Here is a 57282-nt window from a genome sequence, read left to right as displayed (position 1 = left end):
TGAAGGCCATGGCGGGTTCTCCTTCGGGTCAGGTCGAGCGGTCCGGCTGCGGCCCGGCGCACAGCGTGGTGGGCGCCGGGCTGTCTTCTCGCTGTCTGGGCCCGGTGGACCCGGTTCAGCGGGAGGAGACGGCGGGGGCGTGGCCGGCCGTGCCCGGTGTGCCGTCGCCGTAGTCGAGCCATGTGCCCAGCGGGCGGGTCTGACCCGCCCCGGGCAGGTGGTAGTCGCACACGCCGGTCGGGAAGACCGTCTTGAGTTCGGCTTCCTGGGCACGGGTGAAGGAGGGGTAGTGGCGGGGGTCCAGGGGGCGGAGGGTGCATGTGAGAACGTTCTCCGCCAGCGGCTCCCCGGCGACCTGGCGCGGGCTGGAGTGGACCGGGTACAGAGTGGCGCAGGGGCCGGTGGCCGGGTCGGTGAGCGGGCTGCTGATGCGGTTGCCGGTGGTGAGGTAGCAGCCGGAGGCCAGGTGTGCGGGCTTGTCGTCGGCGACCTTGGCGGCGGTGCTGCGGTGGGAGTGGTCGGCTCGCACGTTGGTGAGCCACTGGTCCATGGCCTGCAGTTCGTAGGCGTTGGCGGCTGCGGCCTGGCTTGCGGTGGGCTCGTTTTCGATGATGACCTGGTTGGCGGCGGTGCCGCGGGCCTGGATGAGGCGGGCCTGGATGGCGTAGGACCGCTGGGTGGTGTGGATGTCGTTGGTGAAGCCGGCCTGGTCGAGGTCTTCGCGCTGGTCGATGACAGCGGTGGCGGGCAGGCCGAGGGAGGCGCTGTTGACGAGGTCGTCGCGGTAGGCGGCGGTCAGCGCTTTCGGGGAGGCGGCCGTGCGGGCGGTGGTGGGCCTGCCGAGGTAGTCGTAGCCGCCGATGGCCCTGTTGAGGGCGAGGAACTGGGCGGGGGTGATCCGGTGGTCGTCCAGGGCCTGGAGACCGTACTGGACTCCGGTGTTGTCCAGGGGGCTGTTGGCGAAGCCGGTGGCGGGGTCGGTGCCCAGTTGGTTGGCCATCTGCTGGAGCATGCTGCAGCGCACGCCGCGGGGGTTGGCCGTGCTCCACTGGGCGGCGGTGGGGATGGCGTTGTCGGGGGCGAGCACCTGCTGGTTGCAGCTGCCGGTGGGGGTCAGCCGGTTGCCGAAGCTTGCCTGCCAGGAGGCGCAGGAGCCGGCGTTGCCGAAGCCGGTGACGGCCTGGCGCTGGGCGGCGGTGAAGGAGGCCGCGGCGGGGCCGGCGAAGAAGGACTGCAGCAGGCCGCAGTCGGTGACGGTGTCCGCGACGCTCAGCGGGTCGGGGAAGGAGATGCCGGGGATGATGCCGTCCAGGATGCCGGGGTAGGAGTCGGCGATGCCGTACTGCTGGATTCCGCCGCCCGAGGCACCCCAGCCGATGGTGAACCGGGGCGGACCGTAGGTGTCGACGAAGTGCTCTTTGACCATCATCGCGGCCTCGGCGGACAGGGGGATGTCGCAGTTCTGGTCCAGGACGTTCAGCGTGGAGGAGGCCACGGCGTAGCCCTGGGAGAGCATGAGGTCGTTCAGGACGCCGCCGGTGAGGTTGCCCTGGTGGTAGCCGCCGTTGCAGCCGCCGCCGAAGGTGTAGACGAGTTTGCTGTTCCAGCTGGTGTCGCGGTGCAGCGGCGAGGGGGCCGAGCCGTCGTAGAGCGCGGCGATCTGGTAGACGGCGCGGTCGATGACACCGGTCTGCACGCTGACGATGTAGGGCACCGTGCGGCCGCCCACCGTGGCGTTGGCCAGGTCGGCGGGATGCTGGGACGGGCTGGGCAGCGGCTTGAACGCGCCGGCGCTGTCCTTGTACTGGTTAGCTGGTCACCGTTGGTGCCGAGCAGGTGGGCCGGGCGGCCGCGGCCAGGCCGAAGGCGGTGGTCTCGCAGTAGTAGGGCTCCTGCTGGGGTCCGGAGAAGACGGGCCCGTTGATGGAGTGGTCCTTGATCCGCACGCTTGCGCTGAGCCGTCGGCCCGCTGTGGCGGTCACGATGCCGGTACCGGGGCGCAGCGCGGTGGCCAGGCCCAGAAGGCTGCCGTCCGGCTGGCGGGCGAAGGCGGAGGTGATGTCCCGCCCGTTCTCGGTGATCCGAGCCCTGCGCAGGTCGGCGGTGCGGCCGGCGACCTTGATGAGGGTCTCGTTGCCGCTGATCAGCTGCGGGTGCGGGTTGGCGGGGGTGGTCACGCTCAGCGCCGCTGCGCCGCGGGCCGCGGCCGAGGCGTGCGGTGCGCTGAGCGTGAGGGTCGCGGCTGCGGCGACGGCCGCGAGCAGCGCGGCCGTGGTTCGTGCACCTGGACGGTGCCTTGGGGCTTGGGGCATGACTTGTCCCTTCGTTGCGACAGGGCCACGCGCACGGTGGCGGGCACGAACGTCAATAGAAGAACACTGTTCTGCTGTGGGACCGTAGCAGAACAGTGTTCTCCTGTGCAGGGGGCGGCGCCGCTAAGCTGAACAGGACCGGACCGGGGAGGACTGCATGACGACCGCGGCACGCAGCGGTGCGCGTTCCGGATTCCAGCGCGCCCGCAGCCCCGAGCAGCGCGACGAGCGCCGCCGGGCGATCCTGGAGACCGCCGACGGCATGCTCGGGGAGACGGTGCTGGCAGAGATCAGCCTGCGCGAGATCGCACGGCGGGTCGGCTGCGCCACCTCGAACGTGCTGCTCTACTTCGAGACCCGGGAGGCGGTCTTCCTCGAACTGCTCGATGCGGCGTGGTCGCAGTGGATCGGCGCCCTGGACGCCGAACTGCCCGAGCCTGCGGCGCCTGTCCCGCTGGAGGAACTGGCCGACGCGGTCGCCGGATCGCTCGCCCGTCGACCGCGGATGTGCCTGCTCATGAGCGCCTCCGGTCCCCTGCTCGAACCCAACGTCTCGCCTGAGACGCTCAATCGCTTCCGGGCGGCCGCCCACGCCCGCGTCGCCGAGGCCGCGGCAGTGCTGCACACCCGCCTGCCCGACCTCGGCGAGCAGGACGTCTGCGAGCTCGTGTCCGTCATGGCGACCTACACCGTGGGCCTGTGGCCGCTGATGCACCCCGCCGCACCGCGCGGCGCGCAGTTGGGGGCGACCAAGGATTTCCGCACCGGCGCCGCACGCACGTTCGCGGTGCTGGTCCGCGGGCTGCGCGCGGCCCCGTGAATCGGAACGGCCAGGAGCGCGGGCCCGGAATCAAACGCCGCCGACGGATCGTGCGGCGGGCGCCACCCGCCAGGACCCGGGCGCGGCTGCGGGCGTCAGTTGCTGAAGGCGGTGATGTATTCGAGGGATTCGTCGACTCCGTAGTGCCCGAACTCGCGTGCTGCAGGACTGCTTGAAGCCGCCGAACGGGGCATCGGAGTCCGCCGGCAGGGAGTTGACCGCGAGGCGACGCGGCGCGCGCGGCCGGGCTCCCCCAGGACGTGGGCCATCAGGCCGAAGTCGGTGCCGTTGGCGACGGCCACCGCCTCCTCGTCGTCGCGGCAGGTCAGCACGCTCAGAACGGGCCCGAAGATCTCCTCCCGGGCGATCCGCATCCGCGGGTGCACGTCGAGGAACACGGTGGGCCCGGCGCAGGTACCCGCCTCAAGGCCCTCGGGCCGGCCCTCGCCACCGGTCAGGAGCGTCGCGCCGTCGCGCCCTCCTCGATGCAGACGCGGATGCAGGACTGGACGCGGTCGAAGCGGGCCTGGGTGACCATCGGGCCCACCGGGGTGTCCCGGTCGTACGGGGAGCCGACCTTGAACGAGCCGATCTTGTCGAGGATGAGCGCCTTGACCTCCTCGATCCGGCATTCGGGCACCAGCAGCCGCGCACCTGAGGTGCGGGCCTGGCCGCTGTTGAACAGCCGGACCATCAGGGCGAGGTACACCGCCTCGTCCAGGTCCGCGTCGTCCAGGACGGCCGCCGGGGCCCTGCCCCGACATCTCCCGCACAACCACACCGGGGACCGGGCGCCCGGGTCATCCGACCCACCGTCGACGCCGTCGAGCCCGGAACGGGGTCCCGCCACTGCGTCGGCAGGCGAACCCGGGCATAACGCATACACACATGCGTTATCCTGGGCGCATGCAGAGAGCCCGATCAGCCGAGGACAAGGCGCGCCGCGCGGAGGACCTGCTGCGGGCGGCCGAGGCGGTCGCCCTGGAACTGGGTGGCGTCCGGCACATCACACTGGCGGCCGTCACCAAGCAGGCGGGGCTGCATCAGACCGGGCTCAGGCGCTACCACGCCAGCAGGGAGCAGCTGCTCCTGGAACTGGCGGAGCGCGGCTGGGGCCAGTGGCGTGACGCCGTGAGAGGTGAGACCGCCGAGCGCACGGGCCTGACGCCGGTCCAGACGGCAGCCGTGGTCAGCAGGACCCTGACATCGCTGCCGGTGTTCTGCGACCTGCTGACGCACGCGGTACTGCACCTGGAGGGCGACGTCGACATCGAACGCGCCCGGCGCTACAAGGCCAGCGCGACCGCCGCCCGTGACGACATCGCCGCCGCCCTGGACCGGGCGAGCGTCCTGACGCTCGAGCAGATCATCAGCCTCCTGGCGGTGGCGGGATTCGTGGCGGCGGGCCTGTGGCAGGTCTCCAACCCCACCCCGACCCTGGCCAGGCTGTACGAGGAGGAGCCGCGCTGGGGCCAGGCCGGCGCCGACATCGGACCGCGGCTCGACGCCGTGCTCACCACCTTCGCCACAGGACTGGCGGCAGCGGCAACCGGCTGACCCCCCGCCGGGGCCCCGGCACGGCAAGGCCGCCCCGAGGGGCAGCACGCCGGGGTGACCGCGTTCAACGCCCAGCACCGCACCTCCGCGCGGCCCGGCGCGCGCGGCCCTGCGCCTTGGCGCACTCGGGCGCCCGGGCGTGCAGCACAGAGCGCTTCCCCCGACGGAGCGCTTCCCCTGACGGAGCGCCAGTACGCAGCAGCGGCGGGTTCGGCCCCGCCTCGACGCAGCGGAGCCCAGACCTGCGGACCGGTAGGACCGGCAGGACCGGCAGGACCGGGCTGAACCGGTCCACCAGCAGAACAGCACACGCCTACCGATCGGCCGGCAGGGGCCGTCGATCGTCGACGCTGGGCATCGCGCTGGGCACGGGCCGGTGAATTGCTGCGCCCGCAGCATCGGGCACCCCGGAGCGGGGCGCGGGCCGGGCGGGGATGGTCCACGACGAGCGGGCCCCAAGGGGAGGCGCCCGCACCACCAGGGCCCGCGTGCACCGGACACCAAGTTAATGCATGCCTACATGCACTAAGTGCCCGGATCGTGGTAGCGTCGCACCAGTGCACCGGCGAGTGCACCAACCACAGGGAGGCCGCACGGGCCTCAGTCCGGCGAACAGGCGCTTGTGCCGGTCCGCCCCTTGACAGGCACCCGGGAGCGTGACGGCCGGGACCGAGTCCTGCCTCGAGATGACGCCCGCGCACCGCCAGCGCCCGGACACAGGCCGGACAACGCCGGCGACGCCGCGACCGGGCAAGGACCTGCCTCGCACACCCGGCCGATAAGCCCCGCCCCCTCATCCGCAGACACGCGCAGACCAGCACCGTGGGATGCGTCGTTCGACCCGTTCACTGGAGGTGGACCACATGACCGCACAGGTCGCGCTGATCACCGGCGCTTCATCCGGCATCGGCGCCGAAGCAGCCCGAAAGCTGAAGGCCAAGGGATACACCGTCTACGGCGTCGCCCGACGCACGCACCGGCTCGCCGCGCTCACCGGCGACGGCATCCGGACCTTCGCCATGGATGTGACCGACGACGACTCGATCACCTCGGGCGTCAAGCGCGTCGTCGAGGAGGCCGGGCGTATCGACGTGCTGGTCAACAACGCGGGCTACGGCACGCTCGGCTCGGTGGAGGAGACACCGCTCGACGACGGCCGGCGGCTGTTCGAGGTCAACGTGTTCGGAGCCATGCGCCTGACGCAACTGGTCCTCCCGCACATGCGCGAGCAGCGCTCCGGCAGGATCATCAACATCAGCTCGGTCGGCGGGAAGATCTACAGTCCGCTGAGCGCCTACTACAACGGCAGCAAGCACGCGCTCGAGGCGATGAGCGACTGCCTGCGGTTCGAGCTCGCGCAGTTCGGCATCCAGGTCGCCGTCGTCGAACCCGGCGGCACCAAGACCGAGTGGTCCGAGATCGCGGTCGCCCACGTCGAGAAGAACTCCGGCCAGGGCCCGTACGCACGCCAAGCCCATGCCATGGCCAGGGGACTGGCCTCCGAAGGGCAGCGGCAGCGGTTCGTCCCGGCCGCAGCCGTAGCCGACACCATCGTGGAAGCGGCGACCGCCAGGAAGCCCAGGACGCGCTACACCGTCGGCGCGAACACCAAGGCGGCCATCACGCTTCGGCGTCTGCTGTCCGACCGCGCCTTCGACGCCATGATCGCGCGGACGTCCGGCGTCCCCCGCACATAAATCCGCAACCGCCCCGCAGCACGTCGCCAGATGCACAGCGGTCCATGCGCTGCCAGCGCGCTGCCAGCCGACGGGCAGAAAAACAGAAACGAGCCGCCCTGCCGTTGATCATGGCGCCCATGCACCGAGCAGGCAGAGGAATCCGCACCCCTACGGAATATGCGCGACCCATCATGAGGCCCGAGACGAAGGGGCGTGCCGTCCTCCCTGGCGACGCCACGCTTCCCGCCCACCCAAGGAACGCCACAATTCACACAGAAACAGCACCCCATGAACCCCCGGCCGGACAGCCTCACTGGCGAGTACTTCCGCAGATCCCTACCGTGGACGGCCGCCCCGGAGAGCTGACCACCGTCGCAACCGCGCCAGGACAAGCAAAGCAGAGCAGGCCGCCTGGAGCCCCGCCCACCCACCCAAGGCCATCCGCCCACGACGAGGCGCCTCCATCACCACACCGCGCGACTTCCAGCCCACCGCGGGCCAGCAGGAGCGCCTGGACGCCGCACGCCGCGCCGAACACCAGCGCCAGGCGTCCCAGCAGTGATCGCGGCAGCGGCCACCGAAGTCACCAGTCCCGACACCGGCCGGTGACTTCGCCGGCGACCTCGGGATGCTGGCCCCGGCACTGGCGACTTCGGGATGCTGGTGACTTCGGGATGCTGGTGACTTCGGCGCTGGCGACTTCGGCGCTGGTGGCGCGGCTCTGAACCCACGTCAGACCTGAGCCCGGTCCCCGACCCGGTCCCAGAACGTCAGACCGCCGGTGGCCAAGGGCGCCGCCCGGGAACCGGCTGCTCCACCGGGGACAGCCGCGGGGCCCGACCGCTGCAGGTGGTGTCACGGGCCGGGAGAACGCGGGGAACCCGAGCGGGCGGCGTTCGGTCCTGGCGCGATTCCCGCAGTCCGCCGCGCCCTGCGCATGGGCACCCGCCCACGCGGCCGACCCGATTCCCAGCCCACCCGTCAAGCAGAGCAGGGCCGCCCGCCATCCCCCCCATGAGACCAGGCGGCCCCGCCCGTGCCGCCCACTGAGCGCCCGTCACCGGACAACCCTGAACACAACCACTGACCAAACGCGGACCCCCTGCCCACCAACCGGGTCAGACCCCGCCGGCAGCAGTGACCGAACACAGCCGCTCCCCCGCAACCAGCCGCGGCCTCGAGCCCACCACGGACAGGAACAGCCGCCAGCCGTCGGCGAAGTCGACCGCCACACCGAACCCGACAGCCGGCGGCGCGGACCGGCAGCGCTCTACCGGCCGACACGCACCACGCCGGGCGCAGCGGCCGTCACAGCCAGCAGGCCCTGCCCGAACGAGACGACCAGGACCCCGTTGCGAGGCCGCCCGCAAAGCCCACCGCGACACGGCCGGGACCCGCCCGCTCATCGAGGTCCTACCGCTGCACCGGCACATGCACCACAACCACGTCGCCGTTTGCCGCCGTTCGGCGCTCCGTGCCGGATGCTGAAAGCTAGGGTGGGCCGGGGCGCGGACACGCGCTCGGAGATGCGGAGACCGGAGGAGGTGGCCCGTGGCAGAACGAGCGGCTGGAAGCCCCGAGCAGCGGATCCTGGCCAGGATCGGTGCGATGGTGGCCGACGAGAAGACCCTGCGCGAGCAGGCGGCAGCGGGTGAGATCGACGACGAGTCCGAGCATCGGCGGCTCGCCGAGCTCGAGGTCGAGCTCGACCAGTGCTGGGACCTGCTGCGCCAGCGCCGGGCCAAGTCGGAGTTCGGCGAGAACCCAGACGATGCCCAGGTACGCGACTCCTCCACGGTGGAGGGCTACCGCAGCTGACGCCCTCGTCCACGCCGTTGCCGGGGTGACCGTGACCGGTTGCCCGGTCCCGGTGATGATCGTCACGGGTGGGTCGGCCGCGGCTGCCACGGCCACCGCCGCAACCCGGGCGGTGGCCGGTGCGGAGCAGCGGGCGGGTCAGGCTCGGGCCACCGACTGGGGGAAGGCGAACACCTGGTCCGGGTCGTACTGCTCCGACACCGACTTCAGCCTGGCCAGGTTGTCGCCGTAGTAGGCGGTGCCCCAGTCCGGCAGGCCCGCGTCGATGTAGTTGACATACGCGCCCGTCGCGCCCAGCGCGGCCAGCCCGTCCCGGATGCCGTCCACTGCGGCCGTCACCGCCGCCCGGTTCGCGTGGGTGGCGCTCGCGTAGACCTGTGCCGAGGCGAGCGCGGTGCGGTGCGGGAAGGCGGTCGCGTCAGGGGCGAGGTCGGCGACCGCGCCGCCCAGCGAGTCCAGCAGCAGGTCGATCCCGTCCCGTCCGGTCATCAGCCGGACCATCGCCTGCGGGTCCAGCGCGGCGGGCAGCATCCGGGAGACGGCTACGAACGCCTCTCGCGGCAGGCGTCCGCCCTCGGACTTGAGATGGCACTGGGCGATGGTGTCGTTGGCGCAGCCGGCCATGTACTTCATCGCGTCCAGGTAGCTCTTGCCCTGCGCGCTGCGCGAGACCGGCCGCGTCCCTGCGGCGGCGACCAGTCGGTCCAGCAGCGGGTTCAACTCCTTCGCCGTCCCGACGAGGCAGCCGCCGACCTGGCAGGTCGGCGGCGTACCGCCGGACACCACGCAGTTCGACCACAGGTCCGGCGGCGCGCCAGCGACCCAGTCCTGCCAGGCCCCGGTCACCGAAGCGGCCGAGCCGGCCGGGAAGGCCAGCGAGAAGACAGTGAGGTCGGGCACCGCCTCGGTGCTGAAGGTGAACCCGGTGACCACACCGAAGTTGCCGCCTCCGCCGCCCCGCAGCGCCCAGTAGAGGTCCGGCTCGGAACACGCGGAGGCGGTGACGACCCGCGAGTCGGCGGTGACCACTTCCGCCGAGACGAGCCGATCGCAGGTCAGCCCGTACTTTCGGGCCAGTACTCCGATTCCGCCGCCCAGGGCCAGCCCGCTGACGCCCACCGTGGGGCACGACCCGGCCGGCATCAGCCGCCCGGCCCGGGCCAGCGCCGCGTACACCTCGATCAGCCGGGCTCCCGCGCCGACCCGCACCGCGCCGTCGGACTGCGTCTGGATCCGGGCCAGCGGGCGCAGGTCCATCACCAGGCCGCCGTTCGGCACGCTGTACCCGAGGTAGCTGTGGCCGCCGCTGCGTGCGGCGATCGGCACCCCGTGCCCGCGGGCCGCGTCCAGGCATGCCTGGACGTCCGCCACCGAGGTGCAGCGGGCCACCGCCGCCGGAAACTGACCGTCGTTCAGTTCGTTGAATCCCACCCGCGCCACCCCGTACCCCGGGTCGCCCGGCTGCAGCAGCCGCCCCGCGAGCCGGGCCTTCAATGCCGACCAGTCCGGCGGCGCCGCCACGAGCCCGCGGGCCGGTCCCCTGCTCCCCGACCCGACCGGCTGCCGCACGAGAGCGGGCAGGACCGGTGCCGCGCTTGCGGCCACCGCGGCCGCCGCCCGCGCCACGCCGCCGCCGGCCCCGCCCGCGACCAGCGCGCCACCGAACCCCAGCGCCGTCAGAAAGCCCCGCCGATCGATCGTCATGTGCTGCCGTCTCCAAGGTGACCCGTGCGCGCCGCGCGCCGACCGCGCGGTCCTGCTCCGGTGCCATCCTGGTCCGGGTATCGCGCGACGGCGCGCGGGGCTGGGCCCAACGGCGGAGTCCGATTGCCACCCGGCCCGCCCACGCCCCCCGGGGGGCGAAGCCGCGGACGCCGCCCGTCGGCCGCGCGTCGTCGTCCGACCTGGGCCGCGGCGTCACCCCCTCGCGACGCTGCCCACGGTGTCGGGCGACTTCGCCTGGGCGAACCCCTGCACGGTCTCGATGCGGATCCGGGCGTCCAGCGGGTCCCAGTAGCGGATCATGTCCGGCCGGCCCGCCTTCCTGCCCACGGCGAGCGAGACGACGAAGTGCCCCTGAACCGCCGTCACCTGCGGGAATCTGGTTCCGGCATCGGCCCGTCCCAGTCGGCGGAGAGCCACCGGTCCAGGCTGATGAGACGCGGCCGGCGACGCGGCCGGCCCAGCGGCGCGCCGATCCTGCTGAAGCTGACCACGAGTTCGTTGGACTCTCCAGTGAACTCCAGGCCGCGAACCATCGCGTCGAGCGGAGCGTGCAGGGCCACGTCCTTCCAGGACACCCCCAGCAGGGCTCCCAGGGAGTAGGCCCCGCAGGTGGAGGAGTCCTGCGGTCAGGTGGCCGCTGTGTGCGAGAGCGACTGGACAGCGTAGTAGTAGGTGTACCCGCCCTCCGACCAGTTCGGCATGTCAACTCCTGTGACGTGTTTCGTCAGACCGGGCGCGGCCATCAGCGCGACCTCCCCTTCCTCCGGGGTGAGCTGCGCCGGGGCGATCGCGGTCGCCTGGCTGCCCTGGGCTCCCGCCGGCCGGCGGCTGGGGGCAGCCCGGGCCGCAGGCAGCTCCGCCGCCCGGGGCAGCGCGGCCGCTGCCCGAAACTGACTCGCGTCGTCCAGGCGCGGCACCCGGGCAGCGGCCCGCACCCACGGGGCGCGGGGGCTCCCACGGATGTCGTACCGGCACGCTCTGGTGCCGGGCGCCAGGCAGTGGTTGGCTGATCCGCAGAAACCACCCAACCAGGGAGAGACCATGGCGATCGACGTGGCCACCACCGCACTTGTCCTGATCGAATTCCAGAACGACTTCACCACCGAGGGCGGCGTCCTGCACGGTGCGGTCCAACCGGTCATGGACGCCACCGGCATGCTCCGTAGCACCGTCGAACTCACCGCCTCCGCCCGTGCCGCCGGGGTCACCGTCCTGCACGCACCGATCAGCTTCGCCCCCGGCTACGGCGAGATCACCAGCCACCCCTACGGCATCCTCAAGGGCGTCGTCGACGGCAACGCCTTCGTGAAAGGCACCTGGGGCGCCGAGATCACAGAAGTACTCGCCCCGCAGGACGGCGACATCGTGATCGAGGGCAAACGCGGACTCGACACCTTCGCAAGCACCAACCTGGACTTCATCCTCCGCAGCAAAGGCATCAAGACCATCGCCCTGGCCGGATTCCTCACCAACTGCTGCGTGGAATCGACCATGCGCACCGGCTACGAGCACGGCTACCAGGTCGTCACCCTGTCCGACTGCGTCGCCGCCACCTCCAAGGAGGAGCACGAGAACGCACTCACCTACGACTTCCCCATGTTCTCCCACCCGATGACCGCCACCGAGTTCCTGCAGGCCCTCGGCGAGGACTGACCCGACCGGCCGCGATCCGCCCACGCACCGACCGGGGCCGGGAGCCGTGCCCAGGACTTGCGGACCGGTCCCGGGAAGGCGCGCTGAGGGCGCGCCTTCCCGAATGCCCGGCCCGCCGAGGACCGAAGCCGAGCGCGAGGGCACGCCGCGCCGCCTGGGGCGCCGCCCGGCCCGGGAGCTGCGACTGCGCGCGTGGGAGGGCAGGCGGGCGGGAGGGCAGGCGGGCCGCGGGCGGTTCCGGTGCGACAGGAGACTGGCCCTCGACCGAAGGACACACCGCCGCGCTGCGGCGAAGCCAGGTGCGCGCGGAAGCCGCGCCCCGCCGCAACGCGCCGGCGTCCTCCCGCGCCTGCCGCAACCGCTGCCGCGAACGGCCAAGGACGTTCCGTGCCGGCACCACTGCCGTCCTCGCCCCGGACCTGATTCGCCAGGAGGCAGTGCGGTGGAGACCGGCGTCGTGTGTGCCGCCGACTGTCGGCAGTCAGCGACGCGTCACGGCATGGTGATGGCGAAGCCCAGGTCGAAGTACTCGAGCAGGACCTCGGCCAGGAGCGTCAGCGGCCCGTAGTCGCCGGTCAGGACGGTCAGCGAACCTTCCGCCTCCAGTTGCTTGACGGTGGCGCCGCTGACGGCGAGCTGGTTCAGTCCGGCCCGGCTGATCCGGTAATCGGTGTACACGTCGTCGGGGGCAGGCTCGCCGAGGTAGACCAGAACCCCGTTGCGGACCCGGACCGTGCACATCACCGGGTCGCCCGCCAAGCCGTCGTAGACGTTCAGCCCGAAACTCATCGGGTGCTTCGCGGCCAGCGCGCCGCTGAGCCGGATGCCCATGAAGTCGAAGAGCATCTCCAGCGACATCGCGGCGAGCACATCGCCGTTATTCAGCGTGGTGCGGACCGGCGGCAGGCCGACCGGCCGGTCGCGGAGCTCCTGGGCGGCGGAGGCGTAGAAGTTCCGCCACGGTCCGCTCTCCGACTGGTAGCCGAGCTGTTCGAGGACGTTCGCCTCCAACTGCTTGGCCTTGGTGTCCCCCGGGTCGGCGAAGGTCACATGGCTGAGCAATTCCGCCAGCCAGCGGTAGTCCTCGACGGTTTCGGCCTTGTCGTAGGCGATCTGGGCGTTCTCCACCACCTTGGCGGCACCGCCCATGGCCAGGACGTAGCGCCGCCCGGCCTCACTGGGGGTCAGACCGTGCAGGTGCGCGGCATTTCCGTCGAACCAGCCCAGGTAGCGCTGGTAGACGGACTTCACATTGTGGCTGGTGGTGCCGTAGTAGCCGTGGTTGTACCAGGGGCCGCTGAGACCGGCCGGCAGGTGGCCGTCGATCATCTCCGCGATCTCGGTCATGGTGTGGCCCTGGTTCGCCAGGCGCAGCGTCTGGTCGTGCAGATAGCGGTAGAGGTCAGCCTGGTTGGTGAGGAAGTCCACGATCTCGTTGTTCTGGCCGGTCTTCCAGCGTGGCCAGAAGTGGCTGGCGAACATGGCCGTGGTACGCGAGCCGTAGCGCTGGATGGCGTCGTGCAGGTACTCCGACCAGGCTTTGGCGTCGCGGACCTGGGTACCGCGCAGACTGTAGATGTTGTGCAGGGTCGGCGTGGCGTTCTCCGCCATGCACAGGATGCCGGTCTGGGGCAGGAAGAAGTTCATCTCGGACGGGGCCTCGGTGCCCGGCGTCAGCTGGAACTCGAAGAGGAACGACTTGATCCGCACCGGGGCGGCCGGGTCCGTGGTCTCGGTGATGGTCACGGTCGGGGTGACGAACCCGACCGTCCCGGTGGAACTGGTCTTGCCGAGGCCCGCGTCGACCTCCCCCCGTGCGGACTTGTGCAGTTCCAGGCCGTACATGAAGGAGGCCCTGCGGGTCATCGCGGTGCCGGCGTAGACGTTCTCACTGACCACGTGCTCCAGGAAGCCGTCCGGTGCGACGATCGCCACGTCGTCGGGAATCTGCCCGCCGGGGAAGAGGCCCCGGACGCCGCCGTAGTGGTCCACGTGCGAGTGCGAGAAGATCACCGCGATGATCTTCCGCGGCTTGGTCTTGGCGCGGACGTTCAAGTACGTCTGCAGCGCGACCGCCGCGCACTCCTCGCTGACCAGCGGATCCAGCACGACGATGTCGCCGGACCCGGCCGGGTCCTCGATGAAGCTGATGTTCGACAGGTCGGCGCCGCGCACCTGGTAGACGGCGTCCTCCACCACCTGGAACAGTCCGCAGTTCATGTTGAGCAGGGCGTTGCGCCACAGGCTCGGGTTGACGGTGTCCGGCGCGGCACCGGTGAGGAAGGCGTACTGCGCCAGGCTCCAGATCGGCGGGAGCAACGGGTTCGGATTGGGAATCTCGAAGTTCGGCGGGAACCTGTACAGCAGGCCTGCCTGCGCCAGCGTCTGCTCCGTGTCCGTCCCCGGCGGCGGCAGCGGCACCCGCGCATTGAACCGCTTGGTGACGTCGGACGCGTCCTGGGGCTCGACAGCCCTGGGATGGTGCGTGCTCATGGTGGACCCCCCTGTCACGGCGGCGCGGCCATCGCCGCGCCCGCCAGAGCGGAAGCTATCTCCCCCCTCCGAGACATTACAAGACATTCACATCAACCAGTCTTCCAAGAACGACAGTTGACGGTATGTCATTCCGCATCCGCGCTCGGCGGCGCCGACTCGGCAAGCAGCGCCCACCGAACCCGACCGAACCCAGGTCGCGGTACGGTCCGTCAGCCCCGCACCCTGGAGCCGGACACGGGCCCACGAGCGAGGGACAGCCCACGCAGAGCCGCCCCATGACCCGCCGGAGCGCCACGCGGAGTACTCCTCCGCGGTCACCTGGCGCCCCCACGCGGTGCGGTTGCCGGGATTCGCCGGCGGCCTGGTAGGCGATCTGCGAGTGGAAGCAGGCGGGCGAGGCTCCGTGCCCGTGGTTCTCGCCGGGTCCGATGGAGACGCGGTCGCCCGGTCGGACTTCCTCGACCGGCCCGCCCTCGCGCCGGATCAGGCCGACCCCTTCGGTGACGAAGATCGCCTGTCCGGTCGGGTGGGTATGCCATGCCGTACGGGATCCCGGCGTAAAGTGGACGACCCCGCCCATGAAAAACGGTAGCGGAGCCTGCGGTTGTTGCGGGCTGTTGGCGGCCATCGGAAAACCCAGATCGGCGGCCAGCAGGCCATTCATGGAGTCTCGTAGCACAGCGTGACTGGTTTCTGGTGTTCGATGAGTGAGTAGCTGAGGCCCGGACGGCCCCCGGGCGTGGTGGCATGAGTCAGTTCCCGTCGATTACCGCCTGGATCACGTAGCGGGCGTTGTGCGCCATTGCAGGGTTCGTCCGGCGGTAGTACGGCAGTGCGATCAACGCCTGTGAGAGGGTCCGGCCCCGGCCGCGGGTCCAGGTCGCGTCGTCCACGACCAGCGCCTCACGGAAGATGTCCCTTCCGTCGGCTGACAGTAGATTCCATGCCGGGAACAGATCGCAGGCCGGATCTCCCACCCCCGCGCACCCGAAGTCGATCACCGAGACCAGCCTCCCGTTGTCAACCAGCAGGTTGCCCGGCATCAGATCTGCGTGCACCCACACCGGTTGCCCGTTCCAGCCCGGGGCCCGCAGCGTCTCCTCCCACACAGCAGTCACAGCAGCGCAGTCGATACCCTCCTGGGGAATCGCGCGGAGTTCCTCGATCGCCGCCCGGGTCTGCGCGTCGAGCGACGCCACCGGCTCGCCCCGATGCGCCATCGGCCCAGCTGGCAGGGTGACACCACACAGCGCCGCCACGAACGCGGCCAGGTCCTGGGCCAGCTGTCCAGACGCGCCCAGAGCCCCTTCAACGGGATGCCCGCCCGGCAACCACCGGTACACCGACCACGGCCACGGATACTCCCGGGTCGGCTCCCCGGCACCGAGCACCTCGGGGATGCGCGTCGGCAGGAAGGGAGCGAGTCGCGGAAGCCACTCGCGCTCCCTCGACACGTCGTTCGCGCCGCCCCGCACCAGTGGCAGCCGAACCACCATGTGGTCGCCCAGCCGGTACATCGCATTGACCGTGCCACCCGAAGGCCACCGCTTCACCGCCAGTTCAGCCCACTGCGGGAACTGCTCGGCGATCAACCGCCTTACAAGACCTTCGTCAATCGGGTGCATGCCGACACGCATCTCGCTCATAGGCATCATGCGACCACCGGCCGCCGAGGCGCGTCAAACCGCTTTCCACTCGGTCTGCGCCTATCCCCAGAGGCAACCGACACCGGACACGCTCTGCGACCCGGTGGCCATCTGCCTGGAGGTGTCCCTTGCCACCAGCCCGCGGCGGGCTGGCCGCCGACCGGGAAGATCCAGTGGCCACTGGCACGGGCGACGAGGCAGGCGACGGCGCGTTCGACCGGTGGTCTCCACCGTCGGTAGGCGGCTTTCCATTCGGGGTCGGTGGCGGCCTGGCGCCGAGCTGGTCGTGACGGGGTCGGATGGTGAGGATCCGGCCGGTCTTCGCCGTTGCACAGCGCCGGCGCAGAGAGACCACGCCGTCCACCTGGCCGCCCCTGGTGGACGCGGCCATCTTCGGCGAGGCGCCGACCAGGGCGGCCTCGTGATGAGCGCCCATCGCGCAGCCGAGCAGGCGGCGGGAGATCAGGCCGATCACGGTAGCCAGGTAGAGCTCGACCACGCTCGTGCCGATCTCGGTCACGTCACCGACCCACAGCACGTTCGACGCCCGCCGTTTCAATCATGAGCCAGCACCCGCATGTGACCTCCGGAGCGCTACGGTCGAAAGGCGCGACAGACCGCGGGAGCCGCCAACGAGGGGGACACCTGTGTGGATCCTTGCCTTGGCAGTACTGGTCCCGCTCTTCATCCTGCTCGGCATCAGGTCCCAAGGCTCCCGGGAACTCGACAGCCGGTTCAGCGGCGTCGTCATCGGCCGGGCATGCCGGGAGGTCCCCTTGAGCACGGGCATCCGAATGGACCGCAGTCTGAAGATCCGAACGGATGACGGTCCGGAGATCTCCCAGCACGTCAGCAGCCTGGTGTACGAACGATTCGCGGTGGGTGACTCCATCGTCAAGGACTTCGGAGTACATGAACCGTTCCGCGTGATCGTGTAAGGATTCGAGTCATGGTAGGTCCCTCCAATTAGCTCGTTGAGCTGCGCCGTCGTGCGGCGCGCATGGTCGCCGAGGTCCTCGGTGACTACCCGAACGAGTCCGGCGCTCTGAAAGCGGTGGCCGAGAAGCTCGGCATCGGCTCCACCGAGACACTGCGCAAGTAGGTCCGCCAGGACCAGGTCGACTCCGGGCAGCCCCGGGCACCACCTCGGAGGAGTCCGCGCAGGTCAAGGCACTCAAGAAGGAGAACACCGAGCTGAAGCGGGCGAACGAGATCCTCAAGGCCGCGGCGGCGGATTCAACCGATCGTCGCAACACCTCGTCTTCGGAGGTGTTGATGGGTCGGCCAGCAGGGTGGATGCAGGCGTTGACGGGCAGGTCGCCGATGAAGTCGCCGGGGGCGCCGGCGCATCGACGGGAGGTGGAACGCCAGTTCTGGCAGGAGATCGCCAAGGGGTTGCTCGCCGAGGAGGCGGCAGCCGCGGTCGGCGTGTCGCAGGCTGTGGGCGGACGCTGGTTCCGCCACGGTGGCGGCATGCCGCCGATGGAACTCGCCCCGCAGTCCGGCCGGTACCTGTCCTTTGGCGAGCGTGAGGAGATCGCCCTGCTGAAAGCGCAGGGCGTCGGAATCCGGGAGACCGCGCGACGCCTGGGCCGGGATCCGGCGACGATATCGCGGGAGCTGCGGCGCAATGCCGCGACCCGTGGAGGCCGGCTGGACTACCGGGCCTCGGTCGCGCAGTGGAAGGCCGACGTGTTGGCCCAGCGCCCGAAACCGGCGAAGGTGACCCTGAACGATCGGTTGCGGGACTACGTGCAGGAACGGCTCGCGGGCGACGTTGGTCATCCCGGCGGGGAGGCACTCGGGCCGCAGGCCGTGCCGTGGAAAGGTCGGAACAAGCCGCACCGCGGCGACCGCCGATGGGCCACGGCCGGGAGCCCGGAACAGATCGCGAACCGGCTGAAGGTCGGCTTCCCCGACGACGAGTCCATGCGGATCAGCCACGAGGCCATCTGCCAGGCCCTGTTCATCGAAGGCCGCGGAGCACTGGAGCGCGAGCTCGTCATGTGCCTGCGCACCGGCAGGGCCCTGCGGGTGCCCCGGGCCCGGGCCAAGCGGAAGGCATGGGCTCACGTCCCCCCGACGTCCTGATCGGCGAGCGGCCGGCCGACCGGGGTGTCCCACGAGGCCACGCATCGACCACCTCGTATGCGGCATCGGCGATGACGCACCACTCCTCGATGCCACCGGGGTCCGCCTCCTGCCCCTTGCGCACCGCCCCACGGACCAGCGGTATGTCCTGAAGGCGACTCAGCGCCACCGGCTGCGCCCCGGCTTCCCCTCCCGCTTCTCCCGATCGAGCATCTCACTGGCAGGGTCCGAGGCGCAGCCGTACGCCGCTCCCGGTTGCGCCGGACCGGATCGGGTGAGATCCACAAGGTGCCGGCCCGTCGGCGCACTCGTGGCGGTCGAGCTTCGCGGGTGTGGGCGTCTTGGGACTCGTCCCGGTCGGGGTTGGCCTCAGTGCTTCAGCTTGCGCCAGCCACCGGCGCGGTTGTTGGCGATGATCTGCTTGAGCATGGTGGTGAGTGCCGGCGCGTTGACGGCCTCCCCCTGACGCACCGCAACGGTGCGGGCGGTCTTGTTGCCATGGCCGGCAGTGATGATCCCGTCCGGGTCCGGAACGATGGCTCCGTCGTACAGGAAGACGTTGACGTGGTCCTTCGCTGCCAGTAGCGCGCACACGTTGCCCTGCAGGACGAAGTACGGACGATCGGTGCGCTTGATGGTCTCAGTCACCTGCGGGTCGGCGGCATGGACCAGGGCACGGATCTCGTGGCAGATGGCTTGCTGCCAACCGGGCAAGGCCGCGATGTAGGCGTCAACTCGTGGGTCGGTGTGGGTCATATCGCTCCACGATAGCCAAGCGCTCCCGGAAACCGGCCCCGCGGAGCCCTGCGTGCCGCGAGATTCCCCAGCCCTGTGCCGAGGTGATCCTCCACGCGCGCCTTCGGTGACAGCGAGCGGGTTCCCGGGCTCGTTGTCGCCGGGCGCGGGCTTGGCGAAGGCGGCGGAGTCGGTGGGCAGGAGGGTGACGGCACCCAGGAGTACCGCCACCGGCACGGTACGCATCACAGGACCGGGTCTGAACACAGCACGCTCTCCGATATATAGGCGGAATTGTGGAACCATTCGACAGACCGATGACCATGAAGGTCCGTCAGGTTCGTCACGGAAACCACCCCAACGGCCCGACGGGATGGCGCCGCACGCCCCGGTGGCGTCCGCTGGGACCAGAAAGAGCCGCCCGGCACGGAAAGGCCTCACCCAACCCCCTGACCGCCCTCGGCCCCCGTTCCCGTTGCTGGGGAAGGGCGCAGACGACTCGTCAGGAGACGCGGTGACGTCGCGCCGTGTCCGGAACAACCGGGCGATCGCCCTGGCCGCCGTCGCCGCCCTGGCCTCGGGAGCGAGGATGCTCTGCGACGGCGCACCCCCCGATCCCCCGCCGCGCCCGTCCGCCGCCGACGCCTTCGCCGCGGCTGCCGGCGCAGCCGACGGCGACGCCGGTACGCCCGTCGCCGTCGCGGTCCCCAGCGAGGAACGCGATCATGGACGGGCAGGTGGACACCCGCCGGGGGCCGGCCGTCTTCTACCTCCTGGGCGCCCTGCACAAGGGCGACACCGTCGAGGTGGACCGCAAGGACGGCACCGCCGCAGTGTTCACCGTCGACGCCACCGAGGTCTACCGGAAGCGGGCCTTCCCCTCCGCCCGCGTCTACGGCCGGACCAGGGACCCGCAGTTGCGGCTGATCACCTGCGGCGGCGGGTACGACAGCAGGGCGGGCTACCTGGGCAATGTCGTCCTGTACGCACACCTGACCGGCAGCAGGGAAGTCTGAGCCGCGGACCTGCGCACTCCTCCAGGCGCAGGGCGATCGGTGACCGGGGCGGCGCTCAGTGGCAAGTGCCGCTTCCGGAGTCGGTGGAGCCTCCGGTGTTCGTGGGGACGAAGTTGAAGCTGTAGGCGTTGTGGGAGAGTGTCAGTTGCAGCACGCCGAAGGTGTTGGCGATGCGGGTGACACTGTTGGCCGAGGGCGTGTCGCGGATCGAGAAGAAGCTGCGACCCCCGGTGCCGACGATGAACTCGGGGATGCCGTTGACGCTGTCGGCGTTGCCCGCACCGTCCTGGCCGGAGAAGCGCTCGTAGAAGTGGGCGTGGCCGTTGAGCACCAGGTCGGCCTTCTTGGTGTAGAGCAGCTGGTAGATGGCCTGCATGTCGGGCTGGTGGTCCTGGCTGCTGGAGTAGATCGGGATGTGCCAGTAGGCCAGGGTGCAGGCCCTGGTGTTGGCGTTGAGGTCGGCGAGCAGCCACTGGTACTCGGGGTTGCCCGGGTTGCAGCCGCCGATGACGGCACACTGGCTGTCCAGCGAGATCAGGTGCCAGTCGCCGAGGTTGTAGCTGTACCAGGACTTGCACAGGGTGGTGCAGCCGGGCGACAGCGGGTGCCCGGCGTCCCCGAAGTAGCTGAAGTAGCCGGTGCCGCCGGTGGGTTCGATGGCACTGCCGATGTAGCCGTACTCGTGGTTGCCGGGCGCGGGGAAGGAGATCGGGGCCAGTTGCCCCCAGGACGCCCCGTACTGGGTGGCGAAGTCGCTGCCGGAGCCGAGTTCGTACTGCTCGTCGCCGAGCGGGAGGACGGCGTCGGGGTGCAGGCTGAGCGCGAGGTTCGCGGTGGCCTGCTGCTGGCAGGCGGTAGCGGTCGGCACGTCGCCCGCGGTGCACGCGATGTCGCCGGCGGCGGCGATCACCGGGTCGTGGTTGGTGAGCGAGAACGCGGCACTGCCGCTGGGGGCGGAGGAGGTGGCGATGACCTGGTACGTTCCCGAGGAGCTTCCCGCGGTGAGGACGGGGCTGGTCGCCACCCCGGTGCTGTCGGTGCTCGCGGTCGCCGAGGCGCCGCCGCCCGCGAAGACACCGGTGGCTCCGGTGGCGGGGGCGGTGAAGGTGACGGTCACTCCGCTGCCGGCGCCGTCCACCTTGACGCTCAGCGGGGAGGCGAAGGCGCGGCCGACCATCGCGCTCTGGCCGCTGCCCCCGGTCGGGCTGAGCGCGCCGGTGCCGCCGGTGGCGGTCGTGCTGGGTGTGGGGCTGGGTGTGGGGCTGGGACTCAGGGTCGGGCTGATGGTGGTGCTCGGGCCGGCGCTGGCCGAGGTCGAGGCGGACGCGGTCGGACTGGCGGTACCAGTGCCCGCGTTGAGGACGAGTCGGGGCGGGGTCGCGGCGACCTCGCGCGAGGCGAACTTCTTGGCCAGGGTCGAGGTCGTCGTCAGTACGAAGGTGTAGGTGCCGTTGCCGGTGACCACGCTGCCCACATCGGCACTCGCCCAGGTGCTCTCCACCAGGTGGGCCATGTCGGTGACCGGGGCCGCGCCGCGCACAGGGGCGTTGTTGTAGGTGATGCCAGTCTCGGTCCAGTCGTTGCCGGCCGTCCAGACCTGCACGCCGGTGGCGCTGGTGGCGTTGCTGTAGATCTGGAGCGAGGCGCTGGTGGGGGGACCGGTCAGGCCGGTGACGGTGAACTTGAGGTAGGCGTCCTCCTCCGGTTTGGGATCGGCGGCCGCGCGTACGGTCAGCGCGGTGTCCTTGCCGTCGTTGACGTCGGGGGTGTCGGCCTCGACGGTCGCGTCGGCGGCGGCGTTGACCGTACTGGGGACGTCGCCCGTCGGGGTGCCGCCGGACCCGTTGGTCAGGGTGAACGAGGCCGGGGCCGCCCCGGTGGACGCCGCGGTGACGGCGTAGGTTCCGGCGGTTGCGTTGGCCGTCAGGGCAGGTGAGGTGGCGGTGCCGGAGGCGTCGGTATTGACGGTGATCGCGCTCGCCCCGCCGGTGAAGGCAGCCGACGCGCCGCTCACGGGCGTGGAGAAGGTGACGGGGACGTTGGCCACCGCCGCGCCGCCGCTGTCCTTGACCGTGGCGGCCAGCGGGGCGGCGAAGGCCGTCCCCACCGCCGCGGTCTGCCCCGAGCCCGACGCCGCGGTGACGGTGGCCGCGGCCGAGGCGGTGTTGAGGACCAGCTTCGGCGGGGTGGCGGCGACCTCGCGGGAGGCGAACTTCTTGCTCACCGTCGAGGTGGTGGTGAGGACGAAGGTGTAGGTGCCGTTCCCGGTGACGACGGTGCTGACGTCCGCGGTGGCCCAGGTGCCCGCCGTGAGGTTGGGCATGTCGGCCACCATGGTCGCCCCCCTGGCGGGGGCGTTGTGGTAGGTGATGCCGGTCTCGGTCCAGTTGCTGGCCGCCGTCCAGAGCTGGACGCCGGTGCCGCTGACAGCGTTGCTGTAGATCTGCAGTGAGGCCCCGGCCGGAGGCGCCGTCAGGCCCGAGACGGTGAACTTGATGTAGACGTCGGCCTCGGGCTTGGGATCGGCGGACGCGCGCACGGTCAGCGCCGTGTCGGTGCCGTCGTTGGTGTCCGGGGTGTCGGAGGAGACCGTGGCGTCCGCGGCGGCGACGACGGTGGTGAGCGAGGCGGCGGAGACGTGCTGGGGGCCGTAGCCGCTCCACAGGGCGAGCATGGTCGCGGCGACGGCCAGCGCGGCGAGGGCCCGGCGGCGACCGGGTCTTCGCGCGGCGGTGGCGGTGGGAGTGGGAGTGCCGGAGGGAAGGTCGGCGGTGGACATGGCGGCGGCTCCTAGTCGTCGTAGATCAGGCCCTTGACGCCGCAGGCGCGCAGGGCCGGGTTCTGCCAGTCCCAGAGCAGGTCGGTGCTCAACGGCGCTGGGCCCTCATAGACGCTGCTGTACTTCCCGGACAGGGTGATCTGCACGGAGGTCCCGGGCGCGACCACCTTCGGGAAGGAGAGGCGGGGGTGCCAGCTCTCGCCCCGGACCCGGGCGGTGACACCGCTGACGACCAGGGCGGCCCCGGTCTCGTTGTTGATCTGGCCGGTGACGGTGATCAGGTAGGTCCGCACGGTGAAGTCGGTGCCGCCGGTCAGCGGCGGGTCGAAGACCACCTCGGTCAGCATGATCCCGGGCAGAGACCCGCTCGGGCAGTCCAGCCGCGTCCCCGGCGCTGCCGCGCCGCCGGCCGGGACGGTGTAGGGCGGCGGCAGCGCGGTGGGGCCGGCCGGCAGCAGCGGGGGGCGCTGGTTGGCGACCGGCATCCCCGCCGCCCGCTGGGCCGCGGCGGAGCGGGGTGCGGAGGGCCTGTGGCCGAGGTTGTGGACCGTGAACAGGCCGGCCACCAGCAGGACCGCCGCGAGTCCCGCCGTCAGTGCGGACCTGGCTGAGCGCGGTGAGCGCGGCGAGCGCGGCGAGCGCAACGGGAGTGGCGGCAGCGGCGGACGGCGGAGCAGCGCGGGCAGCTTCATGGCAGGGTCCGATCGACGGCGGACGAGGGTGCGAAGAGGTCCAGCCCGAAGCAGCCGGGAGCCTGCCGCGCGCTCTGCTGGGCCCGGGTCAGTTCACTGGCGTAGGAGGAGGCGTAGCGCCCGCTGCCGTCGGAGTCGAAGTAGGCGTGCGCGTCGTAGGCCACCCGCCCGCGCGGGTCCACGATCCACGGTCTGGGCTGCGCCGTGCCCCAGTCGCCCGGGCCCATCCGGGCGTAGCCGCCGACCACGGCCACTCCGGTCCCGCCGGCCCGGCGGATCGCGTCCACGGCCTGCTGGCTCGCCGCCCGCCAGAGCAGTTGGGCGGCCTGGCCCTTGACGGCGAGTCGGCTGGGCTCGTTGAGCAGGTCGTAGCCGTACATCGGCGGCAGCGCGGGGATCAGCCGGGACCAGAGGTCGGCGAGCGCCCCGGCCGGCAGCTGGGCCGAGCCCAGCAGCAGGGTCCGGCCGGGTGCGGCCCGGAAGGCGCCGTAGCCGTGCAGGTCGAGCAGGACGTGCAGGCCGTGGTTCTGCGCGGCTGACACCGCGTCACGGAGCCTGGCGACCTCGGCCGGGGCGAGCGGGCCCATCGGCACGGGTTGCAGCCGTTCCCAGGAGACCGAGAGCCGCAGCAGGGTCACGCCCTGGGCGGCCAGGTAGGTGTCGTCGGCAGCACCCTCGTAGCCGTAGGCGCTGCCGTACGCGCCGGGGTCGGCGGCGCTGAAGTCGGCCGCGGAGGTGCCGAAGGTGCCGTCGGCGGCCGAGACGCCGCGCAGCGGGCCGGTGTGCCGCGCCAGGACGCTGGTCTGCGGGCCCGGGATGCTCAGCGCCCTGCTGCCGGGGGCGGCCCGGTCGACCGCCAGCGGGTAGCCGGCCGGCCAGGGCCCTGCGGCCCAGGCGGCGACCGGCAGCCGCATCCGGTCGGCGGCGGTGAACCACTGCTCGGCCAGGGCGTTCCAGCGGGCGCTGTCCGTGGCTCCGACGGCGGGCCCGCCGGGCCAGCCGACCTCGCCGACGAACCCGGCGACCCGGTACTGCCGCAGCCAGGAGGCGAACTGCTGGAGGTCGAGCAGAGCCCGCTCCTGCAGCGCGTCCCGTGCGCACACCGTGGCCGCCCGGTCCGGTGCGAGCAGCCGGGGGGCGACGAACCCGGCCGCGACCAGGAGCAGCACCGCCGCCCCGACGGCCGCCCGGTGCGGACGCAGCCGGCGGCCCGGTGGCCGGGAGGGCGCCGTCGGGCGTCGGTGCAGGGCCGCGGACACGGGGCTCATGGCTTCCGCGCTCCGCTCCGCCCGCCGTGCTTCGCCTGGCCGGCCTTCTTCGCCGCGGCGATCTGCGCCTCGGCCCGGGCCTTGGCCGCCTTGTTCGCGGCCTCCTGGGCGGCTACCGCCTTCGCCGCGGCGGCCTGCTGCGCGGCTGCGCGCTGCGCGGCCAACTGCTGCACGGTGGGCCGGTTCGGATCCACCTGACGGACCGTCACCGAGTCCAGGCCGGTGCCGTAGTGCGCGGCCACGGTGGCGTGGGCGAGCGCCGTGCCCAGCGTGGGGTAGGTCTTCCTGGTGTCGGGCGAGGGCTGGCCGTCGTTCTGCATGTGCAGCGACAGGTCGTCCTGCTGGTCAAGCAGGACGTAGTCGATCCCGGTCCACTGCGGATGGCCCGGCACCCGCACGGCCGGGTCCACGTCCAGCTTGGTGAACCAGATGACGTGGCTCTGCGGGAACCCGTCACGTACCAGGTCCACCCAGAAGGCGTCGTCCACCACCACGTACGCGCTGTGCGGGACGTTGGCCTCGACCCAGGCGAGGGCCGCGGCGCTGCCGGCGTCCCGGTCCTGGGTGCGCAGGTCGCGCAGCGGGTAGCTCCAGGCGTGGCCGATGGTGACGGTCATCGCGGCGACCACGGCGAGCACCAGCGCGGACCAGGTCCAGCGGCGGGCCCTGGGCCATTTCCGCGGCTTCAGCCGGGTGAGCATCCCGTCGCGGCCCAGCTGCCAGACCCAGTCCACGGTCCCGGCCACGGTCAGTGCGGCGAACGGGATCATGGCGATCACATAGGGGTAGGGCAGGTAGCCGCCGCGCAGCAGCTGCACCACCTGGATGGCGAAGGCCAGTGCCAGGGCGCGGGTCCTGCGGATCGCCAGGGCCGGGACCACTAGCGCCAGGGTCAGCTTGGGGAGCCAGGCGTCCTGGTCCATCCAGCTGCGGATGACCGTGTGGGCGAGGCTGTGCGGGTCGAAGATGCTGCCGCTGCCGGTGCGGTTGAACAGCTGCCACTTGACCGCCCACTCCAGACTGACGTGGCCGGGGCCGATCAGCAGTTCGTTGTGCAGCAGCGCGTAGAGCGGATAGGCCGTGCAGAGCATGGTGAACCAGGCTCCGAACAGCCCCAGTTGGAACCTGCGGTTGCGCTTGTCGGTGTGCTGCCACAGCATCACCACCACGGCGGGCAGGTAGAGCAGCGCCGTCTCCTTGCTGAGCACCGCCACCGCCAGGCAGACCGCCGAGGCGGTGGCCCCGCGGATGCTGCGCCGGGGCGAGGCGGCGAAGAAGAAGGAGGCCAGCAGCCAGGGGGTGACGATGTTGTCCAGCAGGGCGGCACGGGTGAAGTAGACCGCGAGCGGGCTGAACGCGAACAGCGCGATGGCGATCACCCGGCCGAGTCGGGTGAAGCCCATCCGCGCGGCCAGCCCGTACATCAGCGGGATCGACACCAGCTTGCAGACCAGCATGAAGTTCCGGGCCGCCGCGACCGCGTAGGGGGCGTGGGCGAAGCCGTTGGTGAGGGTGTTCCAGACCGCGATCTGGATCCAGCCCAGCGGCGGGTGCGCGTACCAGTAGGTGTAGTGGCCCAGCACGTGCTTGTACTGCACGGCCCAGGCGTACGCCGTGTAGCTGCCCTCGTCGTCGAACCGCGAGGGGCTGTCGTACATCCCGTTGGCGTGCACCCAGCCGGCCACGGCGGTGAGCAGCAGCACCAGCAGCAGGTCGAGCCTGCGGGCGACCAGCTGCGAGCGCAGCCGGGCCAGTCGCCGCCCCGGCGCCGCGGCGGGCGCCCGGTCCAGGTCGAGGTCGAGCTCCGGCAGGCTCTCCGGGTAGTGCGGGGTGAAGGTCGAAGCGGTCATCAGCCGGCGCTCCCCACGGGTACGGGACGGTCGGACGGGTCGTCCAGGTGCGCTCCGACGTGCTCGGTCTTCTCCCAGACCTGCTCGCCCCTGGCCTCCCGGTAGGCCGCCCTGAGCGCGGCGAAGGAGAGGACCAACTGGTACGGGACCGCGCCCGCGACCAGCTTGAGGTAGTCCCTGATCCGCACCTTCAGACCGAACATCCGGTTGAACTCGCTCAGGCCGACGACCTCGACCACCATCGTCGCCAGGGTCGGCGCGAGCGGGAGGAAGGTCATCAGCACGAACGGCACCGGTGCCTTGAGCAGCAGCCCGGTCACCGCGGACACCGGCACCAGCACCCCGGAGAACGCCTGCAGGTAGGGCATCGCCAGCAGGTAACGGGCCATCAGCCGCCGTCCCCGGCTCGGCAGCCGGCGCCACTCGCCGCGCCGCAGCACCTGGAGGTAGCCCTGGTTCCACCGGGTCCGCTGCTTCACCAGGCCGCGCAGGGTCGGCGGGGTCTCCTCCCGGGTCGCCAGCCCGGCGTTGTAGGCGACGGCCACCTTGGCCCCGGCGGTGCTCAGCCTGATGCCCAGCTCGCAGTCCTCGGCCAGGCAGTCCGCGTCCCAGCCGCCGGCCCGGCGCAGCAGGTCGGTGCGCAGGAAGACGGTGTTGCCGCCGAGCGGGATGAAGCCGTTGCGGGCGTGGAAGTGCAGCCGGCTGGAGAACCAGAAGAAGTACTCCAGGCAGTTGCGCAGGGCCCACCAGCTGCTCCGGTAGTTCATCAACTGCACCCCGCCCTGCACCACATGGGCCCGCTCGGCGCGGAAGGTGGCGTCGATGTGGGTGAGCAGGGCCGGGGCGACCTCGTCCTCGGCGTCGAAGACCCCGGTGATCTCGCCCCGGCACTCCTTGAGCGCCGTGTTCAGCGCCTTGGGCTTGTTCTTGGGGACGCTGCTGTCGACCACGACCCGTACCCGGGTGTCCTCCGCGGCCAGTTCCTCGGCGACCGCGGTGGTGCCGGGGTCGTCGTCGCCGACGATCACCAGGACCTCGAAGTCGGGGTGGTCCTGGGTCAGCAGTCGGCGCACGGTGTGCCGCAGCACCGCTTCCTCGTGCCGGGCCGGCACCAGCAGCGAGAACGACAGCCGGGGCAGGTCGGGAACCCGGAACGGCATCTGGCCCACCGCGCGCGGGGTGCGCCAGGAGTCGAGCATCCAGGTCAGCGTGGTGAGCGCGACGACCAGCAGCGCGAGGGTCACCGGGGCGTACAGGGCCAGGAAGAGCAGTCGGGTCATACGGCGCCGCCGGGGGCGGGCTTCTGCTGCCTGGGCCCGATCGGGACGGCGGTGGTCCAGCGCGGCCAGGTGGTGCCCGCGCCGCTGAGGGACGGGATCGGCGCCGGGGCGCCGGCCGGCGGGTCGGCGCGGCCGGTCGTGCCGCGCTCCTCGTGCAGCAGACGGGGGATCTCGTCGGCCCAGCCGAAGCAGTCCGAGGCCAGCGCCCTGACCCGGACGCCGGACAGGAAGCCCTCCAGGATCTCCCGCTCCCTGGCCTTGAGCCGGTCGTGGTCCAGGCCGTCGATGGTGATGGCCGGGGCCAGGTAGCGGTAGGGCGGGAAGCCGTAGGCGTCCTCGGTGTTGGCGAGCATCTGCTCCACCGCGTCGGCGTGGCCGACCTCGGCCAGGCCCGGGGCGCCGCGCTGGATCACGAACAGTTCCTCCACCTGGGTGCTGCTGCCGAGGCGGCAGGGCACGAGGCGGTCGACGGTGTACTTGGGCGGTGGAACCACCAACTGGGTCAGCGCGTTGATGCCCATGATCGGCAGGTTGAAGCGGGCCAGTTGCAGGGCGATGGACCGGCCGCCCTTGGAGTGCAGCCGGCTCTGGAACTGCAGCCGCCGCCACTCCCGCTTCGTCAGATCGTCGGCGTGGACGGCGCGCAGGGTGTGCGAGCTGATGGTCAGCGGCTTGGGGAAGCAGACGGCGTTGCCGGTGGCGTCCACCACGGTCATGTCGTCGGACAGGAAGTGGCCGCCCTGCTCGCGCAGCAGCCGCAGGATGGTCGCGGTCTTGCCGGTGTCGGTCAGCGCGGACAGCATCACGCCGGTGCCGTCCAGTTCGATGCAGGCGGAGTGCAGCAGCATCCGGCCGCGGGCGACCAGGACGTAGCGCAGCAGGGCCTCGATGACGTTGGTGTAGACGACGTGCGGGGAGCGGGCCAGCAGCGGGCCGACCGTGACCGTGATGGTCTGCCCGAGTTCGACCTTGAAGTTGGCGCCGAAGCGGCCCAGGTGCTCCTCGTAGCGCAGCACCCGGTCCGCGCCGCCCCCGTCCGCGCCGCCCTGCTCGGTCATCGCGGCGCGGCGGCGCGGGCTGCGGCGGCCGACGTCGCCGACCCGGACGGCGATGTCCACGTCGGTGTCGGCGATCCACTGGGCCCGGAAGAACTCCAGCTCGGGCAGCCGGATCTGGGAGCCGATGGTGACCGTGCCGGCCACGTCGTAACGGTACGTCAGGTAGTGCGAGCGCCTGCGCGCCGAGGCCGGGCCGGCCGCCTCGGCCGCGGCGGCGGGGTCGACCAGCAGCACCACCGGGTCGCGGCCGGTGTCCTGGCGTGCGGCGCCGTAGATCACCCGGTCGCTGAGGACGAAGCGCAGCAGGAACAGCACCACCAGCGTCGCCGCGTTGGAGACCAGCACGCCGAACCCCGAGCGGACCAGGAGCTCGATGACCGGCAGCCGGCCGAGCATGAGGAGGTTGTTCATGGCGTAGAAGCGCAGGGCCCGTCCGCGGACGGTGCCGTTGCCGCGTCCGCGGTAGACCAGCAGCTCGACCAGGCCGAAGTTCCAGGTCGTGGAGACCTGGGTGGCCAGTGCCGCGCCCAGCAGGTGGTTCAGTCCCATGAACTGGAAGAACATCCACAGCGCCGCCGTGTTGACGGCGACGCCGGACGCCCCGACGGCGCCGAAGGCCAGCAGCCGGCCGAACTGGTGTCCGCGCTCGGTGCTGGACTCCGGGCCCTTCCGCAGCTGTCCGACCAGGCGCTGGCGGCGCAGCCGGGAGACCTGCCGCAGGAAGGTCAGGCCCTCGCGGAGGGACGCCTTGGTCCGGCCCGCGTGGCGCGGTGCGAACTCGTAGGCGACCTCGGCGACCCGGGCGCCCGGGTTGCGCAGCAGCAGCTCCAGCAGGATCTTGAACCCGTCGGGGCGCATCCACTGGAGCTTCACGGCCTGCCTGCGGAAGACGAACAGACCGCTCATCGGGTCGCTGACGGTGGCCAGTCGGCGCGGGAAGGCCGCCTTGACCAGCCGGGTCGAGGCGGTGGAGGCGAACCGGCGGCCGAGCCCGCGCAGGCCGCCGTCCTGCGCCTCGAACCCGCTCCCCGACCCGGCGTAGCGGGTGCCCACGACGATGTCGACGCTGTGCCGCATCGCGGTCGCCGCGAGCAGGGCCGCGGCCTCCGGCGGATGCTGGAGGTCGGCGTCCATCACCATGATCCACTCGCCGTGGGCGTGCTCCGCCCCGGCCAGGACGGCGCTGCCCAGGCCGCCGCGGCGCTCGTCCGGCTGCCGGTGCAGCAGGCGCAGCGGCACCGGGCTCGCGTCGGCGGCCAGCTCGATCGCCTGCGGGGTGTCGTCGTCGCTGTCGTCCACGAAGAGGATCTCCGCCCCCAGCGGGAGCAGCGCCGGGCCCAGCCGGCCGAGCAGTTCGGTGACGTTGTCCTGCTCGTTCCGGGTGGGGACGATGACGGTGAGCCGGGGCGGGGCGGCGCTGCCGGGATCGGTGCCGTGAGCGGTGCCGCCTGGGCTTGTTGTGCCGGTGCGCATGCCGGAAGCGATGTCGATGACGTGCAAGATGACCCCCTGGACGAGAAGACCGGGACCGCTCCGGGCACGGCGGGAGGCCGGGCGAGGGCAGAGCGGTGAGGGATGCGGAATCGCGGCCGTGCGGGAAGCGGAGCGGGTGCCGGCCGGCGCACGTCTCTGGTGCGCGGGGCTGTGCGGCGGAGAGTCGCATGGACCTGCTCGGCGGTGCCGACCCGCTGTCGGGCGGGACGACCCGGGGGCACCGCTGCTGGTACCCGGCCGCTCACGGTTTCTCGTGGCGGGTGCGGCCGGACCCCTCGGGGATCCGGCTACTCACAGGAAGCTAGCAGAAACGTGAGCCTGCAAGGTCTCGTTTTCGACACCTTGTGTTCACTCAATGCCTGCAAGTCATTCATGTGTGGCGACTGCGCACGGGCGCGCCAGGTGGGGCATTCACTGCCCGTTCACTCCAGGTAAACGCTGTGTTACTTCTTCCGAATGGCCTAGGAGCGGATCCGGCTTCTGCCACACCATGGCAGTCATGGTGACCCAAGGGGGGGACGCTCCGGACGGTAGAAGCACCGTCCGGATAGGCGCGCTGATCATGATGGCGCGATCGCTGATCACAACGATGGAAGGCACGCTCGAACAGCTCCAGAGCGAGCTGGCCCGGTTCGGTCAGGACGGAACACCGACGGACACCCGGCTCGACGCGCTGCGCGAGGAGAACGAGCAACTCCGCGGGGCCATCGCCGCGCGCGGAGTCATCGAGCAGGCCAAGGGCATCGTCATGGCCGAGGCCCGCTGCGATCCCGAGGCGGCGTTCTGTCTACTGGTGGACCGCTCCCGCAGCGAGCGGCGCAAGGTCAGGGACATCGCCCAGGACATCGTCTCGGCAGCCGCACTGCACGAGGCGGAGGGCTCGGTTGCCCGGATCTACCCGAAGCGCGGTGATGTGGCGCAATGAAAATGCAGTTCTGGAGGGGCTCTCGCAGCTGGGCGTCGTTGTCAGAGTGGTCGTGCATGATCGGTGCGTCGGATCTTCTGCGGGAATGAGGGTAGGTCCATGCCGATGACCAACCAGCGGGCAGCAGGGCACTGGTGCACTTGATCCCGCGTCTGCGCAGGTGGACCCGGTGCCCACGGGAGCCGTGGGCTCTGTCGGCGCGGACCCGGTTCGGCCCGGTGCGTGGCCGGCCCGGACCGGTGCGTGGCACCCGGATGCGTTCCAGGACCGGTTGACATTGCGGGCTGTCGTGCCACTGGCCAGCGGTGACCAGCAGCGCCAGGGGTCTCTGCCCCTGCTCGACGGCCAGGTGCAGCTTGGTGGTCAAGCCCGCCGAGCGAGCGCCCGAGACCGTGGTCGTCCGGCGCGGTGGAGACACTTCCGGTCGAAGGACACGTTAACAAGATCAAGATTCTCAATCGTGCCATGTTCGGCCGGGCCTCGTTTCGGCTCCTCCGGATCCGGATCCTCACCCGGCCATGACCTAAAGCTGGTACCAGTCGTCCCCGGCGGTCCGCAGGGAGCGGCCGAACCGGGGAGGCTGGCTTGTCGGTGCTCGGACCTAGCATGCGGAGCATGACACGATATATCGACGAGGATCTGCACGGTGCGGAGTTCCGCGAGTGCGATCTGACCGGGGCACGCCTCATCGGCGTCGTCATGCAGGATGCCGTGATCGACGGGCTCGTCACCAACCTCGTGGTGAACGGTGTCGAGGTCACCGAGTACGTTGATGCAGAGCTCGACCGGCGTCATCCAGTGCGGGTGCTAATCCGCTCCGAGGACCCTGGCGATCTGCGTGAGGCATCGCGTCAGCTCCATGCCGGCTGGGCCGCCACGATCGAGCGAATCCGCCGTACGCCCGGCATCGAGCGCCGCAGCGTGAACGACGAGTGGTCGGCGGTGCAGACGATGCGCCACCTGGTCTTCGTCCACGACTCGTGGTTCCGCCGCTGCTGCCTGGGCTCGGCAGAGCTGTTCACACCGATGGGCATCGGGACGACCGTCGAGCCCTACCGTGGAACGCACGGGCTTGACCTCTCGCTCGATCCGGCCCTCGACGAGATCGTGCGCGTGCGTGACGCGCAGGCCGCCGAGCTCGAGGCCTGGCTCGACGAGGTCACCGCCGTGCAGCTCGCAGCGCGAGCGCCGGTGCCCGACGACGATGTCTGGCCGCCGTACGCCCGGGGCCGCTTGGTGCGGCAGTGCCTCGGCACGGTGCTCAACGAGACCTTCGAGCACCACGGCTTCTGCGTTCGCGACCTCGACCTGATCGAGGCTCAGGACGCCGAGTAGGGCCGACTACGGACAACTACACCCGCAACTCCGCGGTGATCACCGCGTTGTCGTTGCCGACGGCAAACCGCTCACCGGCCTCCCTCCTCAGCTGCTCTCCCCCGCTGCACGGCCCGCGCTCTCTTCCCGGCCCGCACGCGCTGGGCGCGGCGGCGGGCGGCACCGGTCGCGCCGGGGCCTGGACGCCGAAGCACTCCTCGACCCCGCCGGACAGGACCCCCTCGCCGCCCTGGTCGACCGTTTCCCTCAACTGCAGTAGGCGTTGTCGGGAGCCTCCACCGCGGTCCCGTTGGCGTAGAGCCAGTCCGTTCCCCTGGCGGTGCCGTCCCAGTCGGACGGGCTCGTGCACCCGTTGGGGGTCGAAGTGAGCGTCGCGAAGGCCCACCACTGGTCCGGCTTGGCGTTGTGAATCTCGAAGCCGGGCGAAGGGACGTCCTTGTCCGCCGTGCTATCGGTGGTGGACGGGAAGACAGGGCCCCAGTAGTGCGACCCGGTGCCAACCTGCACCCAGGTCCCGGGGAACCGTGCCTGGAAGTCGCCCGACCACTGGAAGTGGGCACGCGCATTGACCACGCCGCCACCGCAGACCTGGTACTGCTGCTCGACCTGGCCGGCGTAGTAGCCGAATCCGTACAGGTTGCCCGGTGAGCCGACGTTGTTCCACGGGGCGCCGCAGTCGGCCATGGGGCGAACGCTGGCGTTGGCGGCGGGTGCTGCGATGCCGACGCCGCACAGTGCAGCGGCGGTCGCAGCGATGGCAATGTACTTCCGAGTCCGCATGGTTCCTCCTGTGCATAGCGGTTCTGATTTCGGTGAGAACATGCAGCCGGGGCGGGCAGTGGGCATCCACTCCAGCGGATGCCCTTCTCGTCCCGGCGGTGGGCGGGATCGCGGCGCTCCTCCTGCCGCACCGCGTGGTCGTTCACGGCCCCTGCTCCCTCAGTTCGAGCAGCGCGCGGTTCACGAAGCGGGCGCCGGCGCGGACCAGGGGGCGAGACGGGAGACGGTGATCACGTCCTGGAGTGATGCCCCAGACCTGACCGGCCGCCTCGCCCCGCCTCGCCCCCTGGGACAGCTCGCCGATCGTCCAGCGGTGCCCGTTCCGTCAGCTGCCTGCCGCCTGTCGCTCGCCCCAGCGGGGCGAAGCTCCGACCTGCGGGTCAGCCGGGGAACATGCTCCAGAGCTGGTTGTTGCTGGAGTCCGAGGACCACAGGCGCTGGTACTGCGCGTCCATGTCGAGGTAGAAGCGGTCGTTGGCCCAGCTGTTGGCCGCGTCGCCGCCCAGGTTCGCGACCCGCTGGTAGTAGTTGGTGCGCGGGGTGAACCGCCACCGCTGCTGGTAGGCCTGGTTGCACCCCCACGACTGCACCTGCGCGCCGCCGGTCAGGTTGTTGGCGTCCGCGTCCAGGCATTCCCCGGTGGCCACGTTCACCAGTTCGTACCAGCTGCCGGGCTGACCGGCGCTGCCGATCGGGTAGAAGGTCCACCGGTCGTGGTTGTCGTTCGAGCACTTCTGGACATAGGTGCGGGCGCCGTTCCCGCCGGCCCCCCACAGGCACATGGGGGTCTTGCTCCCACCGGTCCAACCGGAGTTCTGGATCTTGAAGGTGCCCAGGGAGTCATCGGCACGAGCACTCGCCGGCACGGCCACGAGCGCCGCGAGCGCACCGAGCGTGACGGCGGTGGTGGCAAGGAAACGCTTCTTCGGATGCTTGAGTCGCAAGGAGATCCTCCTGGGAATCATCTGACCGCGGGCGGTCGGCCCCGGCCCTGCTGAACAAGAACCATCCTTGCCAGAAGGCCCGCCGCACTCCATGACGCCCACTTGGCGTTCGCATGGCGTTCGGGCCCGCCGCAGAACTGCCCGGAGGAAACAGCGCGGCGCTCCGCAGCTGCCGCAGTCGGCCCTGCGGAGAGAACCGCTTCCGTCTGAACCCAGGACCCCGCGACGTCGCTCTCGCTCCCCACGTCAGGGCCTGTACGGTGACCGGCTCCGTGCCGTAATCGGTGCTGACGGGACAGAGCCGTTCGCCAGGACTGACTCGTCCCTGCCTCCAACGCCGCGTGATGTGGATCGGTTCACCATTGCATCTCAATCGCCTATCGATAGTGGCGAAAGTAGCGTTCGGGTCGGGCCTCGTCAACAGTTCGGTCGGCCGGACCTGCCGCCACAGACACGTCAGCGCCCCGTCGGCTCCTGCCTGCGGGGCGCTGACGTGCTTCTATGCGGTCAGTGCTCCGGGATCATTCCGTCGTCCCCGCGGGCGTGGGCGGCGAACTGGGTCCCCGCTCGGTCCGCGTCCGCGGATTTGAGAGCAGCCAGCAGATTGGCGTGATCCTCGGCCATGGTGATCCAGTCGCCGGTGAACAGCGGGTCGGAGACGACGCGCAGGGCGCGCAGGTTGGGCTCCATCACCGCCCACAGCTTGGGCAGGAAGGGGTTTCCGCTGACTTCGCAGACGGTGCGGTGGAAGGTGATGTCGGCGTCCCGGAAGCGCCCGACGTCGTTCCTCCGTGCCGCCTGCCGCATGGCCTCCACCTGCAGCTCCAGCGCCTCGAAGGCGGTCGGGGACGGCTGCGCGGCGACGGTGCGGGCCGCCAGTTCCTCGATCGCCACACGGACGGCGCGGGCGTGGTGGGCGTCCTCCTGCGACACCACCGCCACGAAGCTGCCGCGGCGCGGGACGTGGTCGGCCAGGCCCTCGTGCACCAAGCGCCGGACCGCCTCGCGTACCGGGGCCTGGCTGACGCCGAGTTGGCGGGCGATCTCGGACTCAACCAGCCGGGCGCCGGGTTCGAGCGTGCCGTCGATGATCAGGCCGCGCACCCGGCTGTACACCTGATCGGACAGCAGGACCCGCGTCAGCGGCTGTCCGATGGCGTCTGGCATGAAGCCTCCTTGTATGGACCACTTCGCATCTTATCGATGCTCGCCTCGATTTTGTTACTGGCTCTTGACATCCAGGTGACGAGGATCATCATATGTCCTATCGATACCCGCGAATCGAGTTGAGGTAGCCACATGAGACGCAATAGATCCGTCAGCATTACCGCAGGTACGCCCTCTGCCCGTCAGGAAGGACTCGTGGACCGACCCACCCGGACGGTGAAGGTCGCCGTCGCCGCAGGGCTCGCCGCATCCCTCTGCGCCCTGGCCGGGTGCTCGTCCTCGTCCTCGACGACCGCTTCGAGCGGTGGTGCGCTGACCGGTAACGTCCGGATGCTGGCCAACATCACGCCGGTGCTGACCAAGGCGTACTACCAGGGGCTGGTCGCTCCGTTCGTCAAGAGCCACCCGGGCGTCACGGTCACCATCGAGTCGCCCTCCGGCACGGACGTGCAGTCCACGCTGCAGCAGGAGCTGGTCTCGGGATCGGCCCCGGACATCGTCGCGAGCGCCCTCGACCAGGTGGTCGCCCCGCAGATGACGGACTTCCCGGACGCTGCCTGGGTGACCTCGACCCCGCTGTCGGACGCCAACAAGGTGGACGGCAAGATCTGGCAGGTCTCCACGGGGCTGCAGACCAAGTCGCTCGTCTATTACAACGAGACCGCGTTCCAGAAGGCCGGCATCACCACGGTGCCGAAGTCGCTGGCCGACTTCACCACGGACCTGGGCAAGCTGCAGGCGGCCGGGTACGTCGGGTTGCAGACGGCGGGCGAGTGGGTCACCGGAGCGCAGTTCGGGATGATGGCCGACCCGGCCATGCAAGGCCCGGACCCGACCTGGGGCGCCGAGCGCAACGCCAAGAAGGTCACGTTCGCACAGAGCGCGTACGCGACCTATCTGAAGGCCTACGCGGGGTGGATCGCGAGCGGGGCGGTTCCCAAGAACTCGGTGGGTGAGAAGTACCAGGACTCGATCGACAACTTCCTCGCCGGCAAGTCGGGCATGTATGTCATGGCCAGTTGGCTGACCGCGAGCGTCGATTCGGCGAAGAACCTGCCGTTCAAGGTGGGGGTGTTCCCGACGCCGACGGTCGACGGCTCCGCGCCGAAGCAGGTCAGCGGTACGGCTCAGCCGTACTCGATCCTCAAGTCCTCCAAGCACCAGGCCCTTGACCTGGCGCTGGTGCAGTACCTGGTGAGCGACAAGGCCGCGGTCACCACCTCGCTCGAGTCGGAGGGCAACTCCCGGCCGGGGTACAGCTACCCGGGCACCGCGCTCGATGCGGCGGTGGGGAACATCGTCAACGCCGCCCCCGGTGCGGTCACCGGCATCTCCGGGAGCCCCGGGGTGAATGCCGGCTTCGGTAATGAGCTGAACACGGTGGTGCAGTCGCTTTACACGGGTCAGTCCGCTGATCAGGCTGCTGCGAAGCTCGATGCCTGGTGGGACGCCAATGCCGGGCAGTAGCACGGTCAGTAGTGTCGCGCCGGCCGCCCGTGGGGCGGCCGGCCCTCGCCCGGGTTCCGGTCGGGCCCGGGCGCGGGCGCGGCGTCGTGAGACGGCGGCCGATATTGCGATGATGGCGCCGCCGTTGGTCTTGGTGGTGTGTCTGATCGTGGTGCCGATCGTGATCGCGGTGTACCTCAGTTTCACCGACTGGAACGGGTTCACCACGCCGTTGCATCTGGTCGGGTTCCGCAACTACGTCCGCATCATCCATGATCCGGCGGTCGCGCATGCGGCGTTTGTGACGTTGCTGGTGACTGTGGTGGGTACGGTGGCGTGCAATGTGCTGGGGCTGGGGGTGGCGCTGCTGCTGAACCGCAACACCCGGCTCAACGCGGTGCTGCGGGTGCTGGTCTTCTACCCGTATGTGGTGGGGGCGGTGATCCTGGGCTTCCTGTGGTCCTCGATCCTGGGCACCAGCGGCGCGGTCAACGCGCTGCTGGGGGCCAAGCACGCGCTGCCGTTCCTGTCCAACCCGACCTGGGCGCTGGCGACGGTGATCTGCGTGATCGTCTGGTCCAGCTTCGGCGTCAACGTGGTGCTGTACCTGGCCGGGCTGCAGACCGTGCCGGACAGTGTGCTGGAGGCGGCCAGGATCGACGGCGCCTCGGCGTGGCAGACCTTCTGGCGCGTCAAACTCCCCATGCTCGCCCCGACCGTGACCGTGAACGTGGTCCTGGTCGTCATCGGCCTGCTGCGGGTCTACGAGCTGATCCTGGCCCTGACCCGCGGCGGCCCCGCAGGAGAGACCCAGAGCTTCGTGTACAACATCCTCACCTCCTCCATCGACAACACCCAACTCGGCTACGGAGCAGCCCAGTCGGTCGTCCTGATGATCGTGATCGTCGCCGTGACCGTGGGTATCACCGCGGCCCGCCGGCGCAGCGAGCAGGCGGTGGCCGCATGAGGGCGCGTCGCCTGGGCCGGGTGTTGACCGCGGCTGTGCTGGTGCTGGTGATGGTCGGTCCGTTGTATGTGATGGTGGCCAATGCGTTCAAGTCGCAGCACGACATCCTGACCGAGCCCTTCGGCTGGCCCTCCGGGGGGTTCTCACTCAAGTACCTCGGTGATGCGCTGACCTCACCGGACTTCAACGTCGTGGCCGCCTACGGTGTGACGCTGCTGTTCGTGGTGGCGGTGAACGTGCTGAACCTGCTGGTGGTGGGCCCCGCCTCGTACGCCATCGGGCGCGGGATGCGCCGGTACCACCGGGTGGTGATGCTGGTGCTGCTGGCCGGGCTGTTCATCCCGGGCCAGACCCTGGTCATCCCGGTGGTCTTCGTCCTCAAGGCGCTGGGCCTGATCGGCACCATGCCGGGCTTCCTGCTGTTCGAGACGACGTTGACCGTGCCCACCACGGTGTTCCTGTTCACCGCGTTCGTGCAGACCATCCCCCGGGAGCTGGACGAGGCCGCCCGGATCGACGGCGCCAGCCGCTACGGCACCTTCTGGCGCGTCATCTTCCCGCTGATGCGCCCGGTGGTCGCGACCGCGATGGTGCTCAACTCGATCGGGGTGTGGACCGACTTCGTCAACCCGCAGTTCATCCTCGGCCCCCAGTCCGGCATCTACACCGTCACCACCGGCGTCTACGCGGCCATCAGCCGCCTGTCCACGAACTACACCGTGGTGTACCCCAACATGCTGCTCGCCACCGCACCGGTGATCGTGTTCTACGTCTTCATGCAACGGCGCATCATCGGCGGCCTGACCGCAGGAGCAATCAAATGATGTGGGCAAAAGACGATTCACCTGACGGCCTGTCACCCACCCGGATCGAGGCCACCGTCCCGCTGCGGGAGACCCCGCTGTGGGCGGTCCTTGAACGACGCCTGTTCTCCGTCCTGGACACGGCGTGGCGTGAGTTCGAGGCCACCTACTGCGGCCCGGACGGGCGCCTGGTCTACCAGGGGCGGATGCATCACCGGGACGGGGTCGACGACTTCTACGAGCCCTTCTTCAACTGGCCGGTGCTCTACCGCCTCGGCGGCGCCGACGACCTGCTCGCCTCGGCCAAGCAGCACTGGGCCGGGGTGACCGCGCAGCTGACCGAGTTCGGGTTCGTGCGCGAGGAGTACGAGGTCGGCTACGACTGGTTCCACCAGGGCGAGTCCCTCAACTTCTTCTACGCCCTGTGCGCCGCCGACCCGGACGACCCCGCCTTCCGCGAACGGGCGCTGCGGTTCGCCCGCCTGTACGCGGATCCGGCCCACGGCAACTACGACCCCGCCGCGCGGATCATCACCGCCCCGCACACCGGATCAGGCGGCCCACGCCCCGGGCTCGGCACCGAATGGATCGACTACAGCGCGACCCAGGCCGTGATGAAGCCCTACGGGCTGCCGCTGGACGACCTGCCCGGCATCACCGCATGGGACGACCTGCTCCCCGCAGAGAACGCCCGGCGGATGGGCGACGCCATGCAGGCCCGGCTCGGCCGGGGCGACACGGCGGTCAACCTCGCCGCCACCTCCCTGGTCACCAACGCCTGGCTCTACGACCACGACCCGCAGTTCGCGGACTGGGTGGTGGACTATGTCGGCGCGTGGCGCGAACGCGCGGCGGCCAACGGCGGGCTGCTCCCGGACAACGTCGGCCCCTCCGGGACCGTCGGCGAACTCCACCACGGGCACTGGTACGGCGGGCACTACGGCTGGGCCTGGCCGCACGGACTGCACTCGGTCCAGGCCGCCGCCATGATCGCCGCCGTCAACGAGACCCTGGTCACCGGCACCACCACCGGACTCGACCTCGCCCGGGTGCCCCTGGACACCGTGATCGCCCACAGCGTGGTACGCACCGACGCCGCCACCACCGGCAGCATGGGCTGGGGCTGGGCCCAGAAGATGAACATCGCCCCCGACGTGCCGGTCCAACTCGTGCCCTACCGGCACGGTGCGGGCGGCTGGTTCGACCTGCACCCGGTCCCACTGATCTACCCGGTCTGGCTCTGGTGGCTCACCTCCGCCGCCGGCGACCGGGAACGACTGGAAGCGCTGGAGCAGGACGCCGGCTTCGACTGGCGCCAGACCAAGTGGTTCCAGGACAAGGAGGAACAGGGACATGAAGCCCCCTGGGTGTCGTTCCTGCTCGGCCGCAACCCCGGCTACCCCGAAGACGCCCTCACCCTCGCCCTCGCCCAGGTGGCCAAGCGCCTGGCGCTGATGCGGGCCACCCCCTACGGGCCGCCGGACGACGACATCCACTGGTGGCAGCGCCTGAACCCCGTCGTCACCGAGGTCCTCACCCACCTGCTCACCGGCGCCCCACCCGCCCTCTACAACGGCGGACTCGCCCTGGCCCGGGTCACCTACGGCGACGCACTACGCCACCGCCCCGGCCTACCCGACAACGTGGCCGCACTGGTCCGCGAAGCCGACGCCGACGGCCTGCGCCTCGACCTGGTCAACCTCGACCCGGACACCCGCCGCGAGGTCGTGGTCCAAGCCGGCGCATTCGGCGAGGACCGCATCGACCACGTCGTCTACGACCAAGCGGGCGCGGACTACCCCGGCGACTCCCACGACTACCTCATCCCCGACCCGGGAGCAGAGCCCGCGAGTACCCCGGTCGGATCGCACCGGCTGGTGGTCTCCCTTCCTCCGCTGCACCGCATCTCGCTGCGGCTCGAGGTCACCCGGCGCGCCCAGACACCGGCCCACCGCAGCTTCACCCACACCGCACCCCGGAGCGACACCTGATGGATACCCAGAACCCGATGCCGACGGTGAACCCGATGTCGACGGTGTGGCCGCTGCCGGTGCGGGGCGCACCCTTCACCCGCGCGGACGCGGACCTCGTCCGCCGCATGGACGCGATCAGCGCCGCGACGGCCTGCGCGAAACTGCACGGCATGGGCGTCACCCGCACCGCCGTCCAGGGACCCACCGCCCTGGACACCGGCAGCCGCATCGTCGGCTCCGCCCTGACCCTGCAGTTCATGCCGCAACGCGAGGACGTCGCCAGCGGCCTGGGCCAGGAGTACGTCGAACGCGACACCGCACTGTGGGCCGTCCTGGAAACCGTCCAACCCGGCGACGTCCTGGTCGTCCAGGCCTGGGGCAGCCCCTTCACCGGCTGCTTCGGCGACATGCTCGTACGCTACTTCAAACGCCGCGGCGGCGCCGGAATCGTCATCGACGGCCGCATCCGCGACGCCGCCCGAGTCCGCCAACTCGGCGTCCCGATCTGGTGCACCGGCACCACCCCCCACTACGCCTCCCAGACCGACCTCTTCCCCTGGGCCTACGACGTCCCCGTCGCCACCGGCGGCGTCCTCTGCCTACCCGGCGACATCGTCGTCGCCGACGACGACGGCGCCGTGATCGTACCCGCCGCCAAAGCACCCGAACTCGTCCAGGACGCCGAAGACCACGAAGACTGGGAATCCTTCAGCCGCATGCGCCTCGAACAAGGCGCCCGCCTCTCCGACTACTACCCCCTCAGCCCCAACAGCCGCGCCGAATACGAACACTGGCGCGACAACCAGGTAAAGCAGCCCGCCCAGTGATCAACAGCCACATCCACCTACTACTCAGCCACGCCCGGCACAAATCGGGAGACCGCATATGACAGAGCATCAGTCCCTTGGTACCAAGCGGGCGCTGGTCGTCCGCGGCGGGTGGGACGGCCACTCGCCGGTCGCCGCCAGCGACCGCTACGCGGCTGCGCTCAAGGAGGACGGCTACGAGGTGACGGTCAGCGACAGCCTGGACAGCTACCTCGACGAGGGGCTGTTGGCCGCCAGCGACCTGATCGTGCAGTGCTGGACGATGGGGCAGATCACCGGCGAGCAGCTCACCGGCCTTTCCCGCGCCGTACGCGCCGGAACCGGCTTCGCCGGCTGGCACGGGGGCATCATCGACTCCTTCCGAGACGAGACCGGCTACCAGTTGATGACGGGCGGCCAGTTCGTCCATCACCCGAGCGAGTTCGTCACCTACCAGGTGCGCCCGCTGCCCGAGCGCGCCGATCACCCGGTACTGGCCGGGATCGGGCCGTTCACCGTCACCACCGAGCAGTACTACCTGCACATGGACCCGGCGGTGGACGTCCTCGCCGTCACGGACTATGAGCAGGACCCCGACAATCCGGAACTCGCGGGCAACGTGATGCCCGTCACCTGGACCCGGCGCTGGGGCGCGGGCCGGGTCTTCGTCACAGCGATCGGGCACACCCTCACCGACCTCGAGGTGCCCGAGGTGGACTCGATGATCAGGAAGGGCATGGCATGGGCGACACGGTGAATGACCGTCAGATCCTGCGCGTGGGCGTGGTGGGCGCAGGGCACATCAGCGGGGCGTACCTGGGAACCTTCCTCCGGCTGGAGAACCTGCGGGTGACCGCGATCGCCGATATGGACCCGGCCCGCGCGGCCGCGGCAGCGAAGGAGGTCCCGGGCGCGCGCGCCCTCACCCCGGACGAGCTCTACGCGGCCGAGGACGTCGACCTCGTCCTCAACCTGACCATCCCCGCAGCGCACGCCGAGGTCGCGCACGCCGCGATCTCCGCCGGCAAGCACGTCTACGGTGAGAAGCCGCTGGCGGCCACCGCCGCAGAGGCCCGCGCTCTGCTGGAGGCGGCCGACAGGGCCGGCGTCCGGGTGGGCTGCGCCCCCGACACCGTCTTGGGCACCGGGGTGCAGACCGCGCGCACGGTCCTGGACTCAGGGGAGATCGGCACGCCCGTGTCGGCGACCGCCTTCATGCTATCCCCCGGTCACGAAGGCTGGCACCCGGCACCGGAGTTCTACTACCAGCGGGGAGGCGGCCCGCTGCTGGACATGGGCCCGTACTACCTCACGGCCCTGGTCACCCTGCTCGGTCCGGTGCGCCGGGTGGTCGGCATGTCCGCGACCCCCCGCGCCACCCGGATCATCGGCAGCGGACCACGCGCCGGCACCGAGTTCCCGGTGGAGGTGGCCACCCACGTCACGGGTGTGCTGGAGCACGAGGGCGGGGCGCTGTCCACACTGATCATGAGCTTCGACGCGTGGGCCGGCCTGGTGCCGCGAACGCATATCGAGGTGCACGGGACGGGGGGCTCGCTGTCCCTACCGGACCCCAACGGCTTCGACGGCGAGGTGCAGCTGTTCCGTGCCGAGGCCAAGGAGTGGGAGCCGGTCCCGGAGCGCGGCGGATACCCGGGCGCCTCCCGCGGCTTCGGGGTCGCCGACCTGGCGCGCGCGCTCGCCGACGGCGGCCCGCACCGCGCGGACGGCCAACTGGCCTACCACGTCCTGGACGTCATGGAGTCGCTGCTCGCCGCCGCCGGAAGCGGCGAGTCGGTGACCGTCGCCAGCACCTGCGAACGCCCGGCGGCGGTCCCCGCCGGCGCCCGGCCGGAGGAGCAGTGACTGCCGGCGCGGAGGGCCGCGGCAGCACGACCACCGAACCGAAGGACGCTCAGCGACCGCCCCTGCGCGTCGGCATGGTCGGATACGCCTTCATGGGCGCCGCGCACTCGCAGGCGTGGCGCAACGCGGCCCGGTTCTTCGACCTACCGCTGCGCCCGGAGCTCACAGTGCTCTGCGGCAGGTCGGAGGATGCGGTACGGGCAGCCGCCGACACCCATGGCTGGTCCGACTGGGAGACGGACTGGAGGCGGCTGGTCGCCCGCGACGACATCGACGTCGTGGACATCTGCACCCCGGGCGACAGTCATGCGGAGATCGCCCTGGCGGCACTGGCCGCGGGCAAGCACGTGCTGTGCGAGAAGCCGCTCGCCAACACCACCGAAGAGGCCCGGGTCATGACGGCGGCCGCCGACGAGGCCTCCCGGAGCGGGCAGCGGTCCATGGTGGGTTTCAACTACCGGCGCGTCCCCGCCCTGGCTCTCGCCCGGCAGCTGATCGCGGACGGTCGGCTGGGCACCGTGCACCAGGTACGCGCCCAGTACCTGCAGGACTGGATCGTCGACCCCGCCTTCCCGCTGGTGTGGCGGCTGCAGGCGGAGCGGGCCGGATCCGGCGCCCTCGGCGACCTGGCTGCGCACAGCATCGACCTGGCCCAGTACCTGACCGGCCAACACATCGTAGGCGTCAGCGGCCTGCTGGAGACCATCGTGCCCGAGCGACCGCTGCCGGAGGCGTCCAGCGGCCTGTCCGCCTCGGGCGGCACCGGACGGGGCGCGGTCACCGTGGACGACGCGGCCCTGTTCACCGCACGGTTCGAGGGCGGTGCGATCGGCGTCTTCGAGGCCACCCGGTTCGCCACCGGGCACAAGAACGCGATGCGGATCGAGGTCAGCGGCTCACAGGGCAGCCTCGCCTTCGACTGCGAGTCCCTCAACGAGCTCTCCTTCCACGACCGCGGCGAGGATCCGCAGACAGCGGGCTTCCGCCGGATCCTGGTCACCGAGCCGACCCACCCCTACATGTCCGCCTGGTGGCCGCCCGGCCACCTCATCGGCTACGAGCACAGCTTCACCCACCAGGTGAAGGACTTCGTCGAGGCGATCGCGACGGGCGCCGAGCCGAGGCCGTCGTTCGCCGACGGCCTCCAGGTGCAGCGGGTGCTCGCCGCCGTCACCGACAGCGCCGCGGCCGACAGCGTCTGGACGGCCGTCTCCGACTGCGACTGAGCCGGCCGCTACGGTCCCCCTCCCTGCGCCCCTCCCCCGCGCCTGTCCCGCCGTGCTCCGGTCCCGCCACACCGCCGTCCGACCACACCACCGTCCACCCGCAAGGGAAGGCAGGGCAACCATGTCCCGACCCGTCACCCTCTTCACCGGCCAGTGGGCCGATCTCCCGCTCGAAGAAGTCTGCCGCCTGGCCTCCGACTGGGGCTACGACGGCCTCGAACTCGCCTGCTGGGGCGACCACTTCGACGTTCAGCGGGCCCTGACCGACGACACCTACCTGCCGTCCCTGCGCGCCACCCTGGACCGGTACGGCCTGAAGGTCTGGACCGTCTCCTGCCATCTGACCAGCCAGGCCGTCTGCGACCACCCGATCGACGAGCGCCACCGCGGCATCCTGCCCGATCGCATCTGGGGCGACGGCGAACCGGAGGGTGTGCGGCGCCGGGCCGCCGAGGAGATCAAGGACACCGCGCGCGCCGCCGCCGCGCTCGGCGTCGACACCGTGGTCGGCTTCACCGGCTCGTCCATCTGGCACACCGTCGCGATGTTCCCTCCGGTACCACCGGAGATGATCGAGCGCGGATTCGCCGACTTCGCCGAGCGCTGGAACCCGATCCTGGACGTCTTCGACGAGGTCGGAGTCCGGTACGCACACGAGGTCCACCCCAGCGAGATCGCGTACGACTACTGGACCACCCAGCGCGCGCTCGAGGCGATCGGCCACCGGCCCGCCTTCGGGCTCAACTTCGACCCGAGCCACTTCGTCTGGCAGGACCTCGACCCGGTGGGCTTCCTCTACGACTTCCGGGACCGCATCTACCACGTCGACTGCAAGGAGTCCGTCAAGCAGCTCAACGGACGCAACGGACGCCTGGGGTCGCACCTGCCCTGGGGCGATCCGCGGCGCGGCTGGGACTTCGTCTCCACCGGCCACGGAAACGTGCCGTGGGAGGCGTGCTTCCGGATGCTCAACTCCATCGGCTACGAAGGGCCGATCTCCGTCGAATGGGAGGACGCGGGCATGGACCGCCTGGTCGGCGCCCCCGCCGCGCTCGCGCTCGTCCGCGAACTGACCCGGATCGAACCCCCGGCCGCCTCCTTCGACGCCGCCTTCCGCCAGTCCTCCTGAGCTCGGAACACCATCGACGGCGTCCGCACGGCCATCTGAACGGAGCCGGGCGATCCGAAGGCCGCCTGACGACGACTGATCTCGTTTCCGCCGCCTGCTGCGTCACTTCCTTCCCACCCCAGGAGAATCCAGTGTTCCCAAGAACCACGCTGCGGCGTGCCGTCGCGGCGACGATCACCGCAGGTCTGGCCGCAGCCCTGACCATCGCAGCCGGCCCCACGACGACCGCGCACGCGACCACGCACGCGGCCACGCTCAGCACCGCCTGGCACAACGGGGCGTTCTCACAGAACGTGGCCGGCGTCGTCGGCCGCTCCGACATCGTGATAGGCCGGGCCAACACCGCCGACACCCAGTACCTGCCGCTCGGCAACGGCACCCTCGGCGTCGCCGCATGGGCCGCCGACGGATTCACCGCCCAGCTCAACCGCAGCGACACCATGCCCGACCGCAAGTCCCCCGGCCAGGTCCAGATCCCCGGGCTGGCCGCGATGACCACAGCTCCGGACTTCAAGGCCACCCTGGACGTCTACGACGGAGTGCTGAACGAGTCCGGCGGCGGAATGACCGCGAAGGTCTGGGTCGCCTCGAACAAGGACGAGCTGGTCGTCGACGTGACCGGCGCCGATCCGGCCACGGCGCAGACCGCGACGGTCCACCTGTGGTCCGGACGCACTCCCACCGCGGCGGCGTCCGGTGGAATCGGCACCCTCGCCGAGACCTGGGTCGACAACACCGAACTGGGCAGTTCCGGCAAGACCTTCGGCTCCCTCGCCGCGATCACCGCCGGCGGCCGGGACGTGGCCGCCACGGTAGTCGACCCGACCTCGGTGCAGGTCAGTTTCAAACCCCACAAGGACGGTTCGTTCCGGGTCGTGGTCGGCGCCCCGCACTGGACCGGCGGCAACGCCGCCACCACCGCGTCACGGCTGCTCCGCCCGGACGCCACCACCCCGGGGGCGTCGCTGCTCAAGGCCCAGGCCAGGCACTGGAATTCGTACTGGAACGGCACCGGCCTGATGGAGATCTCCTCCGCCGACGGCTCGGGCGAGTACCTGGAGAACCTGCGCACGCTCTACCTGTACGCCGAGGCAGCCTCCATGGGCGGCGAGTACGGCGGCAGCCAGGCCGGTGTGGCCGACATGTTCAACTTCGACCAGGACCACCAGGACTGGTACCCGGCGGGCTTCTGGCTGTGGAACCTGCGCGCCGAGATCGCGACGAACATGAGCTCAGGGAACTTCGCGGAGAACCTCCCGACCTTCGACATGTACCTCAAGGACCTGCCCGCCATCAAGTCGTGGACCACCGCCCAGATGGGCGGCAAACCCGGCGCGTGCGTCCCGGAGACGATGCGCTTCAACGGCAACGGCTGGTACGCCGGCGGCACCGGCAACGCCTCCTGCAGCCTGGCCGCGTCCCCCAACTACAACGCCGAGACCATCACCTCGGGCGCCGAGATCGCACTGTGGGTCTGGCAGCAGTACCAGGACACCAAGAGCCTGCCCTTCCTGCAGAAGTACTACCCGCTGATGGAGCAGTCCGCCACCTTCCTGCTGGCCTACCAGAGCGTCGGCGCGGACGGCTACCTGCACGCCACCGCCAACGCCCACGAGACCCAGTGGAACGTCACCGACCCCACCACCGACCTGGCCGCCGACGCCGCACTGTTCCCGGCCACCATCGCCGCGGCCAAACTGCTGCACACGGACCCCGACCTGGTCACGCAGCTCAAGAAGGCGCAGACCGAGATCGAGCCCTACGCCCGCACCGACGCGGCGACGCACACCCAGTTGCTCACCGCTGCGGACGACGCCGCCGGAACCGATGTCATCTCCGACTCCTACCAGCCCGCCGCTCCCCTGAACAACGGCGAGAACATCGGCCTGGAGCCGGTCTGGCCCTACGGACTGATCGGTGACGACTCGCCACTGACCGCGCTGGCCGACCGGACCTACACCAGCCGCCCCAACAACGGCGGCGACTGGAGCATGGACTCCGTCGACGCGGCCCGCCTCGGCCTGGCCGACCAGGTCCAGACGGACCTGGTCAGCATCACCGAGCGCTACCAGGCCTACATGGCCGGCACATCGAGCGCGTTCGGCGGCGCTCCGGGAGACGAGCCCTACCTGGAGCAGTCGGCAACCGTCGGCACCGCCCTGAACGAGGCCCTGGCCACCGACTACGACGGCACCCTGCGCTTCGCCCCGGCCTGGCCGAAGGACTGGAACGTCTCCGGCACCGTGTACGTGCAGAACGGCTCCAAGGTCGACGTGCAGGTCCAGAACGGCACCCTCACCACCGCCGCGCTGATCGTCGGCAGGACCGACACCATGACCGTCCGCAACCCCTGGGCCGGACAGTCCGGCCACGCCGCCAAGGTCGTCAACGGCTCCACCGGGGCCCTGGTGCTGCGGCCCACCACGGCGACCACCTTCAACCTGCCGGTCAAGGCCGGCACGTCCTACCTGATCGAGGACACCGCCGCACCCACCACCTCCTACCAGTTCGCCCAGGTCACCGGCACCGCGGCGACCACCGCCAAGCACCTGGGACCGGTCCAGATCGGCATCGACCCGCCGGTCCGCGCCCCCTCCCTGGCCGCCGGCTTCGACAACGTCGGGATCACCGCGGACGACAACACCGCCCCGGGCAACTACGACGGCAGCCAGGCCAGTTACTCGCAAACCGCGCTCACCGACGCCGGAGCGGCACCGGGCGCGACGGTGTCCTCCTCGGGCATCAACTTCACCATGCCCGACGTGGCGGCGGGCACCCCCGACAACACGGTCGCCAACGGCCAGATCATCACCTTCAGCGGTTCCGGCTCCACGCTCGGCTTCCTCATCTCGGGCGACTACGGCTCGGCCACCGGGACCGGCACCCTCAACTACACCGACGGCACCACCCAGAGCTACACCCTCACCGCACCCGACTGGTTCTCCACCGATCCCCCGGCCGGCGGCGCGGTGGCCGTCAACTCGACCTACCAGAACCGCCCCGGCAACACCAGCTACCAGCACACCGCCGACATCTTCTCCGCCACCGTCCCCGTCGACCCTGCCAAGACCCTCGCCTCCGTCACCCTCCCCGCCGTCGGCGCCCTCGCCGCAGGCAACCCCGTCCTCCACGTCTGGGCCCTCGCCCTGAACTGACCGCACACCGCACACGCCGCACCGCACACCGCACGGCCGGACGGGACTTACCCGTCCGGCCGTGCATCGCGCTGCGGCGCTCGCCCAACCGGCGGGGAGGCCGCAGCGGTGGTTCAGGGGGTGAACCCGGAGAAGGTGGCCTGGGTGGTCTGGCCGCTCTGGAAGGCGGAGGCGAACAAGCCGACGTCCTCGGTGCTGGTGGCGCCGGTCAGGGTCACGGTGGCGACCGTGGTCCAGGCCTGGTCGTCGGTGGAGTAGGAGCCGGTGAGGCTGTTGCCGTTGCGCACCAGCCTGAGCCACACGGGGGCGGTGACCTGGGCGGCGCTGGACTGGACGCTGTCCAGGTAGCCGGAGCTGTCGCCGTCCCAGAGCATCGACACCCCGTGACCGGGCGTCAGCGCCAGGGCGGCGTACCCGAGGGAGCCGGGCGACCCGGTCATGTTGTCGCGGATCATCAGCCCGGCCATCGCCCACGGGTTCGTATTGGTCTGGCCGGTGACCCGTACCATGGTGGTGTGCGCGGTCCCGGCCGCGCCGGGCTGGTAGAGGGCCGCGTACTGGTCGGTGTCCTGGCCGCTGGACTTCCAGGGGCCCGCGCCCGAGGCGTCGATCTCGTCGGTGGCCGTCCCCTGCAGCACGGTCGCGGTGGTGGAGGCGTAGGCCTGCAGGGGCGCCGTGGTGACGCTGAAACCGGCGAACGCGGTGTGGCTGGTGACGCCCGAGGCGAACGAGGTGGCGAACATCCCGGCGTCCTCGGTGCTGGCGGCTCCGGTCAGGGTGGCCGAGCCGACGGTGGTCCAGGTCGACTCGTCCTCGGAGTACGCGCCGGTGACGGTGTTGCCGTTGCGGGTGAGCCGGAGCCAGACCGGTGCGGTGACGGTCGCGGCGCTGCTCTGCACCTGGTCGAGGTACCCGCTGGCGTCGCTGTCGTTGAACAGCGAGACGCCGTGTCCGGGGGTGACGGCCAGTGCCGCGTAGCCCTGGGAGCCGGGCGAGCCGGCGATGCTGTCACGGATCATCACGCCTGCCATGGCCCACGGGTTGGTGTCCGACTGGGCCGTGACCTGGACGGTCGTGGTGCTCTGGGTTCCGGCCGCGGCCGGCTGGTACAGCGCGCCGTACTGGTCGGTCATCTGACAGCAGGACTTCCACGGTCCGGCGCCGGCGGCGTCGATCGTGTAGGGCGCGGGGTTCTCGGTGGTGTTGGGGTCGGTGTTCTGGAGGATCGTGGCCTGGGTACTGGCGAAGGGCAGCAGGTGCGGGCCGGTGACGGAGAATCCGGAGAACGTGGCGTGGCCGCGGGTGCCGGCCGCACCGGAGCTCGCGTACATGCCGATGTCCTCACTGGCCTGGGCCCCGCTGAGGGTCGCGGTTCCCACGGTGTGCCAGGTCGTGCCATCGGTGGAGTAGGCGCCGGTCACGGAGTTGCCGTTGCGGGTCACCCGCAGCCACTGCGGTGCGGTGGTGGTGCCGGCGTTGAGCGCCTGGTCGAGGCCGCCGTTGCTGTCGCTGTCCCAGCGCAGGCTGACGCCGGTGGTGGTGGCGGCGAGCGTGGCGTATCCGTGTGCGGTGCCCGCGCCGGGGACGGAGTCACGGACCATCAGTCCGGCCTGGGAGCCGGTCGCGGTGGCGGCGAGGGCGGACACCTGCACGGTCGCCGTCGAGCTGGTTCCGAACGCGGCCGGGGCGTAGATCGCGCCGTACTGGTCGGTGCCCTGCCAGACGTCCGTGCCGGCCGCGTCGATGGTGTAGGTGCCGGTGTCCTGGTCGAAGCCGGCGTCTCCGGTGGCGTAGGTCTTGAACGGGGCGGTCACGCCCGCCAGGTCGGCGTAGGCGGGTTCCAGTCCCGCGTTGTTCTCGATCCGCAGGGCCGGGATGCCGGTCACGTCGTTGACGGTGCCCGTCGTGGCGACGCAACTGCCGCCGTTCATCAGACCGCCGGTGATGTACGTGGTGCTGATGGTCATGGTGTTGCAGGGGTCCCACGAGTTGCGGTTGTTGAACGTCGGGATGCTGTAGTTGCTGGCGACGTTGTCGCTCAGCGCCCAGTCGCTGCTGCCCTGGTCGAGGTACATCGCGAAGGTCGAGGTGCTGTTCGGATCGGTCAGGTAGTTTCCGGACATCACCGCTCCCGGCTGCGGTCCGAGGCTGTACAGGCCGCCGCCGTCCGAGCGGGTGTGGTTGGTGTCGCTGATGTAGTTGTCGACCACCTGGAGGCCCGCGTCGATCGTCGGCAGGGTGTCCGTCGAGCCCCAGCCCCAGCCGGTGGAGACACCGCTGTAGTCGAGGTTCTCGATGCTGTTGTGAGCGATGGTCAGGTTGCTGGTGTAGCCGGACCAGATGCCGACCCCGCCCTGGTACTCGTCGGCGGCGGCGTTGATGTAGTTGTCGTTGACCGTGTCGTCGGAGTCGATCAGGGCCGCGTCGGACTGGTTCGGGTTCGCGACGGAACCGACCTGGATGCCGTTGCCGCCGATGTCGGTGAACGTGTTGCCGGTGATCTGCGAGTGCTGGGTGCCGCCGTCGTAACTCACCCCTGCGGTGCCCAGGTTGGTGAAGGTGTCACCGGTGAGCGCGACCTGGCGTCCCGCGTGCACCTGCACGGCCGCGGGCATGGTGACGTTGCACGCCCCGAACGGCAGGCCGTCGTGGCTGGAGCCGGAACCCCCGCCGATGAAGCTGTCCGGGCTGAACTCGGTGGCGCAGGAGGCGTCCGGGAACATCACGTCGGCCTGGATCTCGGGGAACCCGTAGCCGGTGTCCACCTTGGGCCAGGTGGTGTCGTCGAAGGTGAGGCCCGAGAACGTCACACCGGTGACCGGTGCCGCCTCGGTCCCGTTCAGTGAGACCAGGGTCGCCACGGAGCCCGCCTCGACGTCGGCCGAGGCCAGGGCGACGCCGGTCGGCGGGACCAGCCACACCTGCCCGGTGGAGCTGTTGAACGCCCACTGGTCGGGGCCGTTGAGGAAGCTGGGGTTGTTCTCCACCGCGCTCGGCAGGCCGAGGCTGATGTAGCCGGAGGAGCGGGCGATGCTGTAGCAGGGCTGGTCCATCGTGATCGTGGTGCTCGACGTGGTGCCGGTGATGGTCGAGACGCCGCACACGTCGTGGACCCAGTTGCCGGGGAAGAGCTCGAACTGGAGGTCGTCGGGGTCGCTCAGCGACTGCAGGGTGTTGCCGGGAACGGTGTATCCGGTCGAGGTCTGCGAGGTGCCGGAGGGCAGTGTCCCGTCCTGGGCCAGCGGTACCCGGCGGCCGTTGATCCACAGGTCGCGGGTGGTCACCCCGGCCGGCAGGTGGGTGGTCCAGATGTTCTTCGTGGCGTCGGACTGCGTCCAGCCGGTGAGCTGCGATCCGCCGGTGATCACCGGGGTCTGGCCGGGTGCGGCCTGCCAGGTGATGCTGTGCCCGTTGGTGGCGGAGTCGGCGCCGGTGAACGCCCAGGTGGAGGTCAGCGGGTAGGTGCCGCCGGCGAGTTGCACGTCGATGTCGCCGGTCATGCTGCCGTCGAGCGAGCGGACCTGGGTCTGCGCGCCCTGGATCGAGCAGGGGGCGGCGCTGGTGCATGCGCTGCCGGATCCGCCCGGCGAGGCGTAGAGGGTGGTAGTGGTCGCGGCCTCGGCCGACGTGACCGGCAGCGTGCCGCCGACGGCACCGCCGAGGGTGAGGATCAAACTGAGAGCGGCGCCCGCGGCTGTGCGGGCCCGCCAGATGGTGCGTCTGTGCGCCATGGGTCTCCTCGAACCAGCGGGCGTGGTACTGCAACAAGGCGAGCAGAACATAAAACGTCGTACGTTTGACGTCAAGCGTCTGAGCAGGACGGGCACAAAAAGCGGCCCCCGGCGAGGAGCCGGGGGCCGTGGGTCCGTCCTACCGAAGCACCGGTCAGCAGTGGGAGCGGTCGACCATCCACTGGGTGGTGATGTGCTGCCCGAGCGCCGCGGCGGCCTCGTCGACCCTGCCCTGCTTGAGCAGGGCGACGATGCGCCGGTGCGCGCGGTTGGCGACGCCGAACTCCTCGGGCGTGGGCACGCCGAGGTAGCTGACCGAGCGGGTCTCGGCGATCAGCAGCAGCACGATCGTGCGCGCGATCTCGTTGCCGGAGGCCCGGTACAGGACGGCGTGGAACTCCCGGTCGGCGTTGTGGAGCGTATCGCTGTCGCGGGACGTGTCGATGACCTCCAGCAGCTCGTCCATCGCCGCGTAGTGGGCGTCGGTGAGCTTGGGCGCCGCGCGGCGCATCATGGAGATCTCGAGCTCCGCGCGCATGTTGATCACGTCGTCGCGCAGGGTCCGGGACTGCTCGGTCTCCATGGCGATGCGCAGCACGTCGGGGTCGAGCAGGTTCCACCCCTCGCGCGGGAGCACCGTGGTGCCCTCCCCCGCACGTACCCGGACCAGCCCGTTCTGTTCGACGAGTTTGATCGCCTCCCTGATCACCGGCCGGCTGACGCCGAAGGTGGCGCACAGGGCGGGTTCCGGGGGGAGCGTGGTTCCGGGGGTGAAGTTGCCGGTGATGATCTCACTGGTGACGGCGACGGCGACCTCGCGGCTGAGCCGTACCGGGCGATTGGCCAGGCGTGGGCTCTGCGCCATCGCGGGATCGACGTTCATCGGCAGTCCTCTCGCTGTTTTGGTGCGGTCAGCCTAGCGCAATCACTTGACGTAAAACATCTGACGTTTTACTTTTGCGCTCTCCCGTTGGCTGAAACACACCGAGGACGAAAGAGGGGTTGGGCCGGTCGATGAAGATCACCCATGTGGAATGCTGGTCGGTCTTGGTGCCTGCGGTGGAACCGACGTTCGCCTGGCGCAAGGGCCTGCAGGGCGGATTCCCCGGCGGCGAGCGCGGTGTGCTGCGCATAGGCACCGACGAGGGAGCCTGCGGGGTGGCCTTCGCCGGCCGCCCGGGCAGCGCCGACCAGCTGCGGGAACTGGTCGACCGGGTCCTGCGCGACGAGCTGACCGGCCAGGATCCGCTGAACCGGGAGTGGCTGTGGCACCGGATGTGGGAGGTGGACCGGATCGAGGAACTGCCGCTGCCGCTGTTCGGCATCGTCGACACCGCCCTGTGGGACCTCGCCGCGCGCCTGTACGGCGTCCCGCTGTGGCAGCTGCTCGGCGGCTTCCGCACCGAACTGCCCGCCTACGCCTCCACCACCACCTTCGGCAGTGTCCAGGAGTTCCTCGACGTGGCCGACCAGTGCGTGGCGCTGGGCTACCACGCGGTGAAGGTCCACGCCTGGGGCGACGCCAAGGCGGACGCCAGGCTCGCGCTGGCCCTGCGCGAGCACCTGGGCCCGGACATCGACCTGATGTACGACGGATCGGCCGGATTCGACCTGCCGTCCGCCCTCTACGTCGGCGACGCCCTCTCCGACGCCGGATTCCTCTGGTACGAGGAGCCGATGCTCGAGTTCAGCGTCTCCGCCTACGCCGAACTCGCCAAGCGGGTCCGGGTGCCGCTGCTGGTGGCCGAGACCTCCGACGGGGCGCACATGAACTCCGCCGACTTCATCCGGGCCGGCGCCGCCACCTTCGGCGTCCGTGCGAGCGCGGGGCTGCGCGGCGGGGTCACCGGATCGCTGCGCACCGCGCACGTCGCCGACGCGTTCGGTGTGCGGGCCGAGGTGCACGGCATGGACCTGCCCAACCAGCACCTGTGCATGGCCCTGTCCAACACCACCTACTACGAGTCCCTGGTCACCTCCAACCCGGTGCGCCGTGAGTCGATCATCGGCCCCGACGGCCTGCTGCACGCACCCACCGGGCCCGGCGTCGGCCTGCCGCCCGGGCTCGACTACCCCGCCGAACTCCAGCCGTACATCGCCACCCACCACTGAAACCGCGCGAAGGGTCCTGGCCCGAACCAAGGACCCCTGAACTTGAAGGGACCCCGGACAATGAGGTCTGACTCTCCCAGACGCACCCGCTCCTGGCACCGCCTCGCCACCGCGGCGGCCGCGGCGGCGCTGCTGCTCACCGGTTGCGCGAGCACCGGCGGCGGCACCGCCACCGCCGGCGCCACCCACGCCTTCCAGCAGGTCGAGCAGAGCCCCGGGGCCACGATCACGGTCTGGGTCGACTCCACCCGGCTGCCCGCGGCCAAGCTGTTCCAGAAGGAGCACCCGGACGTCCCGGTCGACATCGTCACCTACGACGGCGACGCCAACGGCGCCAGCACCTTCCAGACCAAGATCTCCCTGTTCGACAAGGCCGGCAGCGGCTGGCCCGACGTCGTCTTCGACGAGAACACCACCGACCTCGGCTGGGCCTCCACCGGGAAGACCCCCTTCGCGGCCCCGCTCGACGACGGCATCGTCCCCAAGAGCGTCCTGGACCAGTTCGCCCCCGGCGCGCTCACCCCCTGCACCAACGGCAGCGTGTACTGCCTGCGCAACGACATCGGCCAGAACGTCCTCTGGTACAACAAGACGCTGCTGGACAAGTTCGGCTACCAGGTGCCCACCACCTGGGAGCAGTACCAGGCCCTGGGCGCCCAGGTCGCCAAGGAGCACCCCGGGTACACCGTCGGAGCCGTCGGCGACTCCTTCGCCTCGTACATCTACTTCTGGGGCGCCCAGTGCCCGGCCAACACCCTGACCGGGACCGCGTTCTCCTCGGACACCGGCTCGCCCAAGTGCGTGCAGATGGCGAAGCTGCTGGACACGATGATCGCGAACGGCTCCGTCACCAAGGACGCCGTGCTCACCGGCACCAAGTACGCCACCACCTACGGCGGCGCCAAGACGCTGATGCTGCTCGGGCCCAGCTGGTTCGGCCAGTACATCCTCAACGCCGCGCTGAAGGTCCCGGCCGGACAGATCGCCGCGGCGCCGCCGCTCAAGTGGGCCGCCGACACCACCGCCACCACCGGCGACGTGGGCGGCGGGACCTGGTTCGTCTCCTCGCACAGCAAGAACCTCAAGGCGGCCTCGGCGTTCGTGCAGTTCGAGACCACCTCGCCCGACGTCCAGGCCGACGCGCCCACCTACCCCGCGTACGTGCCCTCGGCCAAGCTGTGGCTGGCCAACCCGGCCAACACCAAGTACTTCGCCACCGACGTGGCACCGGCGTTCACCGCCGCCGCCGGCGAGGTCTGGCCCGGCTGGTCCGCCAGCGGCCTGGTGAACCAGCAGAACATCTGGTCCACCACCGTGATGCCGGCCGTGCTGCAGGGCAAGACGATCGAATCGCAACTGGGCGCCTGGCAGACCGAGGCACGCAACCTGGCACCGACGGTCGGCTACACCGTCACCAAGTAGGCTCCCCGCCCCACCTGCCGTAGCCGACCCACGAAAGGACGACTCGACTCCCATGCGTGTCGACGCTCCCGCTCCGCCCCGCCGCTCGCGGTGGGGCGGAGCGACCGGCCCCGTATTCGTCTCGCTGTACACCGTGCTGCTGCTCGCCTTCGGCCTGGGCCCCACCGGATACGCGATCTACCTGTCGATGACCAACGCCTCCGGCCAGTTCACCGGGCTGGGCCAGTACGTCAAGGCGTTCGGCGACTTCCGGTTCGCCGGCGCGTTCGTCAACATCGGGACCTATCTGGCGCTGTGGCTGGTGACCCTGCTGGTGCTCGTCGTCGTCCTCGCGCTCATGCTGCACCGGCTGGGCCGCTGGGCCTCCTCGGCGCTGCGGTTCATGTTCTACCTGCCCGGCGCGCTGGCCGGCGTCGCCAGCGTCCTGGTCTGGCTGTTCATGCTCGACCCCAGCGCCAGCCCGTTCTCCTCGGTCCTGCACCTGCTGGGGCAGGACACCTTGGCGGACACGATCCTGCCCTCCCACCTGGCCCTCGTCTTCATGGTCATCGCCTTCTGGACCGGGGCCGGCGGGTGGATCATCGTGATGTACGGGGCGCTGAACAACATCCCCCTCGAGGTACTGGACGCCGCCAAGGTCGACGGTGCCTCCACCCTGCAGCTGGCCTGGCACATCGAGATTCCGATGATCAAAAAGTGGATCTACTACATGCTGATCCTGGCCTTCGCCACCGGCACCCAGCTGTTCGTCGAACCCCAGCTCGTCTACGCGGCGTCCGGCGGCGACGTCTCGCCGACCTGGTCCCCCAACGAGCTCGCCTACACGTTCGCCTTCCAGAACGGAAACTTCAACCAGGCCGCGGCCGTGTCCATCTGCCTGCTGCTGCTCAGCCTGATCGTGGCGCTCTTCCTGGTGTTCCGCTCCGGCCTGTTCGACGTCGAGGAGGACGCCTGATGACCCTCGCCCCCGCCGGTGCGGACCGGCTCCGCAGGACCCCGGCCGGACCCGACCGGCCCCCCGCCCGCCGCGGCCTGGCCGCGGCCATCACCTCACGCACCCTGATGTGGCTGCTGCTGGCCTTCATGGTGGTCTTCTTCATCCTGCCGGTCCTCTGGCTGCTGCTCGCCCTGACCAAGACCGACCAGCAGCTGGTCCACGGCTCCCCCCTGTCGTTCGGCAGCCTCGGCAACGTCGGGACGGCCTGGAGCAACCTCATCGACTTCCAGGGCGCGGCGATCCTGGTATGGCTCAAGAACTCCGCGATCTACTCGCTCGGCGCCCTGGTGCTCACCATGGTGACCACCATCCCGGCCGGCTACGCCCTGGCCATGACCCGCTTCCGCGGGCGCAGACTGCTGCTGCGGCTGACCCTGGTCGTGATGCTCGTCCCGGCCTCCACCCTGGTCCTGCCGATCTACCTGGAACTCAGCGCCGTCCATCTGACCGGAACCCTCTGGTCGATCATCCTCCCCTTCTCCTTCTACCCCTTCGGCGTGTACCTCACCTTCATCTACTACAGCACCAG

At 70.6% G+C, this 57282-nt stretch carries 47 protein-coding genes and 4 pseudogenes (2 of these 51 cut by a window edge); 25 read left to right on the top strand and 26 right to left on the bottom strand.

Annotated elements, in window-relative coordinates:
* From istB to ACEZDG_RS33260, 3 genes and pseudogenes are all read right to left on the bottom strand, one after another.
* Positions 1 to 10, bottom strand: a pseudogene (gene istB, locus ACEZDG_RS33270) (IS21-like element helper ATPase IstB) (it extends 793 nt beyond the left edge of the window).
* Between the two features lie 105 nt (positions 11 to 115).
* Positions 116 to 1792 (bottom strand): annotated as a pseudogene (locus tag ACEZDG_RS33265) (DUF6351 family protein); the annotation flags it as partial.
* Between the two features lie 16 nt (positions 1793 to 1808).
* Positions 1809 to 2312, bottom strand: coding sequence for a DUF6351 family protein (locus tag ACEZDG_RS33260; RefSeq protein WP_380517198.1), 504 nt, complete (start codon positions 2310 to 2312; stop codon positions 1809 to 1811).
* A 157-nt stretch (positions 2313 to 2469) separates the two neighbouring features.
* On the opposite strand from ACEZDG_RS33260, the gene ACEZDG_RS33255 reads away from it, so the two are divergent.
* A complete protein-coding gene (locus ACEZDG_RS33255) occupies positions 2470 to 3132 on the top strand; it encodes a TetR/AcrR family transcriptional regulator (RefSeq protein WP_380517196.1) in 663 nt (220 codons plus the stop codon).
* A 95-nt stretch (positions 3133 to 3227) separates the two neighbouring features.
* Here ACEZDG_RS33255 and ACEZDG_RS33250 read toward each other — a convergent pair whose 3' ends face one another.
* Positions 3228 to 3590, bottom strand: a complete 363-nt coding sequence (locus ACEZDG_RS33250) for an aldehyde dehydrogenase family protein (protein WP_380517261.1) — start codon at positions 3588 to 3590, stop codon at positions 3228 to 3230.
* The gene (locus ACEZDG_RS33245; RefSeq protein WP_380517193.1) at positions 3587 to 3907 is read right to left on the bottom strand and encodes an aldehyde dehydrogenase family protein; all 321 of its coding nucleotides are present in this window, start codon (positions 3905 to 3907) and stop codon (positions 3587 to 3589) included. Before ACEZDG_RS33245 ends, ACEZDG_RS33250 begins: the two co-directional genes overlap by 4 nt.
* Before the next feature lie 131 nt (positions 3908 to 4038).
* On the opposite strand from ACEZDG_RS33245, the gene ACEZDG_RS33240 reads away from it, so the two are divergent.
* The 3 genes from ACEZDG_RS33240 to ACEZDG_RS33230 all read left to right on the top strand — a co-directional run bounded on the left by ACEZDG_RS33240 (position 4039) and on the right by ACEZDG_RS33230 (position 8186).
* Positions 4039 to 4689, top strand: a complete 651-nt coding sequence (locus ACEZDG_RS33240) for a TetR family transcriptional regulator (RefSeq protein WP_380517191.1) — start codon at positions 4039 to 4041, stop codon at positions 4687 to 4689.
* Positions 4690 to 5552: 863 nt separating this feature from the next.
* Positions 5553 to 6386, top strand: a complete 834-nt coding sequence (locus ACEZDG_RS33235; RefSeq protein ID WP_380517189.1) for an oxidoreductase — start codon at positions 5553 to 5555, stop codon at positions 6384 to 6386.
* Positions 6387 to 7919: 1533 nt separating this feature from the next.
* Positions 7920 to 8186 (top strand): DUF2630 family protein, encoded by a 267-nt coding sequence (locus ACEZDG_RS33230; RefSeq protein WP_380517186.1) that lies wholly within the window; start codon positions 7920 to 7922, stop codon positions 8184 to 8186.
* Between the two features lie 138 nt (positions 8187 to 8324).
* On the opposite strand, the gene ACEZDG_RS33225 is transcribed toward ACEZDG_RS33230, so the two are convergent.
* The 4 genes from ACEZDG_RS33225 to ACEZDG_RS33210 all read right to left on the bottom strand — a co-directional run bounded on the left by ACEZDG_RS33225 (position 8325) and on the right by ACEZDG_RS33210 (position 10828).
* Positions 8325 to 9890: an FAD-binding oxidoreductase gene (locus tag ACEZDG_RS33225; protein WP_380517183.1), complete on the bottom strand. Its 1566-nt coding sequence runs from the start codon at positions 9888 to 9890 to the stop codon at positions 8325 to 8327.
* Between the two features lie 213 nt (positions 9891 to 10103).
* The gene (locus ACEZDG_RS33220; protein WP_380517180.1) at positions 10104 to 10277 is read right to left on the bottom strand and encodes a hypothetical protein; all 174 of its coding nucleotides are present in this window, start codon (positions 10275 to 10277) and stop codon (positions 10104 to 10106) included.
* Positions 10274 to 10486, bottom strand: coding sequence for a hypothetical protein (locus ACEZDG_RS33215; protein WP_380517177.1), 213 nt, complete (start codon positions 10484 to 10486; stop codon positions 10274 to 10276). Before ACEZDG_RS33215 ends, ACEZDG_RS33220 begins: the two co-directional genes overlap by 4 nt.
* 51 nt (positions 10487 to 10537) lie before the next feature.
* The gene (locus ACEZDG_RS33210; RefSeq protein ID WP_380517174.1) at positions 10538 to 10828 is read right to left on the bottom strand and encodes a hypothetical protein; all 291 of its coding nucleotides are present in this window, start codon (positions 10826 to 10828) and stop codon (positions 10538 to 10540) included.
* Positions 10829 to 10952: 124 nt separating this feature from the next.
* On the opposite strand from ACEZDG_RS33210, the gene ACEZDG_RS33205 reads away from it, so the two are divergent.
* Positions 10953 to 11564 (top strand): cysteine hydrolase, encoded by a 612-nt coding sequence (locus ACEZDG_RS33205; RefSeq protein WP_380517171.1) that lies wholly within the window; start codon positions 10953 to 10955, stop codon positions 11562 to 11564.
* 492 nt (positions 11565 to 12056) lie between these two features.
* On the opposite strand, the gene ACEZDG_RS33200 is transcribed toward ACEZDG_RS33205, so the two are convergent.
* The 3 genes from ACEZDG_RS33200 to ACEZDG_RS33190 all read right to left on the bottom strand — a co-directional run bounded on the left by ACEZDG_RS33200 (position 12057) and on the right by ACEZDG_RS33190 (position 15697).
* The gene (locus ACEZDG_RS33200; RefSeq protein WP_380517168.1) at positions 12057 to 14057 is read right to left on the bottom strand and encodes an alkyl/aryl-sulfatase; all 2001 of its coding nucleotides are present in this window, start codon (positions 14055 to 14057) and stop codon (positions 12057 to 12059) included.
* A gap of 76 nt (positions 14058 to 14133) precedes the next feature.
* Positions 14134 to 14640 carry a cupin domain-containing protein gene (locus tag ACEZDG_RS33195; protein ID WP_380517259.1) on the bottom strand — a complete coding sequence of 169 codons (507 nt, stop codon included), beginning with the start codon at positions 14638 to 14640 and terminating at the stop codon, positions 14134 to 14136.
* Positions 14641 to 14812: 172 nt separating this feature from the next.
* Positions 14813 to 15697: an aminoglycoside phosphotransferase family protein gene (locus ACEZDG_RS33190; protein WP_380517256.1), complete on the bottom strand. Its 885-nt coding sequence runs from the start codon at positions 15695 to 15697 to the stop codon at positions 14813 to 14815.
* A 308-nt stretch (positions 15698 to 16005) separates the two neighbouring features.
* Between ACEZDG_RS33190 and ACEZDG_RS33185 the strand changes: the two genes are divergently transcribed.
* The 3 genes and pseudogenes from ACEZDG_RS33185 to ACEZDG_RS33175 form a co-directional block, all read left to right on the top strand.
* Positions 16006 to 16131, top strand: coding sequence for a hypothetical protein (locus tag ACEZDG_RS33185; RefSeq protein WP_380517165.1), 126 nt, complete (start codon positions 16006 to 16008; stop codon positions 16129 to 16131).
* 237 nt (positions 16132 to 16368) lie between these two features.
* Positions 16369 to 16644 (top strand): DUF7489 domain-containing protein, encoded by a 276-nt coding sequence (locus ACEZDG_RS33180; protein ID WP_380517163.1) that lies wholly within the window; start codon positions 16369 to 16371, stop codon positions 16642 to 16644.
* 358 nt (positions 16645 to 17002) lie between these two features.
* Positions 17003 to 17838, top strand: a pseudogene (locus tag ACEZDG_RS33175) (transposase); the annotation flags it as partial.
* Positions 17839 to 18166: 328 nt separating this feature from the next.
* Here ACEZDG_RS33175 and ACEZDG_RS33170 read toward each other — a convergent pair.
* A complete protein-coding gene (locus tag ACEZDG_RS33170; RefSeq protein ID WP_380517160.1) occupies positions 18167 to 18553 on the bottom strand; it encodes a DUF1801 domain-containing protein in 387 nt (128 codons plus the stop codon).
* A 704-nt stretch (positions 18554 to 19257) separates the two neighbouring features.
* On the opposite strand from ACEZDG_RS33170, the gene ACEZDG_RS33165 reads away from it, so the two are divergent.
* Entirely contained in the window at positions 19258 to 19548 is a 291-nt protein-coding gene (locus tag ACEZDG_RS33165; RefSeq protein ID WP_380517157.1) for a sortase domain-containing protein, read from the top strand.
* A gap of 55 nt (positions 19549 to 19603) precedes the next feature.
* Here ACEZDG_RS33165 and ACEZDG_RS33160 read toward each other — a convergent pair whose 3' ends face one another.
* From ACEZDG_RS33160 to ACEZDG_RS33135, 6 genes are read right to left on the bottom strand one after another with little or no spacing between them, the layout of a single operon-like run.
* Complete coding sequence (locus tag ACEZDG_RS33160; protein ID WP_380517154.1) at positions 19604 to 22327, bottom strand: CBM96 family carbohydrate-binding protein; 2724 nt, start codon at positions 22325 to 22327, stop codon at positions 19604 to 19606.
* Positions 22328 to 22338: 11 nt separating this feature from the next.
* Positions 22339 to 23019: a hypothetical protein gene (locus ACEZDG_RS33155; protein WP_380517151.1), complete on the bottom strand. Its 681-nt coding sequence runs from the start codon at positions 23017 to 23019 to the stop codon at positions 22339 to 22341.
* On the bottom strand, positions 23016 to 24287 hold the full coding sequence (locus ACEZDG_RS33150) for a cellulase family glycosylhydrolase (protein WP_380517149.1): 1272 nt from the start codon (positions 24285 to 24287) through the stop codon (positions 23016 to 23018). The genes ACEZDG_RS33155 and ACEZDG_RS33150 overlap by 4 nt, the downstream gene beginning before the upstream one ends.
* Positions 24284 to 26137: an ArnT family glycosyltransferase gene (locus tag ACEZDG_RS33145; RefSeq protein WP_380517146.1), complete on the bottom strand. Its 1854-nt coding sequence runs from the start codon at positions 26135 to 26137 to the stop codon at positions 24284 to 24286. The genes ACEZDG_RS33150 and ACEZDG_RS33145 overlap by 4 nt, the downstream gene beginning before the upstream one ends.
* Positions 26137 to 27417: a glycosyltransferase gene (locus tag ACEZDG_RS33140; RefSeq protein ID WP_380517144.1), complete on the bottom strand. Its 1281-nt coding sequence runs from the start codon at positions 27415 to 27417 to the stop codon at positions 26137 to 26139. Before ACEZDG_RS33140 ends, ACEZDG_RS33145 begins: the two co-directional genes overlap by 1 nt.
* Positions 27414 to 29975 carry a glycosyltransferase gene (locus ACEZDG_RS33135; RefSeq protein ID WP_380517141.1) on the bottom strand — a complete coding sequence of 854 codons (2562 nt, stop codon included), beginning with the start codon at positions 29973 to 29975 and terminating at the stop codon, positions 27414 to 27416. Before ACEZDG_RS33135 ends, ACEZDG_RS33140 begins: the two co-directional genes overlap by 4 nt.
* 493 nt (positions 29976 to 30468) lie before the next feature.
* Between ACEZDG_RS33135 and ACEZDG_RS33130 the strand changes: the two genes are divergently transcribed.
* Entirely contained in the window at positions 30469 to 30894 is a 426-nt protein-coding gene (locus ACEZDG_RS33130; protein WP_380517138.1) for an ANTAR domain-containing response regulator, read from the top strand.
* A 133-nt stretch (positions 30895 to 31027) separates the two neighbouring features.
* On the opposite strand, the pseudogene ACEZDG_RS37895 reads toward ACEZDG_RS33130, so the two are convergent.
* Positions 31028 to 31292 (bottom strand): annotated as a pseudogene (locus ACEZDG_RS37895) (transposase); the annotation flags it as partial.
* A gap of 217 nt (positions 31293 to 31509) precedes the next feature.
* Between ACEZDG_RS37895 and ACEZDG_RS33120 the strand changes: the two are divergent.
* Positions 31510 to 32229, top strand: a complete 720-nt coding sequence (locus ACEZDG_RS33120) for a DinB family protein (RefSeq protein WP_380517131.1) — start codon at positions 31510 to 31512, stop codon at positions 32227 to 32229.
* A 16-nt stretch (positions 32230 to 32245) separates the two neighbouring features.
* Here the strand turns inward: ACEZDG_RS33120 and ACEZDG_RS33115 are convergent, their stop codons facing one another.
* From ACEZDG_RS33115 to ACEZDG_RS33100, 4 genes are all read right to left on the bottom strand, one after another.
* Positions 32246 to 32479 (bottom strand): hypothetical protein, encoded by a 234-nt coding sequence (locus ACEZDG_RS33115; RefSeq protein WP_380517129.1) that lies wholly within the window; start codon positions 32477 to 32479, stop codon positions 32246 to 32248.
* Positions 32476 to 33009, bottom strand: a complete 534-nt coding sequence (locus ACEZDG_RS33110; RefSeq protein WP_380517126.1) for a hypothetical protein — start codon at positions 33007 to 33009, stop codon at positions 32476 to 32478. The genes ACEZDG_RS33115 and ACEZDG_RS33110 overlap by 4 nt, the downstream gene beginning before the upstream one ends.
* 380 nt (positions 33010 to 33389) lie before the next feature.
* Complete coding sequence (locus tag ACEZDG_RS33105) at positions 33390 to 33953, bottom strand: RICIN domain-containing protein (RefSeq protein WP_380517124.1); 564 nt, start codon at positions 33951 to 33953, stop codon at positions 33390 to 33392.
* Positions 33954 to 34460: 507 nt separating this feature from the next.
* Entirely contained in the window at positions 34461 to 35120 is a 660-nt protein-coding gene (locus ACEZDG_RS33100; protein ID WP_380517121.1) for a GntR family transcriptional regulator, read from the bottom strand.
* Positions 35121 to 35315: 195 nt separating this feature from the next.
* On the opposite strand from ACEZDG_RS33100, the gene ACEZDG_RS33095 reads away from it, so the two are divergent.
* The 10 genes from ACEZDG_RS33095 to ACEZDG_RS33050 all read left to right on the top strand — a co-directional run bounded on the left by ACEZDG_RS33095 (position 35316) and on the right by ACEZDG_RS33050 (position 48491).
* Complete coding sequence (locus tag ACEZDG_RS33095; RefSeq protein ID WP_380517118.1) at positions 35316 to 36587, top strand: ABC transporter substrate-binding protein; 1272 nt, start codon at positions 35316 to 35318, stop codon at positions 36585 to 36587.
* A 148-nt stretch (positions 36588 to 36735) separates the two neighbouring features.
* Positions 36736 to 37533, top strand: a complete 798-nt coding sequence (locus ACEZDG_RS33090) for a carbohydrate ABC transporter permease (RefSeq protein ID WP_380517115.1) — start codon at positions 36736 to 36738, stop codon at positions 37531 to 37533.
* The gene (locus ACEZDG_RS33085) at positions 37530 to 38357 is read left to right on the top strand and encodes a carbohydrate ABC transporter permease (protein ID WP_380517112.1); all 828 of its coding nucleotides are present in this window, start codon (positions 37530 to 37532) and stop codon (positions 38355 to 38357) included. The genes ACEZDG_RS33090 and ACEZDG_RS33085 overlap by 4 nt, the downstream gene beginning before the upstream one ends.
* Complete coding sequence (locus ACEZDG_RS33080) at positions 38354 to 40327, top strand: hypothetical protein (RefSeq protein WP_380517109.1); 1974 nt, start codon at positions 38354 to 38356, stop codon at positions 40325 to 40327. Before ACEZDG_RS33085 ends, ACEZDG_RS33080 begins: the two co-directional genes overlap by 4 nt.
* Entirely contained in the window at positions 40327 to 41136 is an 810-nt protein-coding gene (locus ACEZDG_RS33075) for an RraA family protein (protein WP_380517106.1), read from the top strand. Before ACEZDG_RS33080 ends, ACEZDG_RS33075 begins: the two co-directional genes overlap by 1 nt.
* 58 nt (positions 41137 to 41194) lie before the next feature.
* The gene (locus ACEZDG_RS33070; protein ID WP_380517103.1) at positions 41195 to 41872 is read left to right on the top strand and encodes a ThuA domain-containing protein; all 678 of its coding nucleotides are present in this window, start codon (positions 41195 to 41197) and stop codon (positions 41870 to 41872) included.
* Positions 41857 to 42981 carry a Gfo/Idh/MocA family protein gene (locus tag ACEZDG_RS33065; protein WP_380517100.1) on the top strand — a complete coding sequence of 375 codons (1125 nt, stop codon included), beginning with the start codon at positions 41857 to 41859 and terminating at the stop codon, positions 42979 to 42981. Before ACEZDG_RS33070 ends, ACEZDG_RS33065 begins: the two co-directional genes overlap by 16 nt.
* Before the next feature lie 74 nt (positions 42982 to 43055).
* Positions 43056 to 44207 carry a Gfo/Idh/MocA family protein gene (locus tag ACEZDG_RS33060; protein ID WP_380517254.1) on the top strand — a complete coding sequence of 384 codons (1152 nt, stop codon included), beginning with the start codon at positions 43056 to 43058 and terminating at the stop codon, positions 44205 to 44207.
* A gap of 121 nt (positions 44208 to 44328) precedes the next feature.
* A complete protein-coding gene (locus tag ACEZDG_RS33055; protein WP_380517097.1) occupies positions 44329 to 45336 on the top strand; it encodes a sugar phosphate isomerase/epimerase family protein in 1008 nt (335 codons plus the stop codon).
* A 131-nt stretch (positions 45337 to 45467) separates the two neighbouring features.
* Positions 45468 to 48491, top strand: a complete 3024-nt coding sequence (locus ACEZDG_RS33050; RefSeq protein WP_380517094.1) for a glycosyl hydrolase family 95 catalytic domain-containing protein — start codon at positions 45468 to 45470, stop codon at positions 48489 to 48491.
* A gap of 113 nt (positions 48492 to 48604) precedes the next feature.
* Here the strand turns inward: ACEZDG_RS33050 and ACEZDG_RS33045 are convergent, their stop codons facing one another.
* Positions 48605 to 52222, bottom strand: a complete 3618-nt coding sequence (locus tag ACEZDG_RS33045) for a DUF1349 domain-containing protein (protein ID WP_380517091.1) — start codon at positions 52220 to 52222, stop codon at positions 48605 to 48607.
* Between the two features lie 154 nt (positions 52223 to 52376).
* The gene (locus ACEZDG_RS33040) at positions 52377 to 53105 is read right to left on the bottom strand and encodes a FadR/GntR family transcriptional regulator (protein WP_380517088.1); all 729 of its coding nucleotides are present in this window, start codon (positions 53103 to 53105) and stop codon (positions 52377 to 52379) included.
* A 131-nt stretch (positions 53106 to 53236) separates the two neighbouring features.
* Between ACEZDG_RS33040 and ACEZDG_RS33035 the strand changes: the two genes are divergently transcribed.
* The 4 genes from ACEZDG_RS33035 to ACEZDG_RS33020 all read left to right on the top strand — a co-directional run.
* Positions 53237 to 54334, top strand: coding sequence for an enolase C-terminal domain-like protein (locus ACEZDG_RS33035; protein ID WP_380517085.1), 1098 nt, complete (start codon positions 53237 to 53239; stop codon positions 54332 to 54334).
* Between the two features lie 60 nt (positions 54335 to 54394).
* A complete protein-coding gene (locus tag ACEZDG_RS33030) occupies positions 54395 to 55756 on the top strand; it encodes an ABC transporter substrate-binding protein (protein ID WP_380517082.1) in 1362 nt (453 codons plus the stop codon).
* Positions 55757 to 55808: 52 nt separating this feature from the next.
* Positions 55809 to 56711 carry a carbohydrate ABC transporter permease gene (locus ACEZDG_RS33025; protein WP_380517080.1) on the top strand — a complete coding sequence of 301 codons (903 nt, stop codon included), beginning with the start codon at positions 55809 to 55811 and terminating at the stop codon, positions 56709 to 56711.
* A 107-nt stretch (positions 56712 to 56818) separates the two neighbouring features.
* Positions 56819 to 57282, top strand: partial view of a carbohydrate ABC transporter permease gene (locus ACEZDG_RS33020; protein WP_380517251.1) — the 5' portion only. The gene runs 379 nt beyond the window's last position; 464 of the gene's 843 nt are visible here — the first part of the coding sequence; its start codon is at positions 56819 to 56821; its stop codon lies off the right edge, out of view.

Origin of the sequence: Streptacidiphilus alkalitolerans (assembly GCF_042511045.1) — a bacterium.
Lineage (GTDB): Bacteria > Actinomycetota > Actinomycetes > Streptomycetales > Streptomycetaceae > Streptacidiphilus > Streptacidiphilus alkalitolerans.
The sequence above is the reverse complement of the archived record's forward strand: the minus strand, read 5'-3'. Positions and strand labels throughout refer to the sequence as shown.

Coding starts and splice junctions, on each gene's coding strand:
- ACEZDG_RS33260 (WP_380517198.1), bottom strand. CDS start 2,312: ATGCCCCAAGCCCCAAGGCACCGTCCAGGTGCACGAACCACGGCCGCG.
- ACEZDG_RS33255 (WP_380517196.1), top strand. CDS start 2,470: ATGACGACCGCGGCACGCAGCGGTGCGCGTTCCGGATTCCAGCGCGCC.
- ACEZDG_RS33240 (WP_380517191.1), top strand. CDS start 4,039: ATGCAGAGAGCCCGATCAGCCGAGGACAAGGCGCGCCGCGCGGAGGAC.
- ACEZDG_RS33235 (WP_380517189.1), top strand. CDS start 5,553: ATGACCGCACAGGTCGCGCTGATCACCGGCGCTTCATCCGGCATCGGC.
- ACEZDG_RS33225 (WP_380517183.1), bottom strand. CDS start 9,890: ATGACGATCGATCGGCGGGGCTTTCTGACGGCGCTGGGGTTCGGTGGC.
- ACEZDG_RS33205 (WP_380517171.1), top strand. CDS start 10,953: ATGGCGATCGACGTGGCCACCACCGCACTTGTCCTGATCGAATTCCAG.
- ACEZDG_RS33200 (WP_380517168.1), bottom strand. CDS start 14,057: ATGAGCACGCACCATCCCAGGGCTGTCGAGCCCCAGGACGCGTCCGAC.
- ACEZDG_RS33195 (WP_380517259.1), bottom strand. CDS start 14,640: ATGGGCGGGGTCGTCCACTTTACGCCGGGATCCCGTACGGCATGGCAT.
- ACEZDG_RS33190 (WP_380517256.1), bottom strand. CDS start 15,697: ATGCGTGTCGGCATGCACCCGATTGACGAAGGTCTTGTAAGGCGGTTG.
- ACEZDG_RS33185 (WP_380517165.1), top strand. CDS start 16,006: ATGGTGAGGATCCGGCCGGTCTTCGCCGTTGCACAGCGCCGGCGCAGA.
- ACEZDG_RS33170 (WP_380517160.1), bottom strand. CDS start 18,553: ATGACCCACACCGACCCACGAGTTGACGCCTACATCGCGGCCTTGCCC.
- ACEZDG_RS33165 (WP_380517157.1), top strand. CDS start 19,258: ATGGACGGGCAGGTGGACACCCGCCGGGGGCCGGCCGTCTTCTACCTC.
- ACEZDG_RS33160 (WP_380517154.1), bottom strand. CDS start 22,327: ATGTCCACCGCCGACCTTCCCTCCGGCACTCCCACTCCCACCGCCACC.
- ACEZDG_RS33155 (WP_380517151.1), bottom strand. CDS start 23,019: ATGAAGCTGCCCGCGCTGCTCCGCCGTCCGCCGCTGCCGCCACTCCCG.
- ACEZDG_RS33150 (WP_380517149.1), bottom strand. CDS start 24,287: ATGAGCCCCGTGTCCGCGGCCCTGCACCGACGCCCGACGGCGCCCTCC.
- ACEZDG_RS33145 (WP_380517146.1), bottom strand. CDS start 26,137: ATGACCGCTTCGACCTTCACCCCGCACTACCCGGAGAGCCTGCCGGAG.
- ACEZDG_RS33140 (WP_380517144.1), bottom strand. CDS start 27,417: ATGACCCGACTGCTCTTCCTGGCCCTGTACGCCCCGGTGACCCTCGCG.
- ACEZDG_RS33130 (WP_380517138.1), top strand. CDS start 30,469: ATGGTGACCCAAGGGGGGGACGCTCCGGACGGTAGAAGCACCGTCCGG.
- ACEZDG_RS33120 (WP_380517131.1), top strand. CDS start 31,510: ATGACACGATATATCGACGAGGATCTGCACGGTGCGGAGTTCCGCGAG.
- ACEZDG_RS33110 (WP_380517126.1), bottom strand. CDS start 33,009: ATGCGGACTCGGAAGTACATTGCCATCGCTGCGACCGCCGCTGCACTG.
- ACEZDG_RS33100 (WP_380517121.1), bottom strand. CDS start 35,120: ATGCCAGACGCCATCGGACAGCCGCTGACGCGGGTCCTGCTGTCCGAT.
- ACEZDG_RS33085 (WP_380517112.1), top strand. CDS start 37,530: ATGAGGGCGCGTCGCCTGGGCCGGGTGTTGACCGCGGCTGTGCTGGTG.
- ACEZDG_RS33080 (WP_380517109.1), top strand. CDS start 38,354: ATGATGTGGGCAAAAGACGATTCACCTGACGGCCTGTCACCCACCCGG.
- ACEZDG_RS33075 (WP_380517106.1), top strand. CDS start 40,327: ATGGATACCCAGAACCCGATGCCGACGGTGAACCCGATGTCGACGGTG.
- ACEZDG_RS33070 (WP_380517103.1), top strand. CDS start 41,195: ATGACAGAGCATCAGTCCCTTGGTACCAAGCGGGCGCTGGTCGTCCGC.
- ACEZDG_RS33065 (WP_380517100.1), top strand. CDS start 41,857: ATGGGCGACACGGTGAATGACCGTCAGATCCTGCGCGTGGGCGTGGTG.
- ACEZDG_RS33060 (WP_380517254.1), top strand. CDS start 43,056: ATGGTCGGATACGCCTTCATGGGCGCCGCGCACTCGCAGGCGTGGCGC.
- ACEZDG_RS33055 (WP_380517097.1), top strand. CDS start 44,329: ATGTCCCGACCCGTCACCCTCTTCACCGGCCAGTGGGCCGATCTCCCG.
- ACEZDG_RS33045 (WP_380517091.1), bottom strand. CDS start 52,222: ATGGCGCACAGACGCACCATCTGGCGGGCCCGCACAGCCGCGGGCGCC.
- ACEZDG_RS33040 (WP_380517088.1), bottom strand. CDS start 53,105: ATGAACGTCGATCCCGCGATGGCGCAGAGCCCACGCCTGGCCAATCGC.
- ACEZDG_RS33035 (WP_380517085.1), top strand. CDS start 53,237: ATGAAGATCACCCATGTGGAATGCTGGTCGGTCTTGGTGCCTGCGGTG.
- ACEZDG_RS33030 (WP_380517082.1), top strand. CDS start 54,395: ATGAGGTCTGACTCTCCCAGACGCACCCGCTCCTGGCACCGCCTCGCC.
- ACEZDG_RS33025 (WP_380517080.1), top strand. CDS start 55,809: ATGCGTGTCGACGCTCCCGCTCCGCCCCGCCGCTCGCGGTGGGGCGGA.